Source organism: Rhizobium sp. CFBP 13726 (assembly GCF_014841925.1).
GTDB classification, from domain to species: Bacteria; Pseudomonadota; Alphaproteobacteria; order Rhizobiales; family Rhizobiaceae; genus Neorhizobium; species Neorhizobium soli.
This window is the reverse complement of sequence record NZ_JACYUU010000006.1, coordinates 172,345-230,015: the sequence shown is the minus strand read 5'-3', so window position 1 is coordinate 230,015 and position 57,671 is coordinate 172,345. Positions and strand designations below refer to the sequence as shown.

General features: G+C 60.1%; 50 protein-coding genes (2 of these 50 only partly in view). 25 read left to right on the top strand and 25 right to left on the bottom strand.

Annotated features, from left to right (window positions below):
* From ahcY to trxA, 7 genes are all read left to right on the top strand, one after another.
* On the top strand, positions 1–1,120 hold the 3' portion of the coding sequence (gene ahcY / locus IFT66_RS21860) for an adenosylhomocysteinase (RefSeq protein WP_062462971.1). The gene continues 281 nt to the left of window position 1, outside the view; only the last 1,120 of its 1,401 coding nucleotides appear in the window; its start codon lies off the left edge, out of view; the stop codon is at positions 1,118–1,120.
* A gap of 207 nt (positions 1,121–1,327) precedes the next feature.
* Complete coding sequence (locus tag IFT66_RS21855; RefSeq protein ID WP_192078922.1) at positions 1,328–3,919, top strand: PAS domain-containing sensor histidine kinase; 2,592 nt, start codon at positions 1,328–1,330, stop codon at positions 3,917–3,919.
* Complete coding sequence (tsaE, locus tag IFT66_RS21850) at positions 3,916–5,433, top strand: tRNA (adenosine(37)-N6)-threonylcarbamoyltransferase complex ATPase subunit type 1 TsaE (protein WP_192078921.1); 1,518 nt, start codon at positions 3,916–3,918, stop codon at positions 5,431–5,433. The genes IFT66_RS21855 and tsaE overlap by 4 nt, the downstream gene beginning before the upstream one ends.
* A 16-nt stretch (positions 5,434–5,449) precedes the next feature.
* Positions 5,450–6,190 (top strand): nucleotidyltransferase family protein, encoded by a 741-nt coding sequence (locus IFT66_RS21845; RefSeq protein WP_192078920.1) that lies wholly within the window; start codon positions 5,450–5,452, stop codon positions 6,188–6,190.
* 3 nt (positions 6,191–6,193) lie between these two features.
* Positions 6,194–9,397, top strand: coding sequence for a double-strand break repair protein AddB (addB, locus tag IFT66_RS21840; protein WP_192078919.1), 3,204 nt, complete (start codon positions 6,194–6,196; stop codon positions 9,395–9,397).
* On the top strand, positions 9,390–12,974 hold the full coding sequence (gene addA / locus IFT66_RS21835) for a double-strand break repair helicase AddA (protein WP_192078918.1): 3,585 nt from the start codon (positions 9,390–9,392) through the stop codon (positions 12,972–12,974). Before addB ends, addA begins: the two co-directional genes overlap by 8 nt.
* Before the next feature lie 69 nt (positions 12,975–13,043).
* Positions 13,044–13,364, top strand: coding sequence for a thioredoxin (gene trxA, locus IFT66_RS21830; RefSeq protein ID WP_062462956.1), 321 nt, complete (start codon positions 13,044–13,046; stop codon positions 13,362–13,364).
* Between the two features lie 85 nt (positions 13,365–13,449).
* Here the strand turns inward: trxA and IFT66_RS21825 are convergent, their stop codons facing one another.
* From IFT66_RS21825 to IFT66_RS21805, 5 genes are read right to left on the bottom strand one after another with little or no spacing between them, the layout of a single operon-like run.
* On the bottom strand, positions 13,450–14,802 hold the full coding sequence (locus IFT66_RS21825; protein WP_249406546.1) for a bifunctional folylpolyglutamate synthase/dihydrofolate synthase: 1,353 nt from the start codon (positions 14,800–14,802) through the stop codon (positions 13,450–13,452).
* A gap of 42 nt (positions 14,803–14,844) precedes the next feature.
* The gene (accD, locus tag IFT66_RS21820; protein ID WP_192078917.1) at positions 14,845–15,741 is read right to left on the bottom strand and encodes an acetyl-CoA carboxylase, carboxyltransferase subunit beta; all 897 of its coding nucleotides are present in this window, start codon (positions 15,739–15,741) and stop codon (positions 14,845–14,847) included.
* Between the two features lie 44 nt (positions 15,742–15,785).
* Positions 15,786–16,625, bottom strand: a complete 840-nt coding sequence (trpA, locus tag IFT66_RS21815) for a tryptophan synthase subunit alpha (protein WP_192078916.1) — start codon at positions 16,623–16,625, stop codon at positions 15,786–15,788.
* Positions 16,626–16,627: 2 nt separating this feature from the next.
* Positions 16,628–17,848 (bottom strand): tryptophan synthase subunit beta, encoded by a 1,221-nt coding sequence (trpB, locus tag IFT66_RS21810; protein WP_192078915.1) that lies wholly within the window; start codon positions 17,846–17,848, stop codon positions 16,628–16,630.
* Positions 17,849–17,859: 11 nt separating this feature from the next.
* Entirely contained in the window at positions 17,860–18,510 is a 651-nt protein-coding gene (locus IFT66_RS21805; RefSeq protein ID WP_192078914.1) for a phosphoribosylanthranilate isomerase, read from the bottom strand.
* Between the two features lie 306 nt (positions 18,511–18,816).
* On the opposite strand from IFT66_RS21805, the gene IFT66_RS21800 reads away from it, so the two are divergent.
* Positions 18,817–19,794: a cell wall hydrolase gene (locus tag IFT66_RS21800; RefSeq protein ID WP_249406545.1), complete on the top strand. Its 978-nt coding sequence runs from the start codon at positions 18,817–18,819 to the stop codon at positions 19,792–19,794.
* A 36-nt stretch (positions 19,795–19,830) separates the two neighbouring features.
* Here IFT66_RS21800 and IFT66_RS21795 read toward each other — a convergent pair whose 3' ends face one another.
* From IFT66_RS21795 to IFT66_RS21780, 4 genes are all read right to left on the bottom strand, one after another.
* Positions 19,831–20,592 carry a M48 family metallopeptidase gene (locus IFT66_RS21795; protein WP_192078913.1) on the bottom strand — a complete coding sequence of 254 codons (762 nt, stop codon included), beginning with the start codon at positions 20,590–20,592 and terminating at the stop codon, positions 19,831–19,833.
* A 98-nt stretch (positions 20,593–20,690) separates the two neighbouring features.
* The gene (locus IFT66_RS21790; RefSeq protein ID WP_113109957.1) at positions 20,691–21,131 is read right to left on the bottom strand and encodes a DUF2852 domain-containing protein; all 441 of its coding nucleotides are present in this window, start codon (positions 21,129–21,131) and stop codon (positions 20,691–20,693) included.
* A gap of 163 nt (positions 21,132–21,294) precedes the next feature.
* The gene (locus tag IFT66_RS21785) at positions 21,295–22,587 is read right to left on the bottom strand and encodes a polyhydroxyalkanoate depolymerase (protein ID WP_192078912.1); all 1,293 of its coding nucleotides are present in this window, start codon (positions 22,585–22,587) and stop codon (positions 21,295–21,297) included.
* 172 nt (positions 22,588–22,759) lie between these two features.
* Positions 22,760–23,602 (bottom strand): fumarylacetoacetate hydrolase family protein, encoded by an 843-nt coding sequence (locus tag IFT66_RS21780; protein ID WP_192078911.1) that lies wholly within the window; start codon positions 23,600–23,602, stop codon positions 22,760–22,762.
* 140 nt (positions 23,603–23,742) lie between these two features.
* Between IFT66_RS21780 and IFT66_RS21775 the strand changes: the two genes are divergently transcribed.
* Entirely contained in the window at positions 23,743–24,342 is a 600-nt protein-coding gene (locus IFT66_RS21775; RefSeq protein WP_092665198.1) for a nitroreductase family protein, read from the top strand.
* Between the two features lie 112 nt (positions 24,343–24,454).
* On the opposite strand, the gene gyrB is transcribed toward IFT66_RS21775, so the two are convergent.
* The 5 genes from gyrB to IFT66_RS21750 all read right to left on the bottom strand — a co-directional run bounded on the left by gyrB (position 24,455) and on the right by IFT66_RS21750 (position 29,810).
* Positions 24,455–26,890 carry a DNA topoisomerase (ATP-hydrolyzing) subunit B gene (gyrB, locus tag IFT66_RS21770; RefSeq protein ID WP_062577110.1) on the bottom strand — a complete coding sequence of 812 codons (2,436 nt, stop codon included), beginning with the start codon at positions 26,888–26,890 and terminating at the stop codon, positions 24,455–24,457.
* A gap of 146 nt (positions 26,891–27,036) precedes the next feature.
* Positions 27,037–27,390, bottom strand: a complete 354-nt coding sequence (locus tag IFT66_RS21765) for a helix-turn-helix domain-containing protein (protein WP_092665195.1) — start codon at positions 27,388–27,390, stop codon at positions 27,037–27,039.
* Positions 27,387–27,968, bottom strand: coding sequence for a Smr/MutS family protein (locus IFT66_RS21760; protein WP_082471708.1), 582 nt, complete (start codon positions 27,966–27,968; stop codon positions 27,387–27,389). The genes IFT66_RS21765 and IFT66_RS21760 overlap by 4 nt, the downstream gene beginning before the upstream one ends.
* Positions 27,969–27,978: 10 nt before the next feature.
* Complete coding sequence (gene mltA, locus IFT66_RS21755; protein WP_192078910.1) at positions 27,979–29,115, bottom strand: murein transglycosylase A; 1,137 nt, start codon at positions 29,113–29,115, stop codon at positions 27,979–27,981.
* On the bottom strand, positions 29,112–29,810 hold the full coding sequence (locus IFT66_RS21750; RefSeq protein WP_062462907.1) for a Tim44/TimA family putative adaptor protein: 699 nt from the start codon (positions 29,808–29,810) through the stop codon (positions 29,112–29,114). Before IFT66_RS21750 ends, mltA begins: the two co-directional genes overlap by 4 nt.
* 123 nt (positions 29,811–29,933) lie before the next feature.
* On the opposite strand from IFT66_RS21750, the gene IFT66_RS21745 reads away from it, so the two are divergent.
* Positions 29,934–30,473: an FxsA family protein gene (locus IFT66_RS21745; protein WP_113110008.1), complete on the top strand. Its 540-nt coding sequence runs from the start codon at positions 29,934–29,936 to the stop codon at positions 30,471–30,473.
* Positions 30,474–30,565: 92 nt separating this feature from the next.
* A complete protein-coding gene (gene secB / locus IFT66_RS21740; RefSeq protein ID WP_062462904.1) occupies positions 30,566–31,042 on the top strand; it encodes a protein-export chaperone SecB in 477 nt (158 codons plus the stop codon).
* 71 nt (positions 31,043–31,113) lie between these two features.
* Here the strand turns inward: secB and dnaQ are convergent, their stop codons facing one another.
* The 5 genes from dnaQ to IFT66_RS21715 are packed head-to-tail and all read right to left on the bottom strand — an operon-like array spanning position 31,114 to position 34,726.
* The gene (gene dnaQ / locus IFT66_RS21735) at positions 31,114–31,818 is read right to left on the bottom strand and encodes a DNA polymerase III subunit epsilon (RefSeq protein WP_192078909.1); all 705 of its coding nucleotides are present in this window, start codon (positions 31,816–31,818) and stop codon (positions 31,114–31,116) included.
* Positions 31,811–32,419, bottom strand: a complete 609-nt coding sequence (coaE, locus tag IFT66_RS21730; protein ID WP_192078908.1) for a dephospho-CoA kinase — start codon at positions 32,417–32,419, stop codon at positions 31,811–31,813. Before coaE ends, dnaQ begins: the two co-directional genes overlap by 8 nt.
* Positions 32,416–33,276 carry a shikimate dehydrogenase gene (locus IFT66_RS21725; RefSeq protein WP_192078907.1) on the bottom strand — a complete coding sequence of 287 codons (861 nt, stop codon included), beginning with the start codon at positions 33,274–33,276 and terminating at the stop codon, positions 32,416–32,418. Before IFT66_RS21725 ends, coaE begins: the two co-directional genes overlap by 4 nt.
* Positions 33,269–33,868: a Maf-like protein gene (locus IFT66_RS21720; RefSeq protein WP_184655647.1), complete on the bottom strand. Its 600-nt coding sequence runs from the start codon at positions 33,866–33,868 to the stop codon at positions 33,269–33,271. The genes IFT66_RS21725 and IFT66_RS21720 overlap by 8 nt, the downstream gene beginning before the upstream one ends.
* A 36-nt stretch (positions 33,869–33,904) precedes the next feature.
* Complete coding sequence (locus tag IFT66_RS21715) at positions 33,905–34,726, bottom strand: pyruvate, phosphate dikinase/phosphoenolpyruvate synthase regulator (RefSeq protein ID WP_192078906.1); 822 nt, start codon at positions 34,724–34,726, stop codon at positions 33,905–33,907.
* A gap of 401 nt (positions 34,727–35,127) precedes the next feature.
* Here IFT66_RS21715 and hemE point away from each other — a divergent pair, with 401 nt between their 5' ends.
* From hemE to IFT66_RS21675, 8 genes are all read left to right on the top strand, one after another.
* Positions 35,128–36,162, top strand: coding sequence for a uroporphyrinogen decarboxylase (gene hemE, locus IFT66_RS21710; protein WP_192078905.1), 1,035 nt, complete (start codon positions 35,128–35,130; stop codon positions 36,160–36,162).
* Positions 36,159–36,701, top strand: coding sequence for a protoporphyrinogen oxidase HemJ (hemJ, locus tag IFT66_RS21705; protein WP_062577089.1), 543 nt, complete (start codon positions 36,159–36,161; stop codon positions 36,699–36,701). Before hemE ends, hemJ begins: the two co-directional genes overlap by 4 nt.
* A gap of 191 nt (positions 36,702–36,892) precedes the next feature.
* The gene (gene rho / locus IFT66_RS21700) at positions 36,893–38,158 is read left to right on the top strand and encodes a transcription termination factor Rho (protein WP_092665173.1); all 1,266 of its coding nucleotides are present in this window, start codon (positions 36,893–36,895) and stop codon (positions 38,156–38,158) included.
* An 88-nt stretch (positions 38,159–38,246) separates the two neighbouring features.
* A complete protein-coding gene (gene mnmE / locus IFT66_RS21695) occupies positions 38,247–39,545 on the top strand; it encodes a tRNA uridine-5-carboxymethylaminomethyl(34) synthesis GTPase MnmE (RefSeq protein WP_192078904.1) in 1,299 nt (432 codons plus the stop codon).
* Between the two features lie 37 nt (positions 39,546–39,582).
* A complete protein-coding gene (gene mnmG, locus IFT66_RS21690; protein ID WP_192078903.1) occupies positions 39,583–41,466 on the top strand; it encodes a tRNA uridine-5-carboxymethylaminomethyl(34) synthesis enzyme MnmG in 1,884 nt (627 codons plus the stop codon).
* Entirely contained in the window at positions 41,463–42,080 is a 618-nt protein-coding gene (rsmG, locus tag IFT66_RS21685) for a 16S rRNA (guanine(527)-N(7))-methyltransferase RsmG (protein WP_192078902.1), read from the top strand. Before mnmG ends, rsmG begins: the two co-directional genes overlap by 4 nt.
* A gap of 13 nt (positions 42,081–42,093) precedes the next feature.
* On the top strand, positions 42,094–42,885 hold the full coding sequence (locus tag IFT66_RS21680; RefSeq protein WP_092665164.1) for a ParA family protein: 792 nt from the start codon (positions 42,094–42,096) through the stop codon (positions 42,883–42,885).
* Positions 42,886–42,922: 37 nt separating this feature from the next.
* Complete coding sequence (locus IFT66_RS21675; protein WP_174197310.1) at positions 42,923–43,804, top strand: ParB/RepB/Spo0J family partition protein; 882 nt, start codon at positions 42,923–42,925, stop codon at positions 43,802–43,804.
* An 18-nt stretch (positions 43,805–43,822) separates the two neighbouring features.
* On the opposite strand, the gene holA is transcribed toward IFT66_RS21675, so the two are convergent.
* From holA to leuS, 3 genes are read right to left on the bottom strand one after another with little or no spacing between them, the layout of a single operon-like run.
* Positions 43,823–44,860, bottom strand: coding sequence for a DNA polymerase III subunit delta (gene holA / locus IFT66_RS21670; protein WP_192078901.1), 1,038 nt, complete (start codon positions 44,858–44,860; stop codon positions 43,823–43,825).
* Positions 44,848–45,408: a hypothetical protein gene (locus IFT66_RS21665; protein WP_371816224.1), complete on the bottom strand. Its 561-nt coding sequence runs from the start codon at positions 45,406–45,408 to the stop codon at positions 44,848–44,850. The genes holA and IFT66_RS21665 overlap by 13 nt, the downstream gene beginning before the upstream one ends.
* Positions 45,401–48,037 carry a leucine--tRNA ligase gene (leuS, locus tag IFT66_RS21660; RefSeq protein ID WP_192078900.1) on the bottom strand — a complete coding sequence of 879 codons (2,637 nt, stop codon included), beginning with the start codon at positions 48,035–48,037 and terminating at the stop codon, positions 45,401–45,403. Before leuS ends, IFT66_RS21665 begins: the two co-directional genes overlap by 8 nt.
* Before the next feature lie 179 nt (positions 48,038–48,216).
* Here leuS and IFT66_RS21655 point away from each other — a divergent pair, with 179 nt between their 5' ends.
* Positions 48,217–48,876, top strand: coding sequence for a YggS family pyridoxal phosphate-dependent enzyme (locus IFT66_RS21655; protein WP_062577078.1), 660 nt, complete (start codon positions 48,217–48,219; stop codon positions 48,874–48,876).
* Between the two features lie 88 nt (positions 48,877–48,964).
* Positions 48,965–50,902 (top strand): propionyl-CoA synthetase, encoded by a 1,938-nt coding sequence (locus IFT66_RS21650; RefSeq protein ID WP_192078899.1) that lies wholly within the window; start codon positions 48,965–48,967, stop codon positions 50,900–50,902.
* Between the two features lie 80 nt (positions 50,903–50,982).
* Here IFT66_RS21650 and IFT66_RS21645 read toward each other — a convergent pair whose 3' ends face one another.
* Positions 50,983–51,705 (bottom strand): DUF1013 domain-containing protein, encoded by a 723-nt coding sequence (locus tag IFT66_RS21645; protein ID WP_192078898.1) that lies wholly within the window; start codon positions 51,703–51,705, stop codon positions 50,983–50,985.
* A gap of 183 nt (positions 51,706–51,888) precedes the next feature.
* On the opposite strand from IFT66_RS21645, the gene acs reads away from it, so the two are divergent.
* Entirely contained in the window at positions 51,889–53,841 is a 1,953-nt protein-coding gene (gene acs / locus IFT66_RS21640; RefSeq protein ID WP_062577075.1) for an acetate--CoA ligase, read from the top strand.
* 96 nt (positions 53,842–53,937) lie between these two features.
* On the opposite strand, the gene IFT66_RS21635 is transcribed toward acs, so the two are convergent.
* Together IFT66_RS21635 and IFT66_RS21630 are read right to left on the bottom strand one after the other, a co-directional pair.
* Positions 53,938–54,381, bottom strand: a complete 444-nt coding sequence (locus IFT66_RS21635) for a thermonuclease family protein (RefSeq protein WP_192078897.1) — start codon at positions 54,379–54,381, stop codon at positions 53,938–53,940.
* Positions 54,382–54,443: 62 nt separating this feature from the next.
* Positions 54,444–54,662 (bottom strand): DUF1674 domain-containing protein, encoded by a 219-nt coding sequence (locus IFT66_RS21630; RefSeq protein ID WP_062462846.1) that lies wholly within the window; start codon positions 54,660–54,662, stop codon positions 54,444–54,446.
* Positions 54,663–54,772: 110 nt separating this feature from the next.
* Here IFT66_RS21630 and htpX point away from each other — a divergent pair, with 110 nt between their 5' ends.
* The 3 genes from htpX to IFT66_RS21615 form a co-directional block, all read left to right on the top strand.
* Positions 54,773–55,762: a zinc metalloprotease HtpX gene (gene htpX, locus IFT66_RS21625; protein ID WP_192078896.1), complete on the top strand. Its 990-nt coding sequence runs from the start codon at positions 54,773–54,775 to the stop codon at positions 55,760–55,762.
* On the top strand, positions 55,753–57,168 hold the full coding sequence (locus tag IFT66_RS21620; RefSeq protein ID WP_192078895.1) for an RsmB/NOP family class I SAM-dependent RNA methyltransferase: 1,416 nt from the start codon (positions 55,753–55,755) through the stop codon (positions 57,166–57,168). The genes htpX and IFT66_RS21620 overlap by 10 nt, the downstream gene beginning before the upstream one ends.
* A 101-nt stretch (positions 57,169–57,269) precedes the next feature.
* Positions 57,270–57,671, top strand: partial view of a heparinase II/III family protein gene (locus IFT66_RS21615; protein ID WP_192078948.1) — the 5' end (the start) only. The gene runs 1,272 nt beyond the window's last position; only the first 402 of its 1,674 coding nucleotides appear in the window; it begins with the start codon at positions 57,270–57,272; its stop codon lies off the right edge, out of view.

The window sequence follows — 57,671 nt, the reverse complement described above, 5'->3', positions numbered from 1 at the left end:
GTCCGGCATCCCGGTATTTGCCGTGAAGGGTGAATCGCTCACCGAGTACTGGGAATACACCGACAAGATCTTTCAGTGGACCGATGGCGGCTTCTCCAACATGATCCTCGATGATGGTGGCGATGCCACCATGTACATCCTGCTCGGCGCCCGTGCCGAAGCCGGTGAGGACGTTCTGTCCGTGCCCACATCGGAAGAAGAAGAGATCCTGTTCGCGCAGATCAAGAAGCGTCTTGCTGCTTCGCCAGGCTGGTTCACCAAGCAGCGTGATGCGATCAAGGGTGTGACCGAAGAGACCACCACAGGCGTTCACCGCCTTTATGATCTTTCCAAGAAGGGCCTGCTGCCCTTCCCGGCCATCAACGTCAACGACTCCGTCACCAAGTCGAAGTTCGACAACAAATACGGCTGCAAGGAATCGCTGGTCGACGGCATTCGCCGCGGCACCGACGTGATGATGGCCGGCAAGGTCGCCGTCGTCTGCGGTTACGGCGATGTCGGCAAGGGATCGGCTGCTTCGCTTCAGGGCGCCGGTGCTCGCGTCAAGGTCACGGAAGTCGATCCGATCTGCGCCCTGCAGGCTGCCATGGACGGGTTTGAAGTTGTCGTGCTCGAAGACGTCGTTGCCTCGGCCGATATCTTTATCACCACGACCGGCAACAAGGACGTCATCCGCATCGAGCATATGCGCGAGATGAAGGATATGGCGATCGTCGGCAATATCGGCCATTTCGATAACGAGATCCAGGTTGCGGCGCTGAAGAACCTGAAGTGGACCAACGTGAAGCCGCAGGTCGACATGATCGAGTTCCCGAAGGGCAACCGGATGATCCTTCTGTCGGAAGGTCGCCTTCTCAACCTCGGAAATGCTACCGGCCATCCGTCCTTCGTCATGTCCGCCTCGTTCACCAACCAGACGCTGGCCCAGATCGAGCTGTTCACGAAGCAGGGCGAGTACAAGAACGAGGTCTATATCCTGCCCAAGCACCTCGACGAAAAAGTTGCCCGTCTTCACCTCGGAAGGCTCGGCGTGACGCTGACCAAACTTTCTGACGAACAGGCTGCTTATATCGGCGTCTCGTCGCAGGGTCCGTTCAAGGCTGAACACTACCGCTACTGATCCGTAGCCGAACAATCCACAACATCTTGTGGCCGCAGCCTTGACAAAGGCTGCGGCTTCTTTTTTGGCCCCGCGCCTTCCCGCTCTCTGCCGCGGCAGGTATTGTTACGGCTCTTGATTCGTACTCGTTCGAGCCTCCGGCTTCGGGCAAGGTGCGATGTGGTATGTCTTGTCGATAAGCGGCAATTGGACGGAGACAGACCGGTCATGTCGGTAAGAAAAACGAGCCTGCGAAAGCAGGCCGATCTCATTTGTGGCGTGGCGATGAGCTGCGGCCTGGACGCTTGTAAAGAGGCGGCAAATGGGCGGTGGAAGAAAGACCTTGCCCGGCTTGCGCCGGTGAGCTTGGCACGTCCAGCTGCAGCGTTCCTGGCGGGGACGGTGCTCTCAGGCGTGGCTGGGATGGCGCATGCACAGGAGGCCGGCACGGTCGGCCCGCACATGTTCTCGTCGACCCAGGTGATCTGGTCGTCGCTGGTGCTTGGCGCGCTGGGGGCTGCCCTGCTGTCGGCCGTCTGGCTGGTTCGCCAGCGCGGCAACATGGAAGCCGAAACCCAGGATATGCGCAGCGCGCTGTCGGATGCGCAGCAGCGGATTTCCAAGTACGAAGCGCTGATCGCCGACAAGAACCGCCGCATCGTGGTGTGGGAAAGCGGCTACTCCAAACCTGAGTTCCTGGGCCAGTTGCCGGCTGAAACCGGTGCGCCGCAGCAGGATCGCGATTTTCTCGCCTTCGGCCGCTGGCTGCGCTCTTCCTCGGCAATCGAGCTTGAAAAGGCGATCGACGCTCTGCGCGGCGAAGCCCGCAGCTTCGATCTGGTTCTTGAAACCAACCGCGACGAAATCCTTGAGGTGCAGGGCCGCGTTTCGGGCGGAAAGGCGTTTGTCCGCTTTATCGCGCTCAACAACCTGCGCGCCGAGCTTGCCGAACTGAAGATCGAACGCGAACGGCTGACCCACTCCATCTCGCTTTTCCACTCGCTGCTCGACACGATCGAACAGCCGGTCTGGCAGCGCGACGCACAGGGCAGGCTTGCCTGGGTCAACCACGCCTATAGCGATGCCGTGGAAGCCAAGGTTCCGACGCAGGCCGTTGACGAAAGCCGCGAATTCCTGGGCACGATCGCGCGTGAGAAAATCCGCGCCGTCGCAACAGCCAACTCGCCTTTCCACGACCGCATCTCCACTGTCGTGCGCGGCAATCGTACCGTGTTCGACGTTGTCGATGTCGTGGCAACGAACGGTTCCGTCGGCATTGCGATCGATGTGTCGGAAGCCGAATCGGTGCGCGAAGAGCTGAAGCGGACGCTCAACAGCCACGCCGAAACGCTGGACCATCTCGCGACACCCGTCGCGATCTTCGACGGCGAACGGCGGCTGCAATTCTACAACCAGGCTTTCGTCCAGCTGTGGGGCCTTTCCCTGCCCTTCCTCGAATCGCGGCCGGATAATTCCGAACTGCTCGACAAGCTGCGCGCCAACGGCAAGCTGCCGGAAGAGCTCAGCTGGCGCAACTGGAAGGAATCGGCGCTGTCGATCTACCAGGCGCTCGATACCAAGACCGATACCTGGCACCTGCCGAACGGCCAGACGCTGCGCGTCATCGCCACCGCGCACCCTCGCGGCGGCGCCACCTGGGTGTTCGAGAACCTGACAGAACAGGTCGATCTCGAAACCCGTTACAACACGCTGGTTAAGGTTCAGGGCGAAACGATCGACCACCTTGCAGAAGGCGTGGCAGTGTTCGGCCCTGACGGCCGAATCACACTGTCCAACCCCGCTTTCCGTGCGCTCTGGGGCGTGACCGCCGACGAGACCAAGCCGGGCACCCATATCAAGGCGATCGAGAAAGCCTGCGCGCCATCCTATGACGAGCCGGACGGCTGGCGTCATTTCGGGCAGATGCTGACCAATTTCGATGACGAACGGGCCTCGATTCAGGGAACGTTCGAGCTCTATTCCGGCCTGATCCTTGATTATGCCGCGACGCCTTTGCCGAATGCCCAGACGATGTTCACCTTCGTCGACATGACGGCCAGCGCGCGTGCCGAGCGGGCACTCAAAGAAAAGAACGAGGCGCTGCAGAAGGCAGACGAGCTGAAGAACGATTTCGTCCAGCACGTTTCCTACGAGTTGCGGTCGCCGCTGACCAACATCATTGGCTTCACGGATCTCCTGAAGACGCCCGGCATGGGCGAATTGAACGAGCGACAGGCCGAATATATCGACCACATCTCCACGTCCTCGTCGGTGCTTCTCACCATCGTCAACGATATCCTTGATCTTGCGACCGTCGATGCCGGCATCATGCAGCTGAACTATTCGCAGCTGGCCGTGGACGAGCTTTTGGACGACGTAGCGATGCAGATCGCCGACCGGCTCCACGAAAATACGGTGACGCTGGAAATCATCGCGCCGACGGCACTCGGAACCGTGTTTGCCGACGAGCAGCGGCTGAAGCAGATCCTGATCAAGCTTCTGATGAACGCCACCAATTTTGCGCCCGAGGGGTCCGCAATCTCGCTGAATTGCTGGCGCGACGAGAGCAACGTGTTCTTCTCGGTAACTGACAGAGGCCCCGGCATTCCTCCTGACATGCTGAAAACGGTGTTCGACCGGTTCAAGGCGAACGCCAAGGGCGGCAAGCGCAGCGGTGCTGGCCTTGGTCTTTCGATCGTCGAAAGCTTCGTTACCCTTCACAACGGGGACGTCTCGATCGACAGCCGGGCCGGACAGGGAACGGTGGTTACCTGTCGCATTCCGGTTGGAGCGCGGACCCGTTCGGTCGCGGCCGAATGATCGCTGCGCCTGGCGATAGCATTGTCGTGGCACTGGCCGACGAGGCCGAGACAATTCTGTTCGGCGAGGATCTGGTGCTGGCGCTGAAGGCTGGCGACTGCCTGGCTCTTTCGGGCGATCTCGGCGCCGGCAAATCGACGCTGGCGCGTGCCTTTCTTCGGGCCATGGCGGACCAGGACGATCTGGAAGTGCCAAGCCCCACTTTCACGCTGGTCCAGATCTATGAACTGCGCATTCCCGTGGCGCATTTCGATCTCTATCGGCTGGCCGATCCGTCTGAGCTCGACGAACTCGGTTTCGACGAAGCGCTTTCTTCCGGTATCTGCCTTGTCGAATGGCCGGAAATGGGCGGCGACCTCCTGCCCGCGGATCGCATCACGCTGACGCTCGAGCATGAGACGAACGGCCGACGGGCGACGATTACGGCACCGGAAGCAGCCCTTGCCCGCATTCGCCGGGTGATCGCCATCCGCGAGTTTCTGCGCACTCACGGTCATGCCGATGGCCGACGCCGGTTCCTGACCGGCGATGCCTCGATGCGGGCCTATGAAACCGTTCTGACCGAATCAGCCGAAAAGGTGATCCTGATGGACTGGCCGAAGCGGCCCGAGGGTCCGCCGGTTCTCGACGGCAAGCCCTATCCGAAAGTGGCGCATATTGCCGAGGACGCCTATCCGTTCGTGGCGATCTCCGATTACCTGCGCGGCATCGGCCTTTGCGCCCCTGAGGTGCTTGCCGTGGATTATGACCAGGGCATTCTCCTCATCGAAAACCTCGGCCAGGATGGCGTGCTCGACGAGGACGGCCAGCCGATCGCCGAACGCTACCGCGAAAGCGTCGTGGCGCTGGCCTATTTGCACGGCCATGAGATCCGGCAGGACCTTCCCGTCGACGGCTCCCACACGCATCACATTCCGGATTTCGATCCGGTCGCGATGAAGATGGAAGCGCGGCTTCTGCTCGACTGGTATCTGCCGTGGAAGCGGGACGGACAGCCTGGAGAGGACGAGCGAGAAGAGTATCTCTCGATCTGGGACGGGCTGATCGCAGAGCTCGGCAGCGCGGAGAAAAACCTGCTCCTGCGCGATTTCCATTCGCCGAACATCATCTGGCGTTCACAGGCATCCGGCGTGCACCAGGTGGGCCTGATCGATTTCCAGGATGCGATGATCGGCCCGACGGCCTATGACCTCGCGTCACTGGTTCAGGACGCCCGCGTCGATATTCCCAAGGTTCTGGCCGATCAGATGATGATCGACTACCTGACGCTGCGCCGCGCACTGGGCGGATTTGACGAAGCGGGTTTCCTCAAATCCTGGGCGATCATGGCGGCACAGCGCAACTGCAAGCTTGCCGGGCTCTGGGTTCGACTGCGCGAACGCGACGGCAAGCCGCAATATATGAAGCATATGCCGCGAACATTGCGCCATCTTTCGACGGCACTCGCGCATGAAGCACTCGCGCCCTTGCGCGATTGGTGCCACAGGGCTGGTATAGCGCTTCCCGAATCATAAATACGGTTGCATGGACATGACCAACGCCCCGATCACGCAGGCTATGGTGCTGGCGGCAGGGCTCGGTACCCGGCTTCGCCCGATCACCGATACGATGCCGAAGCCGCTGGTGCCCGTCGCCGGAAAGCCGATGATCGATTACGGGCTCGATGCCCTGGCCGACGTCGGCGTGACCCATGCGGTCGTCAACGTCCATCACTTCGCCGACCGGATGGAAGCGCATCTCGCCGCCTATCCGCGCCTTGAGATCATTGTGTCCGACGAGCGGGCGCAGCTGATGAATTCGGGTGGCGGCTTGAAGCAGGGTCTGTCCCTGCTTCAACCAGGCTTTGTCTTCGTCATGAATGCCGACCTGTTCTGGATCGGCGAAAAGCCTGGCGAGCCCACCAATCTTGAGCGCCTGGCCGGGTTTTTCGATCCGCAGCGCATGGATATGGCACTGCTTTGCGTGCCGCTGGAGCGCACCACCGGACACAACGGCAAGAAGGATTTCCAGCTGTCCTCCGACGGCCGGCTTTCGCGTTACGTTGAAGGCGAAGATAACCCGGTCGTCTATGCGGGCGCGATCGTCATGCACACGTCGCTTCTCGACGACGCGCCTGACGATGCCTTCAATCTCAACATCTATTTCGACCGCGCGATCCAGAACGATCGGCTGTTCGGCCATGTGATGGATGGCGAATGGATCACCGTCGGCACGCCGGAAGCGCTGCCTGAAGCCGAAGCCGTGATCGCCCGCCACAAAGCGGGGGCCTGATCGATGTCGGATGTATCGCCGAACCGTCTCTTCTCCATCCCGTCAGGTGCGCCTTTCCTGAAGACGCTAGCCGCAGCACTCTGCGACGGGCGACTGAACGAGACGTTTCGCTACGATCCCCAAAATCCGCTGTCGCTGGCTGACGTCACCATTTTTGTGCCGACGCGCCGTTCGGCCCGCGTGCTGCGCTCGGAATTCGTCGATCTTCTCGGCGGTCGCGCCGCGATCCTGCCGGTCATCCGGCCGCTTGGCGAAACCGACGACGATCAGGGGTTTTTCGATCTCGTGGCGCCCGAGGAAATGGATCTGGCCCTGCCGATCGGCGGCACGGCGCGACTTCTCGAACTCGGACGGCTGATCCTTGCCTGGCGCAACCAGCTGCCGAAGATCGTGCTGGACGTGCATTCGGAATCGCCGCTTGTCGCGCCCGCAAGTCCTGCGGATGCGATCTGGCTTGCCCGTGCGCTGGCGGAACTGATTGATGCGATCGAAACCGAGGAACGCGACTGGAAGGATCTCGACAATCTCCAGACCGGCGAACATGCGCTGTGGTGGCAGCTGACCGCCGAATTTCTGAAGATCGCCAGCGGCTTCTGGCCGACGCGGCTTGAAGAGCTGAAACGCTCTTCGCCGGCAAAGCATCGCGCTTCGATCCTGCGCGGCGAAGCGCGACGGATTACCGAGCGGGAGCACAAAGGCCCCGTGATCGTTGCCGGCTCCACCGGGTCGGTGCCGGCAGCGGCCGAGCTGATCGCGGCGATCTCCAGGCTTGCCGAAGGCACGGTTGTCCTGCCGGGTCTCGACATGACGATGCCGCAGGACCAGTGGGACATGGTTGGCGAGGAAAGCTTTGACGGCAAGCCCGACCCTTCGAGCCGCAGCCATCCGCAGTTCGGTTTGTCTCGCCTGTTGAAGAAGATCGGTGCCACGCGTGAGGATGTCACTGTCATCGGCGAGATGCAGGCCGATCTCGCCTTTCGCGCCGAGGCGATCTCGCAGGCGCTGGTGCCTGCCAAGGCGACCGATCGCTGGAATACGTGGCGCCAGGAAGCCGACCCTGAAAGGCTGCGCGCGGCCTTTGCCGATGTCGCGCTGATCGAAGCTGCCAACGAGCGCGAGGAAGCAGTGGCGATTGCCATCGCGTTACGGCTGGCGCTGGAAAAACCCGGACGCAACGGTGGCGAGGCCCAGGCGGCGCTGATCACCCCCGACCGCGCGCTCGGCCGCCGCGTCACCGCAGAGCTTGCCCGTTTCGGCATCCTCGCCGATGATTCGGCCGGTTCGGCGCTTTCGGGCACGCCGCAGGGCACGTTGACCCAGCTTCTGCTGGAAGCCACGCTTCGCCCCGGCGACCCTGTGGCGATCGTGGGTCTCCTGAAACACCCGCTGATACGGCTTGGCCTTCCACCGGCCGAGCTACGCGCCGCGATCGATGCGCTGGAAGTGCTGGCACTCCGCGGTGGCGTCGGCGACATGGATATTTCAGCACTTGAGCCGCTTCTCGATGCGCAGCTGACCGCGATCCTCGAAGACCGGCACATGCCGCATTGGCGCAGCTCGTTGCCCGAAGGCGCGGTCGGTCAGGCAAAGGATATCACAAAGCGGATATCGGCGGCGGTCGAACCGCTGGTGAGCGCCTTTATCCGCCGCCGGGCGGATGGACGCGGGTTGACGGCAAGACTGACGCTGTCCGATTGGGCGACACGCACCGGGCGCGCGCTCGAGGCGCTGTGCATCGACGAGCGCGGTGATCTCTCGGCCCTCTGGTCGGGCGAGCCCGGCGAACGTCTCTCGGGTCTGCTGGGCGAAGTGATCGAGACGGAAGGCCAGATCGAGGCCGACGGACCGCAGTGGATCGACATCGTCATGGCGCTGACGACAGGCGAAGCGGTCAAGCCACGATCGCTTGCGCATCCTCGGGTGTTTATCTTCGGAACGCTGGAAGCGCGGCTGCAAAGCGTTGATACGATGATCCTCGGCGGTCTCAACGAAGGCTCCTGGCCGGGACAGACAGTCAACAACCCGTTCCTGTCGCGTTCGATGAAGACCGACATGGGTCTGGAACCGCCCGAACGGCGGATCGGCCAGCTGGCGCACGATTTCGAAATGGCCTGCGGCACCCGCAACCTGATCTTTTCCCGCTCCACACGGCAGGGATCGACGCCGACGGTTGCTTCCCGCTGGCTGCAGAGACTGCTGGCACTGGGCGGCAAAAGCTTTGCCGACAAATTGAAGGCGCGCGGCAAGGATGTCCTTCACTGGGCATCGCTGATCGATCGCGGCGACAACCAGCAGCCTGCCAGGCGCCCTGCCCCCAAACCGCCGGCGGAGCTGCAGCCGGTCAAATATTCGTTCAGCGAAGTCGGACGGCTGCGCCGCGACCCCTATTCGATCTATGCACGGCGCATCCTGAAGCTCGATCCGCTGGCGCCGTTCAACGAGGACCCGGGTGCCGCACAGCGCGGCACGCTCTACCACGCCATTATCGACCGCTATACGCGCGAAGGCCACAAGCCCGGTACGCCGGTTTCACGTGAAGCAATGCAGCACATCACGCGGGAGCTGTTCGACGCCGAACAGCTCCCGCCGCATATCGACCGGGTCTGGCGGCCGCGCTTCGTCGAGGTCGCGCGGGCGTTTCTCGACTGGGAAGAGCGTCGCGCACCGGAAGTCCGCAGCAGCGTTACGGAAGCCGGTGCCGGTTTCGACGTCGAGGGCGCCGGCATCCGGGTCACGGGCATTGCCGACCGGATCGACATCAAGCGGTCCGGCGAGGCCGATATCATCGACTACAAGACCGGCCTCAATCCTTCCATACTGCAGGCCAGGTCGTTACTCGATCCGCAACTTGCCTTGGAGGCAGCGGCGCTGCAGGCAGGCGCCTTCAAGACGATGGGCATCCAGCGGCCCGGCGATCTTCTTTATGTCCGGCTTCGACCCGGCGACCGGTTCAAGGAAGACCGGATCAACAATGAGGGCGCAACCGCGAATGCCAAACGCCAGCCGAAATCGGCGATCGATCTGGCGCAGGAATCGATCGACCAGCTGACCAAGTTCGTCGTCAAGCTGCGTCAGGGCGATGCGGGGTTCGCCTCGCGGCTGGTCCCGTTTGCTCAGGGTGATTTCGGAGGTGAATACGATCACCTCGCCCGCGTTGCCGAGTGGTCGACCGCGGATGACGACGGAGAGGCAGACGCCGATGAGTGATCTTTTCACGCAACTGCCTGAGAACCCGGCTTCGGATCTGCCAGATGGAGACGACCCGATCCACTGGATCGACTGGACCACGGTTCAGCAATCGCGCGCCTCTGACCCGGCCAGTTCCGCCTGGGTGTCGGCCAATGCCGGCTCCGGCAAGACACATGTTCTGACCCAGCGGGTGATCCGGCTTCTGCTTGCCGGATGCCGCCCCTCCGCCATCCTCTGCCTCACCTATACCAAGGCCGCGGCGTCCGAAATGTCAAACCGTGTGTTTCAGCGGCTGTCGGAATGGACGGTTCTTTCCGACGAGGAGTTGCGCACGCGGATTTCGGCTATCGAGGGTCATGAGCCGGATTCGCTGAAAATTGCCGAGGCGCGGCGGCTGTTTGCGAAGGCGCTGGAAACGCCGGGTGGACTGAAGATCCAGACGATCCACGCCTTCTGCGAAGCCCTGCTGCACCAGTTTCCGCTGGAGGCCAATGTGGCCGGCCATTTCTCCGTGCTCGACGACCGTGCCGCCACTGCTCTCCTCTCAGAGGCGCGGCGTTCGCTGCTGACGGCGACATCTGCTGAAGACGATCCGGATCTGGCGGAAGCCTTTGCCCATGTGCTCGATCTCGGCGACGAGTTCGGGCTGGAGGCGCTGCTGTCCGATATCGTTGCCAGACGCACGGCGATCCGCAAGTTTACCGCGGAGAATAACGGTGGCATCGGCCCGGAACTGAAACGGGTTCTCGGGCTCGACCCTGCCGATAGCGAAGACAGCATTGCCGCCACCTATTGGCCTCTGCCCCAGCTTTCCGGCATCACGCTCGATCTCTATCTGTCGCTTGCCGATCAGAAGGGCGGCTCGACCGTCCATGAGGTGGCCTATGGTTTGCGCCTGGTCGCCAAGGAGCCGGACGTCTTCAAGCGCGCCGCTTATCTCGACTCCATCTTTCTGACGGCCAAGGGAACGGTGAAGTCGGATCGCAGCCTGATCGCCAGCGCCATGACCAAGATCGCACCGGAGCTTGCCGGCGCGATCGATGCGGCGCGAGAGCATGTTCTGAGCTGCCGGAACCGGTTGCGGCTGTTTCGCCTGTTTGCGGCCACCAAGGCGGCGCTGACACTCGCCGCACGCCTGACCGACGACTACGAGGACCTGAAACGGGGCCGCAGCCTTCTCGATTTCGAGGATCTGATCGCTCGTACCGCCGATCTTCTCACTCGCGACGGTGTCGGCGCCTGGGTGCATTACAAGCTCGACCAGGGCATCGATCACATTCTGGTCGACGAGGCGCAGGATACCAGCCCGATCCAGTGGACCGTGATCAAGTCGCTGGCGGAGGACTTTTATTCCGGCAACAGCGCGCGCGATACGCGCCGCACGATGTTTGCCGTCGGCGACGAGAAACAGTCGATCTATTCGTTCCAGGGCGCGCGGCCGGAGCGGTTTGCCGAGGAACGCAGCGCGACGCAGAGGCAGGTGGTTGCCAGCGGCCAGCCGTTCCATGCGATCCGCCTGCCGCTGTCCTTCCGGTCGACAGCCGACATTCTTTCTGCCGTCGATCAGGTGTTTTCGATCGAGGAAAACGCCAAGGGCCTGTCTGCAATCGGCGATCCGGTGCAGCACCGTTCAAACCGCATGGGTCATCCCGGCGCGGTCGATCTGTGGGACGTGGTGGCGCCGGAGGTTTCCGAACAGGAAGACGACTGGACGGCGCCGTTCGATTCGACCCCGGACAAGGCACCGGCTGCCATTCTCGCCTCTCGCATCGCCGCCCGGATCGGCGAGATGATCGGCCGCGAGACGATCATCGAAAAGGGCGTGGAACGGCCGATCGAGCCGGGCGACATTCTCGTTCTCGTGAGAAAGCGCGACGCCTTCGTTAACGCACTGACGCGGGCGCTGAAACGCCGCGACAACATTCCCGTCGCCGGTGCCGACCGGCTGAAGCTGACAAGCCATATCGCGGTGCAGGATCTGCTGGCGCTTGGCCGCTTTCTGCTTCTGCCGCAGGACGACCTGTCGCTTGCAGCGCTTCTCAAAAGCCCGCTATTCGATCTGTCGGAGGAGGACGTGTTCGAGGTTGCGGCGCTCAGATCCGACGATGACAGCGCCTGGACGCAGCTCAAGCGTCTTGCCGAAGAACAGCCGCTGCGGTTTCGCGATGCCGCCGAGCGCCTGCAGCATCTGCTGACACTGTCGCGCCTGCTCAGCCCGCATGATCTCTATGCCCGTATTCTGGGGCAACACGGCGGACGGCGGAAGTTTCTCGGACGGCTGGGCACAGAGGCGGGCGACATTCTCGATGAATTGCTCACCTTCGCGCTCGATCACGAGACATCCGGCCTGCCCGGCCTGCAGGCCTTCGTGTCGACGCTGGAGCTCGAAAGCCCGGAGGTGAAGCGCGAACAGGATGGCGGCCGCAACGAGGTGCGGATCATGACCGTGCATGCCTCCAAGGGTTTGGAAGCGCCGGTCGTGTTCCTCGTCGACAGCAACTCGAAATCCTTCATTCCGTCGCATGTCCCGAAATTTCGTTTGCTGAAGACCGTCCATGGCGATGTTCCGGCCTGGCTTGCGGGCAAGACTTTGTCCAACCCGCTGACGGCGGCGGACGACGAGCGGTTGAAGACATCTGCCGAAGAAGAGTACCGGCGGCTTCTCTATGTGGGCATGACCCGCGCTGCCGATCATCTGGTGATTTGCGGCTATCGTGGCAGCCGCGACAACCCTGACAGCTGGCAGGCGATGATCGCGCGGGCCTTGTCGGCGAGCGGTCAGCATTGCAGCCCGACTACATTCTCCGGACCCGAGGGCGAGTGGAGCGGCCTGTCCTGGCGTTTGCCCCAGGCGCCCGGCAAGGCTGCTGCCAAAGCGGACCACGCAGGTGCAGGCGGCTCGGAACGGGAGGCATTCGCCCCTACCCTGCCCACTGCCCTCTCCCGGCCGCTTCCCCCACGAAAAATCCTGCCGAGGCCACTTAGCCCGTCTGGTGCCGGCACGATGATCGATGACGACGATGATGATCTGATCGTCACATCGCCCCTGTTTGGAGACAAGGCGACCGGCAGCCTGGCACTGCAAAAAGGCAAGCTGGTGCATCGGATGCTGCAGATGCTGACCGACTTCCCGGACGGTGAACGCGAGGGTGCAGCCCGGCGTTATGCCGACCGCGCCGCCCGCTTCTGGCCGCCGAGCGAACGCCAGAGCCTGGTCGCGAGTGTCATGTCGGTTCTGTCTCTCCCCGAGCTTGCGCCGGTTTTCTCGGCTCGCAGCCAGTCGGAAGTGTCGATCATGGGGACGCTGACGCTGGAGGGGCAGGACTATGCCATTTCGGGCCGGATCGACCGGCTGGTCGAGATGGAGGACCGCGTCATCATCCTGGATTACAAGACGAACCGCTTTCCGCCGGGCACTGCCGACGACGTGCCATTGACCCATCGGGCACAGCTCGCGATCTACCGCGAAATCCTCACGCCGCTTTATCCGGGCAAAGCGATCGACTGCGTGCTCGTCTACACCGAGACGGCAAAGGTGATATCACTGGGTGTGGAGCTGATGTCCCGTTCGCTTGCAGAACTTAAGACAAAGTGACATGACGGACATTGAAAATAGTGAGTGCCGATCTCACATCTGGGTCAACAAGAATCGAAGGAGAGCCCAATGGCTACCGTGAAAGTCGATACGAACAATTTTCAGGCTGAAGTTCTGGACGCCGTAGAGCCGGTCGTCGTCGATTTCTGGGCCGAATGGTGCGGCCCGTGCAAGATGATCGCTCCGAGCCTTGAAGAGATTTCGACGGAACTCGCCGGCAAGGTGAAAGTCGTCAAGCTGAACATCGATGAGAACCCGGAACTGGCTGCCCAGTTTGGTGTGCGCTCGATCCCGACCCTTGCCATGTTCAAGGGCGGCGAAGTGGCCGACATCAAGGTTGGCGCTGCGCCAAAGACGGCTCTAGCAGCCTGGATCTCCAGCGCCGCTTAAGCTTCTGTTTCACGTGAATCCAAAAACCCGGCTGATCGATCAGCCGGGTTTTTTGTTATCTGCTGTTGATAGATCCTGTCCGTCATCAGACCGGTGGCGTGCCATTGTCGGCGAGTACATTGCCGGCGAAATAGAGTGAGCCGCCGATCAGGATACGGGGCGGCGGACTGCCGGGCAGCTGGCGCCGGGTGATTTCCTGCAAGGCTTCGATGGTGGAACCAGCGGGTTCGGCGACCAGGCCAGCGTCGAACGCAGCATTGGCCAGCACAACCGGATCGAGGCCTGCCTCGCTATCGCGGATGCGGACGGTAAAGACGTGTTCGCCGAGATCGGCAAAGGCCCGGAAATAGCCGACGGGATCCTTTGTATTGATCATGCCGGTGACGAGGTAGAGCGGCCGGGGCTGGCGTTCCTCGAAGGCGGCCATGGCTTCGGCAATCACTTCGCCTCCGGCCGGGTTGTGCCCGCCGTCCAGCCAGATTTCCGAACCCGGGGGCGCGAATTCGAGCAGTTTGCCTTGGACCAGCTTTTGCAGGCGGGCCGGCCATTCGACTATGCCCATCGCCTTTTCCATCGTCGCATCCGTTACCGTGAAACCGGCGGCCTTGACGGCGCGGATGGCAGCAGCGGCGTTGGCGAACTGGTGGCGGCCCGGAAGGCGCGGCAGCGGCAGGTCTTGCAGACCGTCTTCGTCCTGGTAGATCAGCCGCCCGAATTCCTCATGGGCGGAGAAATCCTGGCCATAGATGGAGAGCGGACAGCCCAGCCGTTCGGCAGTCGCAACCAGAACCTCGCGGGACGCGTCGAATTCCTGGGCGCCGACCACGACCGGGCGACGGCGCTTCATGATGCCGGCCTTTTCCGCTGCGATCAGTTCGACCTTGTCACCCAGATAGGCCTGGTGATCGAGCGCGATCGGCATGATCACCGAGACGGCGGGGTCGGTGATGACGTTGGTCGCATCGAAGCGACCGCCCAAGCCCACTTCCAGCACTACGGCATCGGCCGGCTGTTCGGAGAAGATCAGGAAGGTTGCTGCCGTCAGGATTTCGAACACGGTGATCATCTGGCCGGCATTGGCATCGCCGACGCGGCGAAGCGCATCCGCCAGAAGCGCATCGTCGACAAGCTGGCCGCGGCCGCCCTTGACGCCGATGCGAAACCGTTCGTGCCAGCGCACAAGATGCGGTGAGGTGTGGACATGCACGGAGTAGCCACCCGCTTCGAGAAGCGCGCGGCAAAAGGCGGTGCAGGACCCCTTGCCGTTGGTGCCGGCCACATGAATGACCGGCGGCAGTTTCAGATGTGGATTGCCGAGCACCTCAAGGAGGCGGGTAATGCGCTCGAGCGACAGATCGAAACCCTTCGGGTGAAGGGTCATCAGCCGCTCGATTTCCTGCTCGGCCGCACTTGCCACGGGCTGGTTCATCGTCGTCATCCCGAAGCTCCGGCTCCGATCACGTTAGGTCAGAACCGGTGTTCAGGCGCTGACGGCGACAGGGGCGGCAAGGAATTCCTGATCGGGCTGTCTCATCAGCATCTTCAGGATCCGCGCCAGCGTTGCCGGGATATCGTGGCGCTTGACGACCATATCCACCATGCCGTGCTCAAGCAGGTATTCTGCTGTCTGGAAGCCTTCTGGCAGCTTTTCGCGCAGGGTCTGTTCGATCACGCGCTTGCCGGCAAAGCCGATCTCGGCGCCCGGTTCGGCGATATGGACATCACCGAGCATGGCATAGGAAGCGGTCACGCCGCCGGTGGTCGGGTTGGTCAGCACACAGATATAGGGAAGGCCTGCTTCCTTCAGCATGTCGACGGCAACCGTGGTGCGCGGTAGCTGCATCAGTGACAGGATGCCTTCCTGCATGCGGGCGCCGCCAGAAGCCGGGAAGATCACCAGCGGGCACTTTTCCTTCAGCGCACGCTCGGCCGCCTTGACGATCGCTTCGCCGGCCGCCATGCCGAGCGAACCACCGATGAAGTTGAATTCGTGCACGACGGCGACGAGTTTAACGCCATGGACGGAACCGAGACCGGCGAGGATCGTGTCCTCCTGATCGGTCTTGATACGGCTGTCCTTCAAGCGGTCAGCATATTTCTTGGAGTCGCGAAACTTGAGCGGATCCTGGGCGACCTTCGGCTGCACCAGCGATTCGAACTCGCCGTCGTCGAACATATCTCTCAGACGCGCCTTGGCCGGCATCTTCATGTGGAAGCCGGAGGCGGGAATGACCCACTTGTTCTCTTCGAGATCCTTGTGGAAGACCATTTCCCCGGTTTCCGGGCATTTGATCCAGAGATTTTCCGGCACATCCCGATCGGGACGGCCGAGCATGGAGTTGATGCGCGGCCGGACGTAATTGGTGATCCAGTTCACTGGGCGTACTCCGAGTTTGGACTTGTCAGGCCTATCTGGGCCAGTTATTCGGCGGCAACAAGGCGGGCGGAACGCACACCGGTGGCCAGGCCGCGGACGAAGGTGGAAACGGCAGATACCGTATCTGGCGTCGCAGCGCCATCCTTGGTGAGACTGCCGGCAACCTGCGCAACGATTGCACTGCCGACGACGACACCATCAGCCGCAGCGCCGATGGCTTGCGCATGGTTGGCGGTCTTGACGCCGAAGCCGACGCAGACCGGCAGGTCGGTATGACCCTTGATGCGGGAGACAGCGCCCGAGATCAGCGACAGATCCGGCAGAGCGGATCCGGTAATGCCGTTCATCGAAACGTAATAGACGAAGCCCGACGTGTTGTGCAAAACCGTCGGAAGGCGCTTTTCGTCCGTGGTCGGCGTGGTCAGACGGATGAAGTTCAGCCCCTTGGCGATCGCCGGGATGCAAAGCTCGTCATCCATTTCAGGCGGCAGGTCGACGATGATCAGGCCGTCGATTCCGGCTTCCAGCGCGTCATCAACAAACCTGTCGACGCCGTAGATATAGATCGGATTGTAGTAGCCCATCATGACGATCGGCGTCGCGGCATCGGTCTTGCGGAATTCGCGGGCGAGATCCAGCGTCTTGGCGAGCGTCTGGCCGCCTTTCAGCGCGCGCTGCCCCGCCATCTGGATTGCCGGACCATCGGCCATCGGGTCGGAAAAGGGCATTCCGAGTTCGATCACGTCGGCGCCGGCATCCGGCAGAGCCTTCATGATGGCCAGCGACGTGGCGAAATCAGGATCGCCGCCCATGAAATAGGTGATCAGTGCCGGGCGGCCTTCGGCCTTCAGATCGGCAAAACGCTTGTCCATCCGTGCGGTCATGTTCAGAGCCCCATTCCAAGGATTTTGCCGACAGTGAAGATGTCCTTGTCGCCACGACCGCACAGGTTCATGACGATGATTTCGTCCTTGGACATCTTTGGTGCGCGCTTCATGACTTCGGCCAGTGCGTGCGAGGGTTCGAGCGCGGGGATGATGCCCTCGGTGCGCGTCAGGAACTGGAAGGCTTCGAGCGCTTCGGTATCCATGATCGGGACGTATTCGACACGTCCCATGTCTTTCAGCCAGGAATGCTCCGGGCCGATGCCGGGATAGTCGAGACCGGCCGAGATCGAATGACCTTCCTTGATCTGTCCGTCGCCATCCTGCAGCAGATAGGTGCGGTTGCCATGCAGAACGCCAGGGGAGCCTGCCGTCAGCGAGGCGCAGTGCTCCTCGCCGTTGAGGCCCTTGCCGCCGGCTTCGACGCCGACGATCCTTACGCTGTCATCATCGAGGAACGGATGGAATAGGCCGATCGCATTCGATCCACCGCCAACGGCTGCTACCAGCATGTCGGGCAGACGGCCTTCGGCTGCCAGCATCTGTTCCTTGGTTTCGCGACCGATGACCGACTGGAAGTCGCGCACCATTTCCGGATAGGGATGCGGACCGGCAGCGGTGCCGATCATGTAATAGGTGTCATCGACATTGGTGACCCAGTCGCGCAATGCCTCGTTCATGGCATCCTTGAGCGTGCCGTGGCCTGACGTGACCGGGATCACCTCGGCGCCCAAAAGCTTCATGCGGAAGACATTGGGTGCCTGGCGCTCGACATCTGTCGCGCCCATGTAGACGACGCAGGGCAGGCCGAAGCGGGCAGCGACCGTGGCCGAAGCGACGCCATGCTGGCCGGCACCGGTTTCAGCGATGATGCGCGTCTTGCCCATGCGCTTGGCAAGCAGGATCTGGCCAATGCAGTTGTTGATCTTGTGGGAGCCAGTATGATTGAGCTCGTCGCGCTTGAAATAGATCTTGGCGCCGCCGAGTTCTGCCGTCATGCGCTCGGCGAAATAGAGCGGGCTGGGCCGGCCGACATAGTGTTTGCCGAGATCGGTAAGCTGCTTTTGAAATCCGGGATCGGTCTTCGCCTTTTCCCATTCGCCCTGCAGATCGAGGATCAGGGGCATCAGGGTTTCCGCGACAAAGCGGCCGCCGAAAATACCGAAGAGGCCGTCCTCGTCGGGACCGGAACGGAACGAATTCAGTTTTGGGGTCTCGTTCACTTTCAACTCCTTCAGCGTTTCGTAGCGACGTCTGCCGCATCGAAGAACGCATCGATCATGCCCAGATCCTTGGCGCCTGGCGCGCTTTCGACACCGGACGATACATCTATGCCGCTTGCCCGCGTCGATGAGAGCGCAGTCGCGACATTATCCTTGTTCAGGCCCCCGGAAAGCATGTAATCCACGCTCTGGTCAAGCGACGCCATGGCCTTCCAGTCGAAGGAAACGCCGTTGCCGCCCGGAAGATCGGAGCCAGCCGGTGCCTTCGCGTCGAACAGAAAACGGTCAGCCACACCTATATAGGCATCGACCCCTGCAAGATCATCCGCGGACTTGACAGAAAACGCTTTCATGACAGGCAGACCGTAGAGCGCCTTGACGTGCAAAATCCGTTCCGGGCTCTCGTGACCGTGGAGCTGAAGCATGTCCGGGCGAAGCAGCGAGACGATATCGTCCAGTTCCTCGTCATCGGCATCCACCGTGACCGCAACGATCTTAGCTCTACCACGCACCCGGTCCGCCAGGTCTCCGGCGATCTCGGGCGCGATGTTACGCGGGCTCTTGGGGAAGAAGATAAAGCCGATATGGGTTGCGCCACGCGTCACCGCGCGATCGACCGCTTCTTCAGTCTTGAGGCCGCAGATCTTGATATCCGGTTTCATGTGCGCGGATTGGCACGAAACGCGCCCGGAGTCGAGCCCTTCAGCGGTTTGGTGGCGTGACAGTTCGGCACGGACTCCTCTTCTCAAGACCTCAGGCAATCATCCGGGGCGTGATTCGGTTCTCCACCACGATCCTGCACGCGAAAGGACATGCTCGCCGACATCATCACAACCAGAACCTCGGTCAAAAGAGCAGGTTTTTCCGGGAAAATAGACGTTCTCGATTCAGGTTTGATTTATTAGGGTTTTGCCAGTAACTTATTCCACAGCAAATTGTTTCTTGAAATGTTTTCGCAGGGGGTAGTCATGGCGGCAAGAGGTGCGAACTTTGTGCGCGCTGCAATGTGCCTTGCCGCGGTGAGCGCTCTTTCAGCCTGCACTCAGACGACTGCGTCGCTCGATTCCAAGTCTTCGAAGACACGAACTGCCCAGGTCAATGTGGGTTCGGCAAAGCAGGTCTACACCTATTCGTCCAGCGACCGCGAATGCCTCAAGCGCGCGATGTATTTCGAATCAAGGCGCAGCAGCCCCGATGGTTTCATGGCTGTCGGCAGCGTCATCATGAACCGCCTGACCTCAGGTCTTTACCCTGAGACGATCTGTGGTGTCGTGGGGCAGGAAAAGCAGTTCGCGCCGGGTGTGATGACCCGCAAGATGGACGAAAACACTGCGCCGCAGCTGAATGAAGCAGCGGAAGCCGTGCTGAAGGGCAAGCGCCACCCCGATGTGAAGGAAGCGATGTTCTTCCACACGAAGGGCCTGCGCTTCCCCTACAAGAACATGCATTACGTGGCTGATGCCGGCGGCAACGTGTTTTACGAAAAGCGCGACGAGGACGGCAACTTGCAGACGCCAGAGCCGAAGCCTGCCGGGGCCTATGTCATGATGGCTGAAGGGACGATCGTACCAACGCCGGGAGCGATGAGCATGATCGCACGGGCCGAGCCTGTTCGTGAACAGACACCAAGCCCCGTTGCCGTTGCGTCCGCAGCAACGCAGCAGCCCTTGCCGGGTGTTGCCTCTGTCACAACTGTTGCCGACACATCTTCCGCCGCTGTCGCAACAGTGCAGCCTGTTTCCCATTCGCCCAGCATGATGCAGGCCTACCAGGCCGGCGCTGGCATGGATGCGGCAAGTGCTGCCATTCTTTCGACTGAAGCCTTGCCCAATAGCGGGCCTCTGCCGAAACGGCGCCCGGCGGGTGCCAAGACCGACACAGCCGGCGACATGGTAATGGTCGCGCCGACTCCGCGTCAGTTCCCGGCTCGCACAGCTACACCTTGATCTCTTCGTCCAGTTTCCGTTTGTTTTAGCCGGGCTTCAGCTGAAATCCAGCGCGTGAAGCTGCGAGCCATTCTGCTTCAGCCATTTGCGCGCCTCTTCCATCCTCGGGCAAAGCTGGTGGCAGAGAGCCCAGAACTTTGGCCCGTGGTTCATTTCCTTCAGATGCGCCACTTCGTGGGCTGCGAGGTAATCGATCACCAGCGGCGGCGCCATGACGATGCGCCAGGAAAAGCTCAGGTTTCCGTCCCAGGAACAGGATCCCCACCGGCTTCTCGTGTCTTTCAGCGTGACTGATGCGACCGGCTTGCGGATCGATGCGGCATGGCGAAAAGCCAGCAACTCCATATCTCTACGTGCTTCTTTTTTCAGAAATGTCGCGACCCGACGGCCGAGATGATCCTCCAGCCCGCTTACCCTTACCACCGGCACGCCATCGACCACGGCGATTTCCGTCAGGCCGCGAAGCGTTCCGGTATGGTCGATGCGGTGCTGAACGCCGCGAATCGGCACGAAGCCGCCTGAGCGGATGGGATTGTCGGTGGAGAATTTCGAGAGCTTCGTAAGCAGCCAACCCTGATGGCGCTCGAGAAATTCCTCGATCTCGCTGTTTCGAAGGCCTGCCGGCACAGTGAGATTAAGCGCGCGGCCGCCGGGCTCGATGCGCAGCGTGATACGAGTGGCGCGACTGTTTTCCTTGATCGTCAGCGGCAAAGCGCGGTTTCCGACTTCAAGCGTGCGCTTCACGGTTTCGAGCGGTTTCGGGCGGGCGCGAAGGGGCTTCTTGAGGAGCGCGAACATGTAGCCTTTCTAGCCGATTCGAGAGCACCGTTCTCATGAAAAAGCCGGCGTCGCAAGGACGCCGGCTCGTTACGTTTTCAGAAGATCCGTTTGACCGATCAGACGTCGACGACCGGGTTCTGGCCGGAAGCGTTGCTGTTACGGCGCTCGCGCATGAAACGATCGAACTCTTCCTGATCTTTGGCACGGCGAAGCTCGCGGGAATAGCTGTCGAACTCATCGCGCATTTCGTCGAGCTTGCGGCGTTCTTCATCCATGCGGTTGAGTTCGGCCTTGCGCCAATCGTCGAAGGCAACGTTGCCTGTCGAGAAATGCGTGTTGTAGCCAGCGGCGCGGCTTCTGGAAAACCATCGGCTGGTCTTGCCGGCCCATTCGTCGGCGCGATTATTGGCATCGCGCTTGAAGCCGCGAAGCCGATCCCCGAAGATGATATAGGCAAGCATGGCCAAGCCAAGAGGCCAGAAGACCACGAAACCGAGCACCATTAAACCAATGGTGGCCGGCGTCCATTCCGGACGAATCAATGCAGACTGGTTCATGGGTTACACCCTTCAGTTCAATGCGGAGTGGCCTGATGCCAGCCCGATGATATCCGATTTGGTGAGCCTCAGACCCGCCTTCAAGAAGACAGGTCGCTAAATCCAAGAACATGCTGAAATACCTTGAAGAAATCCAGATACCGGCATCGAACCGGATCTGCTCTCAGGTCGGCGAATCACCCTTGGTATTGCGCTTCCGGGATGGGGGCTTGGCAGTCTTGGTATCGGCCATGGCATGCTTACGGGTGAATTCGATAATGCGGGGGGCGATTTCGCTGCGGAAACGCGAGCCGTTGAAGACGCCGTAATGCCCGACATCGGGCTGCATGTAATGCTGGCGCTTGTCATCCGGGATATTCGGACAAATCGTGTGTGCCGCCTTTGTCTGGCCGACGCCGGAAATATCGTCGTTTTCGCCTTCTACCGTCAAAAGAGCGACGGAGCGGATCGCCTTCGTATCAACAGGCATCGCGCGATGCATCATCTCGCCCTTCGGCAAGGAATGACGGATAAAGACGGCATCGACGGTCTGCAGATAGAATTCTTCCGTCAGATCCATCACCGCGAGATATTCGTCGTAGAATTCGCGGTGTTTTTCGGCAGGCTCGCCATCGTTCTTGACGAGGTGCTCGTAGAACTCCTTGTGAGCGGTGACGTGGCGGTCAAGATTCATCGACATGAAGCCGGAAAGCTGCAGGAAGCCCGGATAGACACGCCGCATGAAGCCCGGCTGCGGAAACGGTACGCTCATGATGACATTGTCGCGAAACCATTCGAGTGGGTGATCTCCGGCGAGTTTGTTGACGGCTGTCGGATTGCTGCGGGTATCGATCGGTCCGCCCATCAGCGTCATCGAGGCGGGCGCCATCCGATCACCGCGGGTTTCCATCACCGCAACGGCGGCAAGCACAGGCACCGACGGCTGGCAGACGCCGACCACGTGGGTGCCGGGACCGATCTGATGCAGCATCTCGATCAGGTAGTCGATGTAATCGTCGAGATCGAAGCTGCCCTCGGTGACCGGAACCATGCGGGCATCGATCCAGTCGGTGATGTAGAGATCCGCATGCGGAAGCAACGCCTCGACCGTGCCACGCAGCAAGGTGGCATAGTGACCGGACATTGGCGCGACGAGCAGGATCTTCTGGTCGGCCGGGCACGCGGCGGGCAGATCGCGGCGAAAATGCAGGAGATTGCAAAAGGGCTTTGCCCAGAGGATCTCTTCGGTGACCATGACCGGCTTACCGTCGACCACCGTTTCCGGAAGATTGAAGCTCGGCTTTCCATAGCGTCGCGTCATCCGCTCGAACACTTCGAGACTGGCCGACATGGAGCGGCCAAGTGCTGTCTGGGCGAACGGGTTCATAGGATTGTCGGAAATGAAGCGCATGGCATCCGCGGCGGCCCGGAACGGCGCCATGGCGGCATGGTTCAACTCATAGAGCTGGTAGAACATGAAATCGGGCTCTCCTCATCCCTGGTCCGATATCCGTCAAAGCGGTGGCGGGCAAAACGTTCCGCCATCGGAATGCAGCATGGCTAGCACTTGTGGAGGTAGTTATGAAAGGGCGGCGGTTTACCACCGCCCTTCCCTCGCTGCAGCACGCCTTGCCAATGCCAGCGATCGATCAGATATCGGCGACGAATGTCTGTTTCTGGGTGCCGAGACTATCGATGCCGAGTTCGACAACGTCGCCGGCTTTCAGGAAGCGCGGGGGCTTGAGGCCAAGGCCGACGCCCGGAGGCGTACCCGTGGAGATGACGTCTCCCGGATGCAGCGACATGAACTGGCTGAGATAGGAGACGAGGAAGGCGACCCCGTAAACCATCGTCTTGGATGAGCCGTTCTGCATCTTTTCGCCGTTGACCGTCAGCCACATTCCAAGGTTCTGCGGATCCGCGACCTCGTCCTTGGTGACAAGCCATGGGCCAATCGGTCCGAACGTGTCGCAGGACTTGCCCTTGGTCCACTGGCCCGCGCGTTCTGTCTGGAAGGCGCGCTCGGAGACGTCGTTGGTCAGGCAGTAACCGGCAACGTATTCCAGCGCCTCGGCTTCCGACACGTATTTCGCGGTCTTTCCAATCACGACACCGAGTTCAACTTCCCAGTCGGTCTTTTCCGATGTGCGCGGAATGACGACGTCGTCGTTGGGTCCGACGATGGCGGAGGTGGCCTTCATGAAGATGATCGGTTCCGGCGGCACGGTGGCGCCGGTTTCGGCCGCGTGGTCGGAATAGTTGAGGCCGATGCAGATGAACTTGCCGGTGCCCGTCACGCAGGCGCCGATCCGATCGGCAGACAGTTCCGGCAATGTCGACGCGTCGATCGCGGCAATCTTCGTCAAACCCTCGGGCGAAATCGCCTCCCCGCCGATATCCGCGACATGGCCAGACAGATCACGGATCTTGCCATCCTGATCGAGCAATGCCGGCTTCTCCTGGCCCACAGGTCCTACACGCATCAATTTCAAGGTCTTATTCCTCCAGTTGTCAGACAAGTGTTTATGCAAAAAAGAGGCGCGATTGTCACCCCTCTTTCTGCCATCTGCGGTTCATTGCAAAGCAGCCCTAACTGCCTAGATTGGGTAAGACCCAAACTTGAGAGGACACTATGACGACCAGCAACAGCCGGACTTCGGAATTTCCAATCGACGCTTTCTTTCTCGATCGCTGGTCGCCGCGGGCCTTCGAGAAGGAAGCCATCGATCGGGAAACGATGCTGACCATTCTGGATGCCGCGCATTGGGCGCCCTCTTCCGGCAACAGCCAACCTTGGCGCTTTGTCTACGCGTTACATGGTACCGAGGATTTCACCAGACTTGCGGATCTACTCGTTCCGGGCAATCGGCGCTGGGCAGAAAACGCGGGCGCGCTGGTCTTCTTCGTGTCGAAAACCTATCGCGTTTCCAAGGATGGCGAACGTCGCGAGGGCTATACGCATTCTTTCGACACGGGCGCCGCGTGGTTCTCAATCATCTGCCAGGCGATGAAGCTTGGGTATCATGCGCATGGCATGGAAGGGTTCGACAAGGAAAAGGCTGTTGGCGAACTTGGTTTGCCTGAGGGTTTCAGGGTGGAAGCCGCAGCGGCGATCGGGCGCATGGCAGCCAAGGACACGCTGCCGGAGGACTTGCGCGAGCGTGAGGTTCCAAGCCAGCGCAAGCCTGTATCGGAAGTCGCTTTCGAAGGAAGGTTTGCCGGCGAAGAATAATTGTTTCACGTGAATCGTCCATCCACAGGTTAGATTCACGTGAAACAGATTTCTGCTGGACAAACAAAAATGGCGGCCGGGAGGCCGCCATTTTTGCACGATGAAAAGATTGCTAGATATCGAGGTTGGCGACGTTCAGCGCGTTCTCTTGGATGAACTCGCGCCGAGGCTCGACCTCGTCGCCCATCAAACGCGAGAACAGGCCGTCTGCATCCGTCGCATCGGGAACCTTGACCTGAAGCAGCGAGCGAACGTTGGGATCAAGCGTTGTTTCCCACAGCTGCTCGGCATTCATTTCACCAAGTCCCTTATAGCGCTGCATGGACAGTCCTTTGCGTCCCGCCGCAAAGATCGTGTCGAGAAGGGCGCGTGGACCTGAAATATCCTGCTCGCTATCCTTGCGGGCAAGAACTGGCGACGTGCTATAGATCTCCTGCAGACGCGACGACATCTGGTCGATATGGCGGGCATCGGCAGAGCCGATCAGAGCCACATCGATCACGGCGACTTCCTTTACGCCACGAACCATCCGCTCAAAGCGCATGCCGCCTTCGTCGGTGACGTGACCCGACCAGCCACGCTCGGTTTCCTCGGCGATCATATCGAGACGCTTGGCGACTTCGTTAGCCGTCTGCTGGGCCCGTTCGGGGTTATCCGTCAGATCTGGATGAAGCGCGCCGGCAATGGCTGCCTGCTCGATGATCGAGCGGTTGTAGCGAGAATGCAGTCCCTCGATGATCGAGCGGATGCGCAATGCATCCTGGATGACTTCGCGCATATCCTGGCCGGCACGGACTTCACCGGAGCCGAGGGTCAGGGTCGTATCTTCCAGCCCCATGCCGATCAGATACTCTTCCAGAGCCTGCTCGTTCTTCAGGTACTGGATCGACTTGCCTCGCGTCACCTTATAAAGCGGCGGCTGGGCAATGTAGATGTGGCCACGCTCGATCAGTTCCGGCATCTGACGGAAGAAGAAGGTCAGCAGCAGGGTTCTGATATGGGCGCCATCGACATCGGCGTCCGTCATGATGATGATCTTGTGATAACGCAGCTTGTCAGCGTTGAACTCATCCTTGCCGATCGATGTACCCAGAGCGGTAATCAGCGTGCCGATTTCCTGGCTGGACAGCATCTTGTCGAAACGGGCGCGCTCGACGTTCAGGATCTTGCCGCGGAGCGGTAGGATCGCCTGGGTATCACGCGAACGGCCCTGCTTGGCGGAACCACCAGCGGAGTCACCCTCAACGAGGAAGACTTCGGACTTGGCCGGATCACGCTCGGAGCAATCGGCGAGCTTGCCGGGAAGCGAGGCGATATCGAGCACGCCCTTGCGGCGGGTGAGTTCACGAGCCTTGCGGGCCGCTTCGCGGGCAACGGCAGCTTCCACCACCTTGCCGACCAGGATCTTCGCTTCAGCCGGATGCTCTTCAAGCCAGGAGCTCAGCGCTTCGTTGACAAGGCTTTCGACAACCGGGCGCACTTCCGAGGACACGAGTTTGTCCTTGGTCTGAGACGAGAACTTCGGATCCGGCACCTTCACGGAAAGAACTGCGGTCAGGCCTTCTCGGCAGTCGTCACCGGTGAGCGAAACCTTTTCCTTTTTCATGATGCCGGACGAATCCGCATAGGATGTGATCTGGCGAGTCAGCGCACCACGGAAGCCCGCCATATGCGTGCCGCCATCGCGCTGCGGAATGTTGTTGGTGAAGCAGAGAACGTTCTCGTGGTAGCTGTCATTCCACCACATCGCGACTTCCACCGTCATGCCATCCTTCTCGCCCTTGATGGCGACAGGCTTTTCGACGAGCGGCTTCTTGGAACGGTCGAGATATTTGACGAAGGCTTCGAGGCCGCCGTCATACAGCATTTCCTCTTCCTTCACGTCGGGCTTGCGCCGATCCGTGAGCCGGATTCGAACGCCGGAGTTGAGGAAGGCGAGTTCGCGAAGGCGGTGCTCGAGTGTGCCGTAATCGAACTCGGTCATGGTGAAGGTTTCGGTGCTGGCGAGGAAGGTAACTTCCGTGCCGGAGCGACCTTCATAATCCCCGATGACCTTCAGCGGCGCATCGGCGACGCCGTGCGTGAACGAGATCTCGTGAACCTTGCCTGAGCGACGGATCTTCAGCTTGAGCCAGACCGAAAGCGCATTGACGACCGAGACGCCAACGCCGTGCAGGCCGCCCGAGACCTTGTAGGAATTCTGGTCGAACTTACCGCCGGCGTGGAGCTGGGTCATGATGACCTCGGCTGCCGAGACGCCTTCGCCGGTATGGATATCCGTCGGAATGCCGCGACCGTTGTCGGTGACGCTAACCGAGCCATCCGCATTGAGCGTGACCGTGACGATATCTGCATGGCCGGCCAAGGCTTCGTCGATCGCGTTGTCGACCACTTCGTAGACCATGTGATGCAGACCCGAGCCGTCGTCTGTGTCGCCGATATACATGCCTGGGCGCTTTCGCACCGCATCCAGGCCCTTTAGAACCTTGATGGAATCGGCACCGTATTCGGCACTCGCGCCGTGATCGCTGACGGGTGTGTCGGTCATTCAGTCTCTTCCAGTTGGTTAAAATACCGGCGAGCGAATCACCGGAGTCTCCGCCTTGAATATAGGGAATTCAGGGCGGTTTCTAAAGGTTGGTGCCTCGCAAAATGCCTGGAAAGGCGTGGATGCGCAGAGATTTCCAGGGCAATTCAAGCCTTTTGCAGAAGTCTTCGCATTTCCTCTAGCACGTCCGGCGGCAAAGAGCGAATCCGTGCCGCCAAGGCGTTGGCAAATGCGGTGTATGCAGGCGCCAGGCCTGTCGTGTCGAGGACCACTTTCGGGCGCGAGGCTTCTGCGACCCGAAACAATTCTTCCGCTTCATCCCAGATGATGTTAAAATAGCCGGTGATACGCTGGAGCAGCTCGAATGTGGGCCGGCCCCGTTTGCCATGTTCCAAGGCCGACAGATAGGCAGGCGTAACCCCGATCGCCTCTGCCAGTTGCCTCTGGGTAACTCCCTTTTTGGCACGCAGCTGTCGAAGCGCTTCACCAAAAGGCGTCACAGGACCGATCCCCGATAATCCGCACGGCTCTTTGAAAGCCGCACGTACATGGCGCCCTCGCCACCATGGTTTTGGGCTGCCCATTCGTAGGACGAGATCAGGAAACGAAATTCGGCCTTCGAGAACCACAGCGGCACCGCACGGCGCAGAACCCCCTCGCCGCCCACCGAGCGGCCCTTGCCGGTGATGACAAGAACATGGCGCAGACCGCGATCATGGGCACTGTAAAGAAAATCGAGCAGCAGATCGTGGGCGGCGTCCTGGTAGAGACCATGCAGATCGAGCCGAGCATCGATCGCAAGGCGACCCTTGGCGAGCTTCTTCCGGGTGGGTTTTTCCAGCGGATGATGAATGCCGGCAGGCTTTTTCACCTTCGGCGCGACTGCCGCGAAGGCATCGCTGACACGCTGGGTTGGCGGTACCGGGGGCTTAGAGACTTCATCCTCTGCCGCCAGTCGTGCCGCCATTTCCTCTTCGAAGGCAGCGATCTCTTTCATGCGCCCAGGCAGAGCACGGGCGGATTTCGCCACCTTGCCCCAAAGGATGCGTTCATCTGAACTGAGTTTTCGATCCTTCATGCGCCATATCCTACCCGGCATAACGGCCGGCGGCCGCGTTTGGAACGAGGATATAGAAATCCGCATCGTTTCGCACCGTGCCGGCAAGCTCGCCTGCGTGATAGCCGGAACCGGTGAAGATATCGCCCCTTGCAGGCCCAATAATGGCTGAACCCGTATCGAGCGCCAGCATCAGCCGCGCGAACGGCTTGCCGTCGTCGAGATGTGTCAGCCGTTCCGCACGGATGAAAAAGGGGTAGCCGAATGTGTGAATGGAGCGATCCACGGCGAGCGAGCGTCCCGCGATCAGCGGCACCTTGGCGGCAGCGATAGGACCGAGGTCAGGGTCGCTGACATCGGCCTCACGGAAGAAGATGTAGGACTTGTTGTGCCATAAGACTTCATCAACCTTAGCCGGATTCAACACTAGAGCTTCGGCAAGCCACGCCCGTATGCTCTGCATGGAAATATCTTCGCGAGCGATTTCGCCACGATCGATCAGAAGCTTGCCGATCGGCGAAAACGGATGGCCAGCCTTTGCCGCGTAGGTGATGCGACGGACGCGGCCATCGGGGTAGACCAGCCGAGCTGCGCCCTGAACATGGGCAAAGAAGACGTCGATCCGCGACCGTGCGAAGGCTATCTCCAGCCCCCGGCCGTCGAGACAGCCGCGATCGATTTCACCGCGATCCGGATAAGCGACGATACCATCCGGCGTCTGACGGCCGAACATGTAGCCGGAGTCGAGATCCGCAGGGCGATTGCTTTCGTCGAGATCGACGAGATCGTCAGGCCGGAAATAGAAGGGATGGGTGAAAAGACCTTCGCTCACATCGGAGACGTCGACTTCCGGTTCGTAGAAGGCGGTGACGAATCCTTGTTCGTCATTGTGCTTCAGGATCCGGAAGGGTGTGCAGCGTTGTTCGAAGAAGGTGCGAGCTGCAGAGGCATCGGCAAATGGTGCGGCCTGCTCGAAGAGGTCCGCCAGTTCCATGGCCTCCAGGCCGAGAGAACCCTTGCGATAGGGCTTAACGTTGCGGATATGGGCCGCGCAAGCATGCATCGCCTCATACAGCGGGCTCGGATCGTCGGCAGCCCAACCGGGGAGATCCGCGAAGTCGACCCTCTCGAGGCGGAAGTCAGAGAGGGTCGGAGACGCGGAAATCATTGTTCGGATTCGGTGGCGACCAGCTTCCAGTTCGGGTCGCGGGAGCCGATGTCGCGGGCAAAGGTCCAGATGTCGATGACGTCGGCTACGGTTTCCTGATCGCCGTCGATCAGCGTGCCGGCCTTGTCGAAGGTTGCGGAGATCAACTGGCTGACAATGCGGACGGTAACCTGAGATTCGCCGTCCTTGATCGAAACCTGTGTCATGTCGCATTTGTCGATGCCGACAAAGGTGGACTTGATCACCTCGCCCTTGGCCTCGCGCTCGGCGATCGCCGCTTCGAAGCCGTCATAGACCTCATTGGAGAGAAGCCCCTTCAAGGTCTTCCGATCACCATCGGCAAAAGCCATGACGATCATTTCGTACGCCATCCGCACGCCGTTGAGGAATTCCTTCGGGCGGAACGACGGATCTTCCTTCACGAGGGCACGAAGCGATGCGTTGAGCGGCGTATCAGGCTTTGCGACGGCATCGATATCGGCATTGCGTTGTTCCTCATCGACATTGTCGCGGCGAGGAAGCGTCACTACCTTGCTATCGTCCTCGACGGGACCGCGGGCAACATCGCGAGGGCTGACTGTCTCAGTCGGCGGCTTCTCATGTCCCGTGCGCCGGCCGAGGACGCTGCGCAATTGCAGGAATATCAGCACTGCTGCGACGAGGAAAAACAGTGTTATCAAGTCGTTCGAGCCCATTTTATCCCGCAATTGTCGTTTAAAAGTTCTATGCAGCTTTTCATATAGTCTCCTACCGCCCATCTTCAAATAGCAACGGCGTGAGATGAACCCATATCCGCCAATTAGATACAGGCAATGATTATGCGCTTACCATTCCTTCCGGTTGTTCTCCTGGCATGGCCGCTGGCCGAAATCGCTGGTTTTGTTCTGGTCGGAAGAGCGATCGGACTTTGGGGAACGCTTGGCCTCGTCCTCGGAACGGGCCTCCTGGGCGCATTGATGATCCGCGGCCAGGGGATGACTATGCTGCGGCGGCTTTCGACAGAAGGGCGCGAAGGTCGGATGCCTGCAGCCGAACTGGTAAGCGGAGCGATGGTCGTGGTGGCTGGCATCCTGCTGATGCTGCCGGGGTTTCTGACCGACATCATTGGTCTCGCACTGCTTGTGCCCTTTATCCGCAAGCTGATCTGGTCGGCCATCGGCAGCCGCGTGGTTGTCGTGAATTCGGGCGATCGAAGAAGCCCGGGCGGTTTTCGCACCGGTCCCGGCCCTGGCCCCGGTCCTGCGCCTGTTCATCCGGTTGGATCCGGCCCGGTGGTCGATCTCGATGACGACGATTATCGCCGCGAACCGAACCCGTCCTCGCCTTGGGCGGACAAGGATAAGCGGATCGAACCTTAAGGCTAAGATCTCGCAGGGTTGTAAGCCCCGGAGCGAAATGTTAAGTGCCCCCAACGCTTTTCAGCCACCCTTTCCAGCCTTGAGGAATTTTTATGGCAGACGATAACGAACAGGCTTCCGCACCCTCGCTCAATATCCTGGCGCAGTACACCAAGGATCTTTCGTTCGAAAATCCCGGCGCGCCACGCTCGCTGCAGTCGCGCGACAAGGCTCCAGCGATCAATATCAGCGTCAACGTCAACGCCAATCCGCTTTCGGAAAACGACTTCGACGTCGTTCTATCGCTGAGTGCCGAAGCCCGTGAAGACGACAAGATCGTGTTTGCGGCCGAGCTGGTTTACGGCGGCGTTTTCCGCATCACCGGTTTCCCGCAGGAGCACATGCTGCCGCTGCTGTTTATCGAATGCCCGCGTCTTCTGTTCCCGTTCGCACGCCAGATCATTTCGGACGTCACCCGCAATGGCGGCTTCCCGCCGCTGATGATCGATCCGATCGATTTCGGTCAGATGTTCTCGCAGCGTATGGCCGAAGAACAGACCAAGTCGCAGGTTCAGCCGCTCAACAGCTGAGCAGCAGACCGATCCAATACAAAAAAGCCCGGTCACAGCCGGGCTTTTTTATGTCTGGACTTCAGTAGGAATCAGTCGGCTGCATATTTCAGCCAGACAGCCTTGTCCTTGAGCCCGCTCACCATCGCGGCATGGGCGGCGATGTCGTCTTCGCTGATGCGCGGTGGCAAAGGCCGTGGTCGTGCGGCAATCGCCGTTACCACCACATCCTCGATCTCGATGACGTTTCTCGGCTGATCGGCACCGACCAGACCGAGCGCCGCCTGCCGGCCGCCGGTCATTTCGATATAGACTTCCGCCAGGAGTTCGGAGTCGAGCAGCGCGCCGTGCTTGGTGCGATGGCCATTGTCGATGCCGTAACGCCGGCACAGTGCGTCCAGGGAATTCGGACCCATCGGATGCTTTCGGCGCGCCATCGAAAGCGTATCGACGACACTTTCCGGCGGGACCGGCGGCAGGCCTATGCGCTCGAACTCGGCATTGATAAAGCCGATATCGAAATTGGCGTTGTGGGCGATCCACCGGGCGCCATCGAAGAAGTCGATGATCTGCTGCGCCACCTGGGCGAAGGGCGGCTTTTCTTTCAGCGACTCGTCGGTAATGCCGTGGACAGCCAGCGCATCCGGATGAACCTTGCGATCGCCCGGGTTGATATAGAGGTGCAGCGTTCTTCCCGTCGGGAAGTTGTTGATGAGCTCTATGCCGCCGATTTCGATAATCCGGTCGGCCTTGGATTCAAGGCCCGTGGTTTCGGTATCGAAGATGATTTCACGCATGGGTATTTCCGTTCCTGCTGCCGGCTTTGAGCGTGGCGATGATCTCGCGCACGCTTGATCTGGCTGTCTCCCGTCCGGCGCCGGTGTCGATGACGAAATCGGCACGCGCGCGCTTTTCGGCATCCGGAACCTGCCGCGCCAAGATCATCGACAACTTCTCCTCCGTCATGCCGGGCCGCGCAAGTACCCTCTGGCGCTGCACCTGTGGATCGCAGCTGACGACGACGACAAAATCGACCCTTTTCTCGCCGCCGGTCTCGAACAGCAAGGGAATGTCGAGCACGACGAGCGCTGCGCCGGCGCTTTTGTGTTTATCGAGAAATTCTGCTTCGCGTTTGCGCACCAGCGGGTGGACGATGGATTCCAGCAGTTTGAATTTTTCAGGTGCTACCGAAAGCTGGCGCGACAGTTCCTGTCGGTCGACGACACCGTCTCTGACCGCATTCGGGAACGCCTCCGCGATCGGATCGACCGCTTCACCTTGATAGAGATCGTGGACCACCTGGTCGGCATCGTTGACCGGGATACCCTCTTGCGCAAACATTTCTGCGGTGGTGGATTTTCCCATGCCGATGGAGCCGGTGAGGCCGATAACGATCATCCGTGCATATCCATATCTGCGATGACGAGATCCCGCAGCGCCCGATCGACGACAGGGCGGAGGCCGAACCATTTCTCGAAACCCGGCACGGCCTGATGCAGAAGCATGCCGAGACCATCCACGGTCACGAAGCCCTGCTCCTCCGCCTGTTTCAGAATGTCCGTTTGCAGCGGGATATAAACGATATCGGTAACGACTGCGTTCGTGAGCATGGTCGAGAAGTCGAACTGCGGTATCGGCGCGCCGTCCATGCCGAGCGATGTTGTATTCACAAAGAGACCTGCGCCGGACATGACCTCGCCCAGTGCTTCCATCGCGTGCGCGTGCACGTTTTGTCCGAACCGGTCGGCAAGTTCTTGCGCACGCGCCACGGTCCGGTTGACGACATGGATTTCTCCGACGCCCTGATCCCTGACGGCTTGAATGATAGCACGGCTGGCACCGCCGGCACCGAGAATGACGGCGCGATCGACATTTCCCCAACCGGGCGACTGTTCGTCGAGGTTGGCGGTAAAGCCGTAGACATCGGAGTTCGAGGCGTGAAGAACACCGTCCTCCATCCACAGCGTGTTGGCGGCACCAAGTTCTTCGGCGATCGCATCTGGACGATCAGCGAGCGCAAAAGCCATTTCCTTGTGGGGAATGGTGACATTGCCGCCGCGATAGCCCGATGATCCGTCTTTGAGCTTGCTGATGAAAGCTGGAAAATCCTCAGGTGCCACCGCTTCACGTGTGTAGCAGCCAGCAATACCGAACTTAGCCAGCCAATGACCGTGGATGATCGGCGAACGCGAGTGCTTGATCGGCCAGCCCGTTACGAAAGCGTTAACCAAAAGTGTTTCACGTGAATCAGCCATCGATCGCTCCGATCGCGCGCAAGGTGTCGAGAAGCGGCAGCATGGGTAGGCCGAGAATGGTAAAGTAATCTCCCTCGATCCGCGAGAAGAGCTGAATGCCCTCACCTTCCAACTGGTAGGCGCCGACGCTTCCGAACACGGTTTCGCCCACCCTATCCAGATAGCGATCCACGAATATCTCGCTGAGCGGTCTGACGGTAAGATCGGCGTGTGCAACATGCTCCCAAAGGGTTTCGCCATCGCGTACAAGAGCGACGGCGCTGTTCAGCCTATGCGTCCTATCCGACAGAGAGAGCAGGCTTTCGCGCGCCTCTTCCCGTGATTTCGGCTTGTGATAAACGCGATGATCAAGCGACATGGTCTGATCCGACCCGATGACGATGGCGGAAGGATAGTGTCTGCTGACATCGAGCGCCTTGGCCTTTGCCAAGGTCAGCGCGACGATATCTGGGCTGGCGCCCACCAGTCCCGCCTCGATCTGACGTTCATCGATATCGGCGGCCCGGCTTTCGAAACTCAGCCCCGCATTTTCCATCAACATGCGTCTGAACTTGCTGGATGAGGCCAGTATGAGTGGCCTGGAGTGAGACATTGTCACGGCAGATCTCCGGATGGAATTAGTGCCGAATTACCGTAGCTTCGGGCGGAGCGCAACGATGGCCGCCGCCGTCTCCTCGATCGACCGACGGGTGACGTCGATGACCGGCCAGCCGTGGCGCGAGCAGAGCGCTCGTGCATATTTCAGTTCCTCGTTGATCGTTGCCCGATCCGTATAATGACCGCGATCGAAATTTTGCGTGGTTCCGAGTTCGCGGTGTTCGCGCACCTGTGAAATGCGGTCCGTCGTCGCGACCAGCCCGACGATCAGGGGCCGGGTTGCAGACAGAAGTGCGTGCGGAAGGTCGACGCCCGGCACGATCGGGATATTGGCCGTCTTGATTCCGCGGTTGGCGAGATAGATGCTGGTCGGCGTCTTCGAGGTGCGGCTGATCCCGACCAGTACGACATCGGCCTCGTCGTACCCTTCGGGCATCTGGCCATCGTCATGATCCATGGTGAAGTTCAGCGCTTCGATGCGGGCGAAATATTCCGCGTTGAGCGCATGCTGCGCGCCGACGCGGTATTTAGACGGTGCTCCGAGATAGGTCTGGAATGTCGCCATAACCGGTTCCAGCACGTTGACGCACGGTGTTCCTATCTGACGGCAGCGGTCGTCCAGCAGTTTCGCAAGCTCGCGATCAACGATCGTATAAAGGACGATCCCCGGTTCACGATCGATCGCCTCCAGCACGGCGAGAAGCTGCTTGCGGTTTCGCACCAGCGGATAGACGTGCTCGACGGCGAGCGAGGTCTGAAACTGGGCTGTCGCCGCGCGTCCTGTCGAGATCAGGGTTTCGCCCGTGGAGTCAGATATGAGGTGGAGATGGAAGAAGTTTTTTCTGTTCTCCACGTTGTTCTTCGTCCTCTGTTGATAACCGGGGAGAGAGTGACCGCGTTTGGAGGGACGGGCCCGACCCCTGGGATAACCTCCGAGTTGTCCACAATCACGTATTTCGAGGAAGCCGTTTCAGGCCCCCTGTTCAAAGCGGGGATAACCGGATGAACCTATCGATTGATTCACAAGATATCCACAAGAGAGCTTCACCAAGCGCCCGGCACAAGCAATTGATATCCCTGATTTAAATATGGTTATCCAGAAGCTCTGCCAAGAATGCCCGGAAGTTTTCCTTTTCAGCGATACGGAGCGGCAGATCGTCGCGTTTTCTGTGCAGGAGTTTTAATCCTTGCTACTCACCGACTCTAAGAAATAGAAGATCTTAAGAATCTTATTTTCTTTATTTGGAGAACCCATTGGCCGGTCCGACCAGGAAGATCGTTGAGGTGCTGAACGGCAAGACGATCACCCCACCGCCGATATGGCTTATGAGGCAGGCAGGTCGATATCTGCCCGAGTACCGGGAAGTCCGTGCGGCAGCCGGTTCGTTTCTCGATCTCTGTTATACGCCGGATCTGGCTGTCGAAGTGACGCTTCAGCCTATCCGGCGCTACCAGTTCGACGCAGCCATCCTGTTTTCCGATATCCTCGTCATTCCCGATGCCTTGAAGCGCAATGTTCGCTTCGTGCAGGGAGAGGGTCCAAGGATGGATCCGATCGACGAAGCAGGGATTGCAGCGCTCGATGGCAGCACGATGCTTTCCCACCTTGCACCGGTGCTGGAGACGGTTCGGAGGCTTCGGCTGGAGCTACCCCCTGAAACTGCCCTGATCGGCTTCTGCGGGGCTCCCTGGACCGTTGCGACCTATATGATCGCCGGTCAGGGAACACCGGACCAAGCGCCGGCACGTCTGTTCGCCTACCGCTACCCCGAGGCCTTCGAAAAACTGCTGGCTCTGCTGGCGGAAATGTCTGCCGAATATCTGATCGGTCAGATCGATGCGGGCGCAGATGTCGTGCAGATCTTCGATTCCTGGGCCGGCGTGCTCGGGGAGAAGGAATTCAAGGAATTTTCGATCAAGCCCGTGCGGCGGATCATCGATATCATCAAGGCAGCGCGACCTGACGCGAAGGTGATTGCTTTCGCCAAGGGTGCAGGCATGAACCTCAAACACTACCGGGCCCGGACGGGCGCAGATGCAATCGGGCTCGATTGGTCGGTGCCGATGTCGTTTGCGCAGGAGCTGCAGAAGGACGGACCTGTTCAGGGCAATCTCGATCCAATGCGCGTGGTGGCGGGCGGAAAGTCCCTCGACGACGGGATCGACGCGATCCTGCAGGGGCTTGGACAAGGTCCGCTTATCTTCAACCTCGGCCACGGCATCACGCCGCAGGCGGATCCGCAGACTGTCGCGCATCTTGTGAAACGGGTCAGAGGATCGGGCGTATGACGCGGGACGATCGCACCGGTGCCGGAAATGGGCGGCGTGTTGCGTTCCGGGCGGCGACGGCGCTTTCGGTTTTCGTCGTCGTGCTGTTTTTTATCTACTGGCTGCGGCCGGATGATTTCCTGCTCTACATCAAGGCCTTTCACGTCATCGCCGTGATTTCCTGGATGGCCGGGCTGCTGTACCTGCCCAGGCTTTTCATCTATCACACGGAAGCCGAGCCGGGTTCTGCCCAGTCGGAAACCTTCAAAGTGATGGAGGGGCGCCTCCTGAAAATCATCATGAACCCGGCGATGATGATCAGCTGGGCGCTCGGGCTTTATCTCGCCTGGGCAGTCTACGGTTTCCAGGGCGGATGGCTTCATGCCAAGATCCTGTTTGTCCTGCTGCTCACCATGGCGCATATGCGGTTCAGTGCTGCAGTTCGGGCTTTTGCCATAGATGGGCCGCGAAAAACCGCTCGTTACTGGCGGTTGATGAACGAGATCCCGACGGTTTTGATGATCGCCATCGTAATCATGGTCATCGTTAAGCCATTTTGATGGTGTCTTGAGCTTTTTCTTAACTCCGCCTGCCCCTCCCCCTTGCAGGCGTGCTCGTGAACAGCTATTTTCCCAGCCATCTCATCTCGTGGCATGTGTGTAATCGTCTGTCCTACCCGGTTTCTTCCGCGGTAGCGAATTTCACCGACACGCCTGTTTCCCCAAAAAATTCTGAATATGGTCCCCTCTTCATGGCTGAAATGAAGCTTCAAGAACTCAAGAGCAAATCGCCGACCGATTTGCTGACATTCGCCGAATCGCTGGAGGTGGAAAACGCCAGCACCATGCGCAAGCAGGAATTGATGTTTGCGATTCTCAAGATCCTGGCCAGCCAGGATGTCGAGATCATCGGCGAAGGTGTCGTTGAAGTTCTGCAGGATGGCTTCGGATTTCTCCGTTCGGCCAATGCCAATTACCTGCCTGGCCCCGATGATATCTACATCTCTCCCTCGCAGATTCGCCGCTTCTCGCTGAAGACCGGCGACACCGTCGAGGGACCGATCCGCGGGCCGAAGGAAGGCGAGCGCTATTTCGCGCTGCTGAAGGTCAACACGATCAACTTCGATGACCCGGAAAAAATTCGCCACAAGGTGCATTTCGACAATCTGACGCCGCTCTACCCGAACGAGCGCTTCAAGATGGAACTCGACGTCCCGACGTCGAAGGACAATTCGGCGCGCGTCATCGATCTCGTCGCACCGCTCGGCAAGGGCCAGCGCGGCCTGATCGTCGCGCCGCCGCGCACGGGTAAGACCGTTCTGTTGCAGAACATCGCGCATTCGATCACGGCAAACCACCCCGAGTGCTATCTCATCGTTCTCCTGATCGACGAGCGGCCGGAAGAAGTGACGGACATGCAGCGCTCGGTGAAGGGCGAAGTTGTTTCCTCGACCTTCGACGAACCCGCCATCCGCCACGTTCAGGTGGCTGAAATGGTCATCGAGAAGGCGAAACGTCTGGTCGAACACGGGCGCGATGTCGTCATTCTGCTCGACTCCATCACGCGTCTTGGCCGCGCCTACAACACGGTCGTTCCGTCATCCGGCAAGGTTCTGACCGGTGGTGTGGATGCCAACGCCCTGCAGCGCCCGAAGCGCTTCTTCGGTGCCGCGCGTAATATCGAAGAAGGCGGCTCGCTGACGATCATCGCAACGGCGCTGATCGATACGGGCAGCCGTATGGACGAAGTCATCTTCGAAGAGTTCAAGGGTACCGGCAACTCGGAAATCGTGCTCGACCGCAAGGTTGCCGACAAGCGCATCTTCCCGGCCATGGATATTCTGAAATCCGGCACGCGCAAGGAAGACCTCCTTGTCCAGCGCCAGGACCTGCAGAAGATCTTTGTTCTCCGTCGCATTCTCGCGCCGATGGGAACGACCGATGCAATCGAGTTCCTGATCGACAAGCTGAAGCAGACCAAGAGCAACAGCGACTTCTTCGACTCGATGAACACCTGATCCTTAGCCGGATTCACTGCTACCGAGAGGCGCCCGTCGTAAAGACGGGCGCTTTCGAGTTTCTGGGACACAGTCCGAAAGCCGCACCATGAACCCTGATACGATCTTTGCCCTTTCGAGTGGAGCACTGCCCGCAGGTCTCGCCGTTATCAGGCTAAGCGGCAACCAAGCCTTCACCGCGGCTGAGACGCTTGCTGGTCGTTTAGCGACAGACCGGAAAGCCTCGCTCAGAACGATTCGCGGCCGAAACGGCGCAATCATCGATCAGGGACTGGTGGTCGGCTTCCCGGGGCCAAACTCGTTTACGGGAGAAGACTGCGTCGAACTGCATGTGCATGGCAGCCGCGCCGTTGTTGCAGCTCTCATCCTAGAGCTCGAGCAAATCGACGGACTGAGGTTGGCCGAGGCGGGAGAGTTTTCAAGGCGAGCGTTTGAGAACGGCAAGCTGGATCTGGTCGAGATTGAAGGTCTTGCGGATCTCATTTCTGCCGAAACGGAAATGCAGCGCCGGCTCGCGGTCGAGCAAAGCTTTGGGGGCCAGTCAGCGCTCTATATCGACTTGGCTGAGCGCCTGACGCGGTCGCGTGCTCTGATCGAGGCCGAGCTGGATTTCGCTGACGAGGACGACGTGCCGGGTTCCGTATCGGAGCGGGTCTGGAGCGATGTGGGCCAGATTTATCTGGAACTTCTCCAGCATCTGGAAACCGCAAAGTCTGGCGAGATCATCCGGGATGGCTACAAGATCGTCATCGCCGGACCTCCGAACGCGGGCAAAAGCAGCCTTTTAAACGCGCTTGCGAATCGGGATGTGGCGATTGTGACGGAACGTGCTGGAACGACCCGGGATATCCTGCACGTCGATCTCGATATGTCGGGTTATCTCGTCCGGTTCTTCGATACGGCTGGCCTGCGGGAAAGCGACGATATTGTCGAAGTCGAAGGGATCCGTCGGGCCCGTGTTGCGATCGAGCAAGCCGACATGATCCTCTCTCTCAACGAGATCGATTCGCCGGCGTTACAAAACCATGAGTTTAGTCACGCTAACGTTCTAACTGTCGGAACGAAGCTGGATGCGCACGCACCTTCGGACGAATTCGACCTTTGCATCTCCACAAGGACCGGCGACGGGCTCGAGCTCCTCAGGGAGACCATCCTCCGAAAGATCACAGCGCTGTGGACCGGTTCGCTGGTTCCGAACAGAGCTCGCCAGGTCGACGCACTGAAAGATGCTTCCAATTTTATCGCAGAGGCGTTAAACGGCACGGAACTTGACTTGAGAGCCGAGAGCCTCCGAGCAGCCGCATCCGCCTTGGGGCGCATTACGGGCCGGGTCGATGTCGAGCAGTTGCTGGATGTTATCTTCTCGCAGTTCTGTATCGGAAAATGATTCACGTGAAACACTCGGCCGACGTGGGACAATGAATATGGACCAAAATTTCGATGTCATCGTCATTGGTGGTGGTCACGCGGGTTGCGAGGCCGCGAGCGCTGCAGCGCGGATGGGCGCGAGGACGGCCCTGATCACACACAAACGCGAAACGATTGGTGTCATGTCCTGCAATCCCGCGATTGGCGGGCTGGGCAAAGGTCACCTCGTGCGCGAGGTCGATGCGCTTGACGGTCTGATGGGCCGCGTCGCAGACGTTTCCGGAATCCAGTTCCGTTTGCTCAACCGGAAAAAGGGTCCCGCCGTTCGTGGTCCCCGTACGCAAGCCGACCGACGCCTTTACCGTGAAGCGATGCAGCAGGAAATCTTCAATCACCTGAACCTGACTGTCATCGAGGGTGATGCATTCGACCTCATCAAAGAAACTGGTCGAGTGTCATCTGTCATCCTGAAGGATGGCCGTCGATTCGGATGCGGAACGGCTGTACTCACGGCCGGTACGTTCCTGCGCGGGCTTATTCATATCGGGCAGGAAAAGATACCGGCCGGTCGGGTGGGTGAGGAGCCATCGCTCGGGCTGTCAGCGACGCTTCTCGGCCTTGGCGTCGCCCTGGGGCGCCTGAAAACCGGCACACCGGCACGGCTTGATGGGCGGACCATCGCCTGGGACAAGCTCGACAAGCAGGAAGCCGATGAGCAGCCAGTTCCATTCTCGTTCATGACCGATAAAATCGTAACGCCGCAGATCAGCTGTGGAGTGACCCGCACGAACGAGGCGACCCATCGGATCATCTCCGACAACATCCACCTGTCCGCAATGTATTCCGGCCAGATCGAGGGCGTGGGCCCGCGTTATTGTCCGTCGATCGAAGACAAGATCGTGCGGTTCGGTGAGCGCGACGGGCACCAGATCTTCCTAGAGCCCGAAGGGCTTGATGATCCAACTGTTTACCCAAACGGAATATCCACGTCCCTGCCCGCATCAGTCCAGGAAGCTTTCATCCGCACTATCCTGGGCCTTGAGCAGGTCGAGATTATTCAGCCCGGCTATGCGATCGAGTATGACTATGTTGATCCGCGGGAATTGACACCCACGCTGGAAGTCAAGAAATTGCCGGGGCTGTTCCTGGCTGGCCAGATCAACGGCACCACGGGTTACGAGGAAGCTGCCGCGCAAGGAATGGTCGCCGGCCTTTCAGCAGCGATCACGGCTTCGGGAGGCCAGCCGGAGCCGTTCAGTCGTGCCGAATCCTATATCGGTGTCATGGTCGATGACCTCACGTCGAAGGGCGTGACGGAACCTTATCGGATGTTTACATCACGTGCAGAATACCGCCTTTCGCTACGAGCCGACAATGCCGATATCAGGCTCACTCAGAAGGGCATCGAACTGGGCTGCGTGGGCGCCGATCGTGCAGCCAAGTTCGCGGCCTACTCCAGAGCAGTCGACGAAGCCCGTGCGATGCTAAAATCGCTCTCGGTGACGCCTAAACAGGGTGCAGCCCACGGATTGTCCCTCAACCAGGACGGCCAGCGGCGTACGGCGTACGAACTGCTCGCCTACCCCAACCAGTCGATGGCTGATCTGGCCGGTGTCTGGGGAGAACTCCGTGGGGTCAATCCAAAGGTAGCGGAAGCTCTTGAGATCGAATCCACCTACTCTGTCTACATGAATAGACAGGCTGCAGATATTGGCTCAACGATCCGCGATGAGTCAAAAACCATCCCCCTGTCCTTCGATTATTCTACAGTGCCCGGTCTCTCAAACGAGCTACGAATAAAGCTCGCGAAGCATCAGCCCAGCAATATGGCGCAGGCCGCAAAAGTTGACGGTATGACGCCGGCAGCGTTGGCACTTATTCTTGCGCTTGTAAAAAAAGAAGCCGCGGTCTCGGATCGCGTAAAACGAGTCTCGGCATGATGTTGAACGGCAGAAGTGTTTCACGTGAAACGCAGGAGAGGCTTGAGCACTTTGCCACGCTCTTCTCCAAGTGGGCGAAAACAATTAACCTTGTCGCTCCCTCGACCCTGAACGAGATTTGGCAGCGCCATATCGCCGATAGCGCGCAAATCTTTCAACTATCCCCGGAGCCATCGAAATGGATCGATCTTGGCTCGGGCGGTGGCTTTCCGGGCGTCGTGACCGCGATATTGCTCGCCGAGCTTGAAGATGGTTGGGTTCACTTGGTCGAAAGCAACCATAAAAAGGCTGCTTTCCTCCGCGTCGCTCTAAACGAAACCGGAGCTCGGGGTTCGGTTCACCCGCTCCGGATCGAGCAGGCGGCACATGAATTGCCTGAATGCCAGCGCGTTTCCGCTCGCGCTCTGGCTGATCTCGACCAACTTCTATCCTATTCCTCCGATTGGATGGTCGAGACGGAAGCTAGAGGCTTATTCCACAAAGGCCGGGATTATCGCCGTGAAGTCAGCGAAGCCCGTAGTCGCTGGGATTTCGATCTGCTAGAACACCAAAGCGTTGTCGAGCAGGACTCGGTTATTCTTGAGATCAGCAACCTCCGACGCAAGGACCCGTAAAGTCAGGTGCGATATGTTCGAAAAGAACCGTATTATTACCATCGCTAATCAAAAAGGCGGCGTCGGTAAGACGACGACAGCGATCAACCTGGCAACGGCGCTCGCCGCAATCGGCGAAAACGTCCTCATCATCGACCTTGATCCTCAGGGAAACGCCAGCACTGGCCTCGGTATTAACCGCAAGGATCGCGTTCATTCGTCTTATGACGTGCTGATGGGTGAAAGCGATATTGGCGAAACTGCCGTTCCGACTGCTGTTCCGAACCTGTCCATCGTTCCCTCCACCATGGATCTTCTCGGTTTCGAGATGGAGATTTCGCAGGCCACGGACCGCGCTTTCCGGTTAAAGCGGGCGCTGGATACTGATGTCGCACGTGCATACTCTTATATCCTCGTCGACTGCCCACCCTCTTTCAATCTGCTGACGATGAATGCGATGGCCGCAGCGCATTCGGTGCTTGTACCTCTGCAGTGCGAGTTCTTTGCGCTCGAGGGTTTGAGCCAGCTCCTCGAAACGGTTGACCAGGTCCGCCGGACGGTCAATCCGCTGCTTGATATCCAGGGCATCGTTCTGACGATGTTCGATGCGCGTAACAATCTGGCCCAACAGGTCGTCAGCGACGTCAGGACATATCTCGGTGATAAGGTGTACCACACGCTGATTCCGCGCAACGTTCGGGTATCCGAAGCGCCTTCATATGGTAAGCCGGCTATTCTTTATGATCTCAAATGCGCTGGGAGCCAGGCCTACCTTCAGCTCGCCTCCGAGGTGATCCAGCGGGAACGTCGGCGCAAGGCGGCTTGAGACCCTTCTTTGATTACACGAAATAACAGGTGACAGGATGAACGAAGATCCCTCGAAAAGGCGGCTGGGCCGCGGGCTTGCTGCGCTTATCGGTGAGATGGATCAGCCTGTACAGGTCAATGCACCTGCGAAAAACGTCAATCCAGACCGTATGGTGCCGATCGAGCATGTTTCGCGCAGTCCGAAAAACCCCAGGCGCCATTTCGATGAGGCGGAGTTGCAGGATCTCGCCAGCTCGATCAGGCAGCATGGCATTGTCCAGCCGGTCGTTGTTCGGACAGTCGACGGTCGCCTTGAGATCATTGCCGGTGAGCGGCGGTGGCGTGCAGCGCAACTGGCGGGACTGACTGAGATCCCAGTCATCGTCCGCGACGTAGACGATCGGACCGCACTTGAAATCGCAATCGTTGAAAACGTTCAGCGGTCCGACCTCAATCCGCTCGAAGAGGCGCTCGGTTACGAGCAGTTGATTGCCGAACATGGCTATACCCAAAACGATCTGGGTGAAATCATCGGCAAGAGCCGCAGTCACGTCGCAAACAGCCTTCGCCTTCTGAAATTGCCGGACCCGGTTCGCGACATGCTGTCTGCCGGAAGCCTTTCGGCTGGTCACGCGCGTGCCTTGATCACCACGTCTGATCCCTCGTCCCTCGCGCGCACGATCGTGTCCAAAGGCATGTCGGTGCGCGATGCAGAGCGGCTTGCGCAAAACGATATCAAGTCCCAGGGGATGCCCCAGCTTGAAACCAAGTCGGTCGAAAAAGATTCCGATACGCTGGCCTTGGAGCGCACGTTGACCGATGCTCTCGGATTGGATGTGAAGATCAATCACCGCGGGGGAAGCGGCCAGGTTCGGATCAACTACCGCAATCTCGAGCAGCTTGAAGAGGTTTGCCGGTTGCTGGAGCGCCGCGGTTAGCGCCTTCCCAGATCGTCATCAGCGATATCGCGACGACTGTATCGCGATTGCCATCAGGCTGTGGAAGGCGATGCTGGGCTCGAGACTTTGTCTTTGCCGGGACTGGAGGACGGCCGCCTGCAGGCGCTCGGTTTCCCGGGCAAGTGCCGGCGCGGTCCAGGATCGCAGCGCCTTTTCGATAATCGGCTTGCGCTTGAAATGGATATGCCGACCGAGCGTCATCATGACCTGTGCGGCCTGCAGCTTCTTGTCGTCCATTTCCGCCCGCATCACATCCAGCAACTGGAACTGTCTGAGGCAGGATTGCAGGATCAGGAAGATCGGCGTCTTGGATACAAGCACCTTCTGGAAAGCGCGCTGCAGAGATGCCACGTCCCCAGAGAGAATGGCGTCGACGGCCTCGTCCGCGGAGACGCTGCTCGCATCGCCGATGATTTCATCGACGTGATCTTCGGTAACAGTCCCCGCACCGCGACAATAGAGCGCCAGCTTCTTCACCTCATTGCGGGATGCGATTCGATCGCCGCCGAGAAGCTCCATCAGGCGCTGGCGGGCAGCGCCGCTGATGGTGAGGCCTTCGGCCGACAGTTCGGTATCGATCAGGCCAGCAAGGGCCCGTGCATCGTCCGCATAGCAGGGAATGACGGCGATGGAGCGGACCGGCTCCACCACCTTGCGAAGGCCGCTGCCCTTCTTCAGGTCACCAGCCTCGATGATCAAGATATTGGCGGGAGGCTCATCCTTGGCGAGCGCCTGCATGGCATCCAGCAACGGCTTCTCGTTCATTGCGCCACGGAGCCAGACGAGCTTGGCACCTCCAAAAAGGCCGAGTGAGTTGACCTCATCGAGAAGACGGCCGGGATCGCCCTGGAGATCGGATACATCAAGCTTGAGCATCGCGAATGGGTCGTCCTGCGCGACACCGGTCTTGGCTGCGATCTGCGCAGCCCGCTCGGAAACGAGCCCGCGATCGGGCCCATAGATGACGAAGATCTTGTAGAGGCTGACCGACTTGTCAAGAAACCGGTCGAACTCGTGGGATTTTATTTCTGCCATACGGGAGGCGACTGGGGCTCGCGGGCAAGGGCAATGGCGATTTCACCACGCAGGAACTCGGCTGTCTCGCGGGCAGCACGGTTTTCAGCGTCGCGGATTGCGCGCAATTTTGCAAAGCTCTGTCCCGGGACATCGATCAAGGCGACAACTTCGCGCTTGGCCGATTTCAGGATCTTGCTGTCGCTGATACGGGTCAGCGTATAGGTGACATCCACCTGGACGCGGCCGGCAACAGGGATGTTGCTGACAGACACGGTGTCATCGTCGCTGGTAAGGTCTAGAATGCTCGAGGCGGAGCTCGTGGCCGTCATCTTTACTTCGTAGAGCGGATGCGCGGTCTCGCCTGCACCATGACCGGTGAGGAAGACGAGATTGTTGCGGATCACCTGCTCGATACGGGTCTTCGGATCCGCAAACTCCACGGATGCGAGCTTCTGACCGGTGCCTTCCTGTTCGGAATAGAGAGGCCGTGCCTGGCATCCCGCCAGAAGGGCAAGGCCGGCGATGCCAAGTGCGATGCCAAAGCGGCGGAATGAACGATCAGGCAACAATGTTCACGATCCTCTGTGGGACGACGATGATCTTCTTCGGTGGCTTGCCACCGAGAGCGGCTTTTACCACGTCGAGTGCGAGGGCTGCAGCCTCGACGGCAGTTTGATCCGCGTCGCGCGCGATTGTCAATTCGGCGCGCTTCTTGCCGTTGATCTGGACCGGCATCGTGACGTCGTTTTCAACCACGAGAGCCTTGTCGAACTTTGGCCAGGCAGTTGTTGATACCATCTCGCCATTGCCGAGCACGGCCCAGCATTCCTCGGCCAGATGCGGCGTCATTGGCGCGACGATCTGGATCAGGATTTCCGAGGCGTTGCGAACAGCGGCACGGTAGGCGGCGTCGCCCTTGCCGGCTGCAACATCGGTCAGCGGCGCTGCCAGCGCGTTGACCAGCTCGTAGATGCGGGCGACGGCCTTGTTGAAGGACAGCTTGTCGAGATCGCCCTGAACGGCCTGCAGCGTCTTGTGGGCCAGCTGCGAGATTGCCAGTCCATCGCCATCCTTAGCCGGAGTCGGATCGACCGTCTTCAGGTTTTCGGCAGCTTCCGAGATCAAGCGCCACAGGCGCTGGGTAAAGCGGTAGGAACCTTCGACACCCGCTTCCGACCAGATCACGTCGCGATCCGGCGGACTATCGGACAGAACGAAGAAGCGGGCCGTATCGGCGCCGTAGGATGCGATGATGTCATCGGGATCGACGACATTCTTTTTCGACTTCGACATTTTTTCGATCGAGCCGATGGTGACGCCGGCGCCGCTTGTCAGCAGCGTCGCGGTACGCTTGCCGTCGATTTCCTCGATACGGATATCGGCGGGGGCGACCCATTCACCGTTTTGGCCGGACTCGCCGAGACGGTAGGTTTCATGCACGACCATGCCTTGCGTGAACAGGCCCTTGAACGGTTCCTTCACGGCCACATGGCCGGTCTCGCGCATGGCACGGGTGAAGAAGCGCGAATAGAGCAGATGCAGGATGGCGTGCTCGATGCCGCCGATATACTGATCGACCGGCAGCCAGTGATCGGCAACGGCCGGGTTTGTCGGCTCGTTCAGCCAAGGGGCTGTGAAGCGTGTGAAATACCAGCTGGAATCGACAAACGTATCCATCGTATCCGTCTCGCGACGGGCATCGTGGCCGCATTTCGGGCAGCTGACATGGCGCCAGGTCGGGTGGCGATCGAGCGGGTTGCCCGGCAGGTCGAAGGTGACGTCGTCGGGCAACTGCACCGGCAGGTCCTTCTTCGGCACCGGCACGACGCCGCAGACTTCGCAATGGATGACAGGGATTGGGCAACCCCAGTAGCGCTGGCGGGAAATACCCCAGTCGCGCAGGCGGAAGTTCACCTTGCGCTCGCCCTGCGGTGCATTGCCCAGCGTCTGTTCGGACAGCTTGTCGGCAATGATCTGAAACGCTTCGTCGGTGCTCTTGCCGTCCAGGAAGCGGGAATTGATCATCACGCCATCGTCGACGAAGGCGGTGTCGCCGATCTCGAACGTGGCGGCATCGCCATCCTCGGGCATCACGACGGCAACGACTGGAAGATTGTATTTGCGGGCGAAATCCAGGTCGCGCTGGTCGCCGGCCGGGCAGCCGAAGATGGCGCCTGTGCCGTATTCCATCAGCACGAAGTTCGCGACATAGACCGGCAGTTCCCAAGAAGGGTCGAGCGGATGCCTTACGCGGACGCCGGTGTCTATGCCCTTTTTCTCGGCCGTTTCCAGCGCAGCAAGGGATGTGCCCTGACGGCGGCATTCCTCGGCGAAGGCTTCGATCTCAGGGTTGTTCGCAGCCGCGGCCTTGGCCAGCGGATGGTCGGCAGCGATTGCCAGGAACGAGGCGCCGAACAGCGTGTCGGGACGGGTCGTATAGACCGTCACGTCCTTGTCGACGCCGGCGGGTGCGGTTTCCGTCACGATTTCCCAGCGCAGGCTCATTCCTTCGGAGCGGCCGATCCAGTTCTTCTGCATCAGCCGGACCTTTTCAGGCCACTGATCCAGGTTATCCAGTTCGTCGAGCAGATCCTGGCTGAAATCGGTGATCTTGAAGAACCACTGCACCAGCTCGCGCTGATCGACCAGAGCGCCGGAACGCCAGCCGCGACCGTCGATCACCTGTTCGTTGGCCAGAACCGTCTGGTCGACCGGATCCCAGTTGACCTTGGATTGCTTGCGATAGACCAGGCCCTTTTCCATCATGTCGAGGAAGAGGTGCTGCTGCTGCTGGTAATATGCCACGTCGCAGGTGGCGAACTCGCGCGACCAGTCCAGCGAAAGGCCCATCGCCTTCAGCTGCTTTTTCATGGATTCGATGTTCTGGTAGGTCCAGGCCTTCGGGTGGGTCTTGTTGTCACGCGCGGCGTTTTCTGCCGGCATGCCGAACGCGTCCCAGCCCATCGGGTGCAGAACGTTGAAGCCGCGGGCGCGCTTGTAGCGGGCGACAACGTCACCCATCGCATAATTGCGCACGTGACCCATGTGAATGCGGCCGGACGGATAGGGGAACATCTCGAGGACGTAATACTTTTCCCGCGGATCGGCATTGTCGGTTTCGAAAACCTTCGCCTCGTTCCAGGTCTGCTGCCAACGGGGCTCGGCATCGCGCGGGTTGTAACGTTCAGTCGCCATCTGGATGATATTCCGGGAAATCAGGATATAGGAGTCGGGCAGACCTTCACCATGAATGGCCGCAAGCGTCAAGTTTTTGAGGCCTGACACGTGCCAAACTTTGATGGGACATGCCCTTGGCAGAGCCTCATATGGGCTTTAATCGCTTGCATCACAAGAATAGCGAAAGGTGACGGACAATGAGCGTCGAACAACGGCTCCAGGAAGTCAGGACAAGGATCGGCAAGGCGGAAGAGACGGCCAATCGCTCCGCGGGCTCTGTCTCGCTCGTCGCTGTCTCCAAGACATTCGATGCCGGTGACATTAGGCCGGTCATCGCGTCGGGCCAGCGTGTGTTCGGTGAAAACCGGGTGCAGGAGAGCCAGGGCAAGTGGCCGGAGCTCAAGGCGGAGACGCCGGGCATCACGCTGCATCTGATCGGTCCGCTGCAATCCAACAAGGCGGCCGATGCGGTGGCTCTGTTCGACGTGATCGAGACGGTGGACCGCGAGAAGATTGCACGAGCCCTGGCAGACGAAATGGCTAAGCAGGGCAAGTCGCCGAAGCTCTATGTGCAGGTGAATACCGGGCTTGAACCGCAAAAGGCAGGCATCGAGCCGAAAGAGACGGTGGCGTTCGTCGCGCTTTGCCGAAACGAACTGGGGCTCGCCGTCGAAGGGCTGATGTGCATTCCGCCCGCGGATGAAAATCCGGGACCGCATTTCGCGCTGCTGGCCAAGCTTGCCAAAGAATGCGGCGTGGACAAGCTTTCCATGGGCATGTCCGGCGATTTCGAGACGGCGGTGGAATTTGGCGCCACCAGCGTGCGAGTCGGTTCGGCAATCTTCGGCGCGCGCTGAAGTCTAACCCGTTGGTCGGGCTTCCCGCCCGATCGTCCCTCCCCTACACTCGCCCGATCAGGCTATGCGGTTGTGTTGGGAGGTACAGATGCAAAGCCAATATTTCGACGTTTACAGCAGCTGGGAAAACAACCCAGAGGCCTTCTGGAAGTCCGCGTCAGAGGCGATCGACTGGTTCAAAGAACCGGACGCGGTCTTTGATGCCAATGCCGGTGTCTATGGTCGGTGGTTCGTGGGGGGTGAAACCAACACCTGCTACAATTGCCTCGACCGCCATGTCGCGGCGGGTAACGGCGATCGGCTCGCCTTCATCCACGACAGCGCGATGACCGGTACGCAACAGTCCTTCACCTATGCCGAGGTGTTGGCGCAGGTGAAGGCGATTGCCGCTGTCATGCGCGATCTTGGCATCGGTCGAGGTGACCGGGTCGTCATCTACATGCCGATGGTGCCGGAAGCGATCTTCTCGATGCTGGCCTGCGCGCGGATCGGCGCTGTACATTCCGTGGTGTTCGGCGGTTTCGCGGCACAGGAACTCGCAGCACGGCTGAATGATAGCCAGGCAAAACTGGTCATCTCCGCGAGCTGCGGACTGGAGCCCGGCAGGGTCGTCGCCTACAAGCCGTTGCTTGACAGGGCAATCGACCTCGCAACAGTCAAGCCCGAGCATTGCCTCATCGTGCAGCGGCCGGAACTCATAGCGCAGCTCAGGCCCGAAAAGGGCGAGCTCGACTTTGCCGATCTGGTTGGCAACGCGCTTGGCCGGGATATCGAATGCGTGGCGGTCAAGGCTACCGATCCGCTCTACATTCTCTACACATCCGGTACGACGGGACAGCCAAAGGGCGTGGTGCGCGACAACGGCGGTTACATGGTGGCGCTCGCCTGGAGTATGCCGAATATTTTCGGGATCAAGCCGGGCGAGGTGTTCTGGACCGCGTCCGATATCGGCTGGGTGGTCGGTCACTCCTATATCGTTTACGCGCCGCTGCTTGCCGGCAATACCAGCGTCATCTTCGAGGGAAAGCCCGTCGGAACACCGGATGCAGGGACCTTCTGGCGCGTCATCGCCGACCATGACGTCAAGGTCTTCTTCACGGCGCCAACGGCGTTCCGCGCTATCCGCCGCGAAGACCCGGATGGCGAGCTCATGGCGCATTACGATCTCAATGGTCTGCGCGCTCTTTTTCTGGCCGGCGAAAGGGCGGATCCGGAAACGCTGAAATGGGCGGAACAGAAGCTGAAAGTGCCTGTGATAGACCACTGGTGGCAGACCGAGACCGGCTGGCCGATTGCTGCCAATCCGATGGGGCTGGGGCTGATGCCGTTCAAGCACGGATCTCCCACACGACCGATGCCCGGCTACGCCATCGATGTTCTTGATGATTCCGGACTGCCGGTGCCGGCGGGGACGCTCGGCAACCTCGCCATCCGGCTGCCGCTGCCGCCCGGATGCCTGCCGACCTTCTGGAGCGCAGATGAGCGTTTCCGCGAGACCTGTCTCAGCACCTTCCCTGGGTACTATACGACCGCAGATGCAGGCGTGATCGACGAGGACGGCTACGTCTTCGTGATGGCGCGCACGGATGACATCATCAACTGCGCCGGGCATCGCCTTTCGACCGGCTCAATGGAAGAGGTCTGTGCGAAACATCCTGATGTGGCGGAATGCGCCGTGATCGGCATCAGCGATACGGTGAAGGGGCAGATCCCCTGCGGCTTCCTTGTCCTGAAGCACAATGTTTCACGGGAAACGGATAAGATCTCGTCGGAAGTCGCAGAAATGGTGCGCTCGGAGATCGGCCCGGTTGCGGCGTTCAAGACGGTCATGATTGTGCCGAAACTGCCCAAAACACGCTCGGGCAAAATCCTGCGGGGCACGATGCAGAAAATCGCGGACGGGATGCCCTGGACCATGCCGGCAACGATCGAGGATCCGGGCGCACTGGATGCGGTGACAGCCGCGCTCACCGCGAAAGGCTATGGAGGGGGCATGCGGGCTGTATCGCGCACAGGCGACACCTAGGCTGGCGACTGAGCGCCCAAATAAAAAGCCCCGGGCTGTGGCCCAGGGCTTTCGTAAAATCGTATCTCGAAGATCGCGGCTTAGAAGCGGCCGTCGTCTTCTTCGTCGTCGTCCTTGCGGGTCGACTTGAGGGAGGAAAGCTTGGCGAACACGGCGTTCGCATCGATTTCCTTTTCCTTCTCTTCTTCGCGTTCGCTGCGGAAACCGCTGAAGCCGATGTTTTCGGCTTCTGCAGCAGGCTGCAGGGACGCACCGAGCTCGGCAGCGGTTGGAAGCGGGCGACCCTTCGAGGCCTTTTCGACTTCAAGGTCGAGATCGATCTGGCTGCAGAGGCCAAGCGTGACCGGGTCCATTGGCGCCAGGTTTGCGGCGTTCCAGTGGGTGCGCTCGCGGATCTGCTCGATGGTCGACTTGGTGGTGCCGACGAGGCGCGAAATCTGCGCGTCCTTCAGTTCTGCGTGATTGCGCACCAGCCAGAGAATGGCGTTGGGGCGATCCTGGCGCTTGGAGACCGGCGTGTAACGCGGGCCGCGGCGCTTGGATTCGGGAACGCGAACCTTCGGCTCGGAAAGCTTGAGCTTGTAGTTGATGTCTTTTTCAGCGCGCTCGATCTCGTCGCGCGACAGCTGGCCGGTGGCGATCGGGTCGAGGCCCTTGATACCCTGCGCTGCTTCGCCGTCTGCAATCGCCTTCACCTCAAGCGGGTGAAGTTTGCAGAACTGGGCGATCTGGTCGAACGAAAGCGCGGTGTTGTCGACGAGCCAGACGGCTGTCGCTTTCGGCATGAGCAGTGTTTGAGCCATAGATATAGTTCCTCTGTCCGTCCGCGCCGGTGTCGCGGGCGTGGGTATCAACCACAATTTCCGGGAATTTATTGCCCTATATTCGATTTGCGTCGGAATTGCAAATCGTCCAGCACCTTACCCTTTGTCTAATTGCGGCCCATGTTCCAAGTGTTAGATATGGGTCAAAGCAGGGAGGAGCACATGTCCGAAAAAATCTATCCGGTCGAAAAAGCCACCAAGGCAAAGGCGCTCATCGACAAGGACAAGTATGACAAGTGGTATGAGGAAAGCATTGAAAACCCGGACAAGTTCTGGGGCAAGCATGGCAAGCGGATCGACTGGTTCAAGCCTTTCACCAAGGTGAAAAACACGTCGTTCAAGGGAAAGGTCTCGATCAAATGGTTCGAGGATGGCCAGACCAACGTTTCCTATAATTGCATCGATCGACACCTGAAGACGCATGGCGAGCGCACTGCGATCATCTGGGAAGGCGATAACCCGTATATCGACAAGAAGATCACCTATAACCAGCTCTACGATCAGGTGTGCCGCATGGCGAACGTGCTGAAGAAGCACGGCGTCAAGAAGGGCGACCGGGTGACGATCTACATGCCGATGATCCCGGAGGCAGCCTATGCTATGCTGGCCTGCGCCCGGATCGGCGCGGTTCATTCGGTCGTGTTCGGCGGATTTTCGCCGGAAGCGCTGGCCGGCCGCATCATCGACTGCCAGTCGACATTCGTGATCACCTGCGACGAGGGCGTGCGCGGCGGCAAACCGGTGCCGCTCAAGGAAAATACGGATACTGCCATCCGCATCGCAGCCAAGCAGTATGTCACGGTCAACAAGGTTCTGGTCGTCCGCCGTACCGGCGGCAAGACGAACTGGGCGCCCGGCCGCGACCTCTGGTATCACCAGGAAATCGCCACCGTGAAGGAGCATTGCGAACCGGTGAAGATGAAGGCGGAAGACCCGCTTTTCATCCTCTACACGTCCGGTTCCACCGGCAAGCCGAAAGGCGTTCTGCACACGACCGGCGGCTATCTCGTCTATGCGGCCATGACGCATGAATACACGTTCGATTACCATGATGGGGATATCTACTGGTGCACGGCCGATGTGGGCTGGGTGACCGGGCATTCGTATCTCGTCTACGGGCCGCTGGCGAACTGCGCGACAACGCTGATGTTCGAAGGCGTGCCGAACTTCCCCGATCAGGGCCGGTTCTGGGAAATCGTCGACAAGCACAAGGTCAACATCTTTTACACGGCGCCGACAGCGATCCGTTCGCTGATGGGCGCCGGCGACGAGTTCGTGACGCGGTCGTCGCGGGCCAGCCTGCGGTTACTCGGAACGGTCGGCGAGCCGATCAATCCGGAGGCCTGGAACTGGTATCACGAGGTGGTCGGAAACAAGCGCTGCCCGATCGTCGATACCTGGTGGCAGACGGAGACCGGCGGCCACATGATCACCCCGCTCCCGGGTGCCACAGCGCTCAAGCCGGGTTCGGCGACGAAACCGTTTTTCGGCGTGCAGCCGCAGCTGGTGGATAACGAAGGCAATGTCCTGGAAGGGGCTGCCGACGGCAATCTCTGCATCATCGACAGCTGGCCGGGCCAGATGCGCACGCTCTACGGCGATCATGACCGCTTCGTCGAGGCGTATTTCACCACCTACAAGGGCAAGTACTTTACCGGCGACGGCTGCCGGCGCGACGAGGATGGCTATTACTGGATCACCGGCCGCGTTGACGACGTGCTCAACGTTTCCGGCCACCGTCTCGGGACGGCGGAAGTGGAATCGGCGCTGGTGTCGCACAACCTCGTGTCGGAGGCGGCCGTGGTTGGCTATCCGCACAATATCAAGGGCCAGGGTATCTACTGCTATGTGACGCTGATGGCCGGCAACGAGGGCACGGAAGAGCTTCGCCAGCAGTTGGTCAAGCATGTGCGCCAGGAGATCGGCCCGATCGCGGCACCGGACAAGATCCAGTTCTCTCCCGGCCTCCCCAAGACCCGATCCGGCAAGATCATGCGACGCATTCTGCGCAAGATTGCCGAGGACGATTTCGGGGCACTCGGCGATACGTCGACCCTCGCCGATCCAGGCGTGGTGGATGATCTCATCGCCAACCGGCAGAACAGGTCGGATTGATCCGATCACTCGCGTGGGGTGTCAGCGATGGCATCCCACGCATTTCTCGGCCTTGAAACGAATATCTGCGTATTATTCCAAACGGCCAATACAGGGTCAGTCACCACAGACCGGCACCATTTTGCGGCCGCCGTCATAGGGTTGGACCAGTCCTGCCAGAAGCAGGTCCGAGCCGGCGTTGCGGCCATCTGGCAGCACGACATCGGCGACGACGCGGCCAAAATACTTGTCTCCGGAAATGTTGACGAGCTGGATCGTGCCGGACGCCTGCGTCAATGCTTCCAGCGCCTGTCGCGCGTCGCCGCCGGCCTGCCGGACGGAATGGCACTTCGACTTCAGCTCCGGCGCATCGATGCCTCGGATGCGGACATAGACTTCCACCCTCTGCTGCGGCCAAGGCCGCGCCTCGACCAGGATCGTGTCTCCATCGATGACCCGCAGGATCTCGGCAGCAACCGGGCCGGAGATTTCCTCGCGTGCGCTCGCGTCAGCCGCAGTGGCTCCGAGGAGAACAGCAATGACCGCGAGATATCTGACCATGAAAGGAATAAATTCCGAACATGAGGCGAAGTCAATAGGAATATTTACTCACGGCTTACCGCTCAGAAATCGATGGCGCGGCCGTTGATTTCCCAGTCGCCGAAGCGGGCGGGATCGGCGCCGCCGCGGCCGCCGAATTCTTCCGGCGTGTCCGTCTTTGCTGCTGCCTGCCGGCGCTCCTCGGCTTCCTTCAGCGCGCGCTGGGCAGCGGGCGAGAGTGGTTTGCTCGGCGCTGCGGTCTCGATCTGCGTTTCGCTGTTGTCGTTGTCGGGCGTCTGCATTTCATTCACCGGATGGTTTATTGAAAGTCTGAGCGAATTCACCACATTATAGGGCGTTCTCAAGGTTTCGAAAAGCCTAGACGGTCGAATTGGCAACGGGAGATATGACGATGAATGTGATGCGCACCGCCATGCTTCTGGCCTTCATGACAGCCTTGTTCATGGGCATCGGCTTCCTGATCGGCGGCAAGGGCGGGATGATGATCGCGCTGGTGATCGCGGCCGGCATGAACCTGTTTTCCTACTGGAACTCCGACAAGATGGTGCTGTCTGCCTATCATGCGCAGGAAGTGGATGCGCAGTCGGCGCCGGAATTTTACCTGATGGTGCAATCGCTTGCGGCCAATGCGGGCCTGCCGATGCCGAAGGTCTATATCTACGATAACCCGCAGCCGAATGCGTTTGCGACCGGCCGGAATCCGGAAAATGCTGCCGTTGCCGCCTCGACCGGTCTGTTGCAAAGCCTGACGCATGACGAAGTGGCTGGCGTCATGGCGCATGAGCTCGCGCATGTGCAAAACCGCGACACGCTGATCATGACGATCACAGCGACACTTGCTGGTGCGATTTCCATGCTTGGCAACTTCGCGTTTCTGTTCGGTGGCAATCGCGGAAACAACAGCAATCCGCTCGGTTTTATCGGCGTGATCGTTGCCATGGTCGTTGCGCCCTTTGCGGCGATGCTGGTGCAGATGGCGATCAGCCGGACCCGCGAATATTCGGCCGACCGTCGTGGTGCCGAGATCTGCGGCAAGCCGCTGGCGCTGGCTTCCGCACTCTCCAAGATCGCCGGCACGGCGCGGCAGGTTCCGAATTACGAGGCGGAGCGCAACCCTGCGACGGCGCATATGTTCATCATCAACCCGCTTTCGGGCGAGCGGATGGATAACCTGTTCTCGACCCATCCGAATACGGACAACCGGATCGCAGCACTTCAGCAGATGGCTGGTGAGTTCCGGGGGGACATCGGCGGCGGTGGCTCGACGGGGCAGTCTTCGGCTGCTAGACCGCAGCGAAGCGCGCGCTCCGTTCCGAATTCCGGCTCCGACAGCCGGTGGGGCCGCAGTTCGAACGAACCGCCCAAGGGTCCATGGTCTTGAACGACAAGAAAAACAACAAGCCTTCCAGATCAACTGGCGCGCGGGAAAACCCGACATCCCATGCGCCAGGCTCTCGCCCAGACGCCGGACCGGCAAAGCCGGGGCTCGAAGTCCGCGTGACAGCGGCCAAGCTTTTGTCGGCGGCCATCGACAAGAAGATTTCGCTCGATGGCATGCTCGACCTGTCCCACGGCAACCCGGCCTACAAGGCATTGGGCGATGCTGACCGGGCCCTGACGCGCGCCATCCTGACCACCGCCCTTCGCCATCTGACCCGGCTCGAAGCGGCGATTTCGTCCATGATCGATACGCCGCTGCCGCACGGGGCAAAATCCCTGCATCATGTTCTGGTGGTTGCGGCCGCGCAGATCCTCCATCTCGACGTCCCCTCGCATGCGGCGGTCGACTTGGCCGTCGAGCAGGCCAATCGCGATCCTCGCAACCGTCGCTTTGCCAAGCTGGTGAATGCCGTTCTGCGCCGCATGGTGCGCGAAAAGGAAGAGATCCTCCCGGCCACCGCTTCGGTGTCGCCGGTACCGGATTGGTTCCGCAAGCGTCTGGTTGCCGCCTACGGCGAGACCGAGGCCGACAAGATTGCCGAAGCGCAGCTGACGCCGGCCGCCATCGATCTGACAGTAAAGGGCGATGCCAAGGGCTGGGCCGAAAAGCTCGGCGGCAAGCTGTTGCCAACAGGCAGCATCCGCCTGCAGGCTTTCCAGGGATCCGTGACCGGTCTCGAGGGTTTCGAGGACGGTGAATGGTGGGTGCAGGACGTTGCCGCATCCATTCCGGCACAGTTGTTCGGTGACCTCACGGGCAAGCGTATCGCGGATCTCTGTGCGGCGCCCGGCGGCAAGACGGCGCAGCTGGTTGTGGCCGGCGCGCACGTGATTGCCGTCGAGCAATCCGCCAACCGGCTGGCGCGGCTGAAGGAAAACCTGGCACGGCTCGGTCTCGAGGCGGAGCTCTCGAGCGGTGATCTGTTCGAATTCAAGCCGGACGAATTGCTTGATGGCGTGCTGCTTGATGCACCCTGCTCGTCCACCGGCACCACCCGCCGCCATCCCGATGTGCTCTGGACCAAGGGACCCGAGGATATCGGCAAGCTTGCCGTGCTGCAGGAACGCATGCTGCGGTATGCGGTGACGCTGGTAAAACCGGGTGGGCTCATCGTGTTTTCGAACTGCTCGCTCGATCCGCTGGAGGGCGAGAAGCTGGTGGCCAAGGTGCTGGGGGATACGCCGACACTGGAACGGCAGCCGGTCAGCCCGAGCGATTGGCCGGGTCTGGAATCCGCGATTTCAGATCTCGGTGAATTTCGGACCACGCCGGCCATGCTGCCGGGGGATGAGACCTTTGCCGGTGGTATGGATGGCTTCTTCGCGAGCGTGCTCCGCGTCAGGTAAGTCTTTATTCACTATAACCTTACATAGTTTCGGTTGATCCATAATCGATTCCGGGCGCTCGGGGAGAGCATCCGGCCCTGCGGAGAATATCTCAAGTGACGATGCGGCTTGCCGATCGCCGAAGGCTTCTCGCCTTCGGCATGCGGGAGATCTGGCGACGCATTTGTCGCCGGTCCGCCGGCATGCGCCTTGCTCTGACACCGCTGCCGGTGCCGGACAGGCTGATCGTGGCGCCAACCGATCTGCGATCGATCGATCCGTTCATTGCCGAGGAAATTCTCGAAGGGCGCTATCCGCTGGCCGGTCGCGTTCTCGAAACTTTCGGTCATTCGCCGTTTCAGGTCGAGCTTCCGTCCAAGGCGTTTGCCGAGCGGCTGCATTCGTTTGCCTGGCTGCGGCATGTTCGCGCCAACAAGACGGAAGAGGCCTGCGACCACGCCCGTGACGTGGTGGCGGACTGGATCACACTGCATGGCCGTCGCCAGAGGGGCATCGGCTGGGAA

Excerpts from the sequence above, each read along its gene's own strand:
- IFT66_RS21855 (WP_192078922.1), top strand. The coding sequence starts at position 1,328 with ATGTCGGTAAGAAAAACGAGCCTGCGAAAGCAGGCCGATCTCATTTGT.
- tsaE (WP_192078921.1), top strand. The coding sequence starts at position 3,916 with ATGATCGCTGCGCCTGGCGATAGCATTGTCGTGGCACTGGCCGACGAG.
- IFT66_RS21845 (WP_192078920.1), top strand. The coding sequence starts at position 5,450 with ATGACCAACGCCCCGATCACGCAGGCTATGGTGCTGGCGGCAGGGCTC.
- addB (WP_192078919.1), top strand. The coding sequence starts at position 6,194 with ATGTCGGATGTATCGCCGAACCGTCTCTTCTCCATCCCGTCAGGTGCG.
- addA (WP_192078918.1), top strand. The coding sequence starts at position 9,390 with ATGAGTGATCTTTTCACGCAACTGCCTGAGAACCCGGCTTCGGATCTG.
- trxA (WP_062462956.1), top strand. The coding sequence starts at position 13,044 with ATGGCTACCGTGAAAGTCGATACGAACAATTTTCAGGCTGAAGTTCTG.
- IFT66_RS21825 (WP_249406546.1), bottom strand. The coding sequence starts at position 14,802 with ATGACGACGATGAACCAGCCCGTGGCAAGTGCGGCCGAGCAGGAAATC.
- trpA (WP_192078916.1), bottom strand. The coding sequence starts at position 16,625 with ATGACCGCACGGATGGACAAGCGTTTTGCCGATCTGAAGGCCGAAGGC.
- IFT66_RS21805 (WP_192078914.1), bottom strand. The coding sequence starts at position 18,510 with ATGAAACCGGATATCAAGATCTGCGGCCTCAAGACTGAAGAAGCGGTC.
- IFT66_RS21800 (WP_249406545.1), top strand. The coding sequence starts at position 18,817 with ATGGCGGCAAGAGGTGCGAACTTTGTGCGCGCTGCAATGTGCCTTGCC.
- IFT66_RS21795 (WP_192078913.1), bottom strand. The coding sequence starts at position 20,592 with ATGTTCGCGCTCCTCAAGAAGCCCCTTCGCGCCCGCCCGAAACCGCTC.
- IFT66_RS21790 (WP_113109957.1), bottom strand. The coding sequence starts at position 21,131 with ATGAACCAGTCTGCATTGATTCGTCCGGAATGGACGCCGGCCACCATT.
- IFT66_RS21785 (WP_192078912.1), bottom strand. The coding sequence starts at position 22,587 with ATGTTCTACCAGCTCTATGAGTTGAACCATGCCGCCATGGCGCCGTTC.
- IFT66_RS21775 (WP_092665198.1), top strand. The coding sequence starts at position 23,743 with ATGACGACCAGCAACAGCCGGACTTCGGAATTTCCAATCGACGCTTTC.
- gyrB (WP_062577110.1), bottom strand. The coding sequence starts at position 26,890 with ATGACCGACACACCCGTCAGCGATCACGGCGCGAGTGCCGAATACGGT.
- IFT66_RS21760 (WP_082471708.1), bottom strand. The coding sequence starts at position 27,968 with ATGAAGGATCGAAAACTCAGTTCAGATGAACGCATCCTTTGGGGCAAG.
- mltA (WP_192078910.1), bottom strand. The coding sequence starts at position 29,115 with ATGATTTCCGCGTCTCCGACCCTCTCTGACTTCCGCCTCGAGAGGGTC.
- IFT66_RS21750 (WP_062462907.1), bottom strand. The coding sequence starts at position 29,810 with ATGGGCTCGAACGACTTGATAACACTGTTTTTCCTCGTCGCAGCAGTG.
- IFT66_RS21745 (WP_113110008.1), top strand. The coding sequence starts at position 29,934 with ATGCGCTTACCATTCCTTCCGGTTGTTCTCCTGGCATGGCCGCTGGCC.
- secB (WP_062462904.1), top strand. The coding sequence starts at position 30,566 with ATGGCAGACGATAACGAACAGGCTTCCGCACCCTCGCTCAATATCCTG.
- dnaQ (WP_192078909.1), bottom strand. The coding sequence starts at position 31,818 with ATGCGTGAAATCATCTTCGATACCGAAACCACGGGCCTTGAATCCAAG.
- coaE (WP_192078908.1), bottom strand. The coding sequence starts at position 32,419 with ATGATCGTTATCGGCCTCACCGGCTCCATCGGCATGGGAAAATCCACC.
- IFT66_RS21725 (WP_192078907.1), bottom strand. The coding sequence starts at position 33,276 with ATGGCTGATTCACGTGAAACACTTTTGGTTAACGCTTTCGTAACGGGC.
- IFT66_RS21720 (WP_184655647.1), bottom strand. The coding sequence starts at position 33,868 with ATGTCTCACTCCAGGCCACTCATACTGGCCTCATCCAGCAAGTTCAGA.
- hemJ (WP_062577089.1), top strand. The coding sequence starts at position 36,159 with ATGACGCGGGACGATCGCACCGGTGCCGGAAATGGGCGGCGTGTTGCG.
- rho (WP_092665173.1), top strand. The coding sequence starts at position 36,893 with ATGGCTGAAATGAAGCTTCAAGAACTCAAGAGCAAATCGCCGACCGAT.
- mnmE (WP_192078904.1), top strand. The coding sequence starts at position 38,247 with ATGAACCCTGATACGATCTTTGCCCTTTCGAGTGGAGCACTGCCCGCA.
- mnmG (WP_192078903.1), top strand. The coding sequence starts at position 39,583 with ATGGACCAAAATTTCGATGTCATCGTCATTGGTGGTGGTCACGCGGGT.
- rsmG (WP_192078902.1), top strand. The coding sequence starts at position 41,463 with ATGATGTTGAACGGCAGAAGTGTTTCACGTGAAACGCAGGAGAGGCTT.
- IFT66_RS21680 (WP_092665164.1), top strand. The coding sequence starts at position 42,094 with ATGTTCGAAAAGAACCGTATTATTACCATCGCTAATCAAAAAGGCGGC.
- IFT66_RS21675 (WP_174197310.1), top strand. The coding sequence starts at position 42,923 with ATGAACGAAGATCCCTCGAAAAGGCGGCTGGGCCGCGGGCTTGCTGCG.
- holA (WP_192078901.1), bottom strand. The coding sequence starts at position 44,860 with ATGGCAGAAATAAAATCCCACGAGTTCGACCGGTTTCTTGACAAGTCG.
- leuS (WP_192078900.1), bottom strand. The coding sequence starts at position 48,037 with ATGGCGACTGAACGTTACAACCCGCGCGATGCCGAGCCCCGTTGGCAG.
- IFT66_RS21655 (WP_062577078.1), top strand. The coding sequence starts at position 48,217 with ATGAGCGTCGAACAACGGCTCCAGGAAGTCAGGACAAGGATCGGCAAG.
- IFT66_RS21650 (WP_192078899.1), top strand. The coding sequence starts at position 48,965 with ATGCAAAGCCAATATTTCGACGTTTACAGCAGCTGGGAAAACAACCCA.
- IFT66_RS21645 (WP_192078898.1), bottom strand. The coding sequence starts at position 51,705 with ATGGCTCAAACACTGCTCATGCCGAAAGCGACAGCCGTCTGGCTCGTC.
- acs (WP_062577075.1), top strand. The coding sequence starts at position 51,889 with ATGTCCGAAAAAATCTATCCGGTCGAAAAAGCCACCAAGGCAAAGGCG.
- IFT66_RS21635 (WP_192078897.1), bottom strand. The coding sequence starts at position 54,381 with ATGGTCAGATATCTCGCGGTCATTGCTGTTCTCCTCGGAGCCACTGCG.
- IFT66_RS21630 (WP_062462846.1), bottom strand. The coding sequence starts at position 54,662 with ATGCAGACGCCCGACAACGACAACAGCGAAACGCAGATCGAGACCGCA.
- htpX (WP_192078896.1), top strand. The coding sequence starts at position 54,773 with ATGAATGTGATGCGCACCGCCATGCTTCTGGCCTTCATGACAGCCTTG.
- IFT66_RS21620 (WP_192078895.1), top strand. The coding sequence starts at position 55,753 with ATGGTCTTGAACGACAAGAAAAACAACAAGCCTTCCAGATCAACTGGC.